We start from the raw sequence: 57,671 nt of genomic DNA, 5'->3' as shown, positions 1-57,671 counted from the left end.
CTATCGCAGTCCAACTGATCTGCTGAACAGGAATGCTGTAGGTCGCCTTGTCAGTTTGAATCGAGAGAGTCGCTTGTTTCTGCTGCAAATCCTGAAGCAGTTGGCCGTTTAGCTCTACGGTCTGAATGTCCGACATACTGTTAAAGTTAATAGAAACCACGGCTCCTGGTGCCTGCGCAGCCAGTATTCCGTTAAGTCTGCTCTGATCGAGCGTCAGGGTGATGCGCTTTTGGTTATTCAACAGGCGGGTAGACGCGCTGCCTGCCTCAGCGGCTCTGCCATTGACAAACATGGCAACCTCCTTTGCAGGCGTCTCCGCTAACGGTGCTGCGGGTATCGCCGGGCCTTCATTTCCACTGCTTGGGGCTTGCGGCGTCACCGGATTGGGCAGCTCGGACACCGGACCACGGCCCGCACCGTTAATGGCTCGTACAGTGAAGGTATAGGCTGTTCCGTTCACTAATCCTGTCACTGTAATCGGGCTTGACATGCCTGTTGTGACGATATTTCCCGGGGAAGCTATAACCTCATAAGAGGTAACGGCACTTCCGCCGTTATCCGCAGGAGCTGTGAAAGCAACCGTCACTTGACCGTCTCCCGGCGTGGCGCTGACAGCAGATGGGGCAGACGGCACGGTTCTTGGCGTGGCGCTGGCTTCATTGGAAGCTGCGCTGTCGCCTCCGGCGTTAATGGCCTTAACGACGAAATAATAGGTGGTTCCGTTGACCAGTCCTGCAGCATCGTAGCTGTAGACTGAGCCGGTGACCGTTCCGGCGGCTTTATCGTACTTGCCAGGTACCGTGCTCTGGTAAATGGTGTATCCCGAGGCACCGGCAACCGGCTTCCAGCCCAAGCGAACCTGTCTATCTCCCGGTACAGCAGACTGTACGAACGGCGCACCTGGCGCAGGCATCTGCGGCGTGGCGCTGACTTCATTGGAGGCTGCACTGATGCCTCCGGCGTTAACGGCCTTGACGACGAAATAATATGTCGTTCCGTTCGTCAAGCCTGTGGCATCGTAGCTGTATACCGTTCCAGTAACACTGCCAGTCGCTGCTTTGTAATCGCCGGATGTCGTGCTCTGGTAAATAGTATAGCCTGTAGCTCCGCCGACTGTGTCCCAGACCAGATGCACCTGACCGTCCCCTGCCGTGACCGATTGGATCATGGGCGCGCTGCCCGGCGCAGGCATCTGCGGCGTGGCGCTGACTTCATTGGATGCTGCACTGACGCCTCCAGCATTAACGGCCTTGACGACGAAATAGTACGTCGTCCCGTTGGTCAGGCCGGCTGCCGAATAGCTGTCGGCACCCGCGCCCAAGGTTGCCAGTGCGGTTCCGTACGTCCCCGGAACCGTACTGGCATACACCGTGTACCCGGTAGCGCCGCTGACCGGTGTCCACGCAAGGGTGGCCGCCGCATCCCCGGTGGCCTTAACCACCAGCACCGTAGGCGTTGTATCCTTCACGGCTACACTGAATACAGGATGGCTTCCCGCGTCCGTCACCAGTTCGAATTCATAATCACCTATCGCAAGGGTGGATAAATATTCCTTTGTGATGGTTAAGGTGCTCCCGGAAACCGTGTAAGCGGTATTGTCCAGAGTTTTGGTGCCCAGCATAAGACCGGTCAGCAGGTTGCCGTTCAGACTCAGCTCTGCTGTGACATCCCGGTAATGGCCTGCTGTGGTATTGGAAGTATACTTGTCAAATGTACTAGAGGCTGGGGAGAGCGTACTATCCTGCACTCTTCTCACAGTAATTGTGTACAGTTTCGAGTAGCTTTTGTCCTCGGCCAGTACTTTAATAGTGATTGTGTTTCTGCCCACCAGGAGTGGTACTTCTACACCCTGTCCGGGAGTCACGGCTGTGTAGCTGCCGTTATTAGCTTTGATCTGTGCCGAAGCGGAGGGGTCCGACAACGCTAAAGTTACTGTTAGAGTATCCGTATCATAGCTTGCATCATTCATCGTATAAGACAGCAGGCTGCCGGCAAACACCTCATTCAGTGCACCCGGAGCGACATCCAGATTCGAGAGGTTGGTATTGTTGCTCTTGCGGTGTACATTGAGTTGATATGTTTTTACAGTAAGCCCATCCTGAGCGGTTACTTTGACATCAATCGTGTTGTCTCCTGCCTGTAGTGCCAGCGGATTGCTCAAGGCACCGCTGCCCGTAGGCGTATAAGTTCCTCCGTTAACACGTACAGCAACCGTTGCTGTAGAGTCAGACAGCAGAGGAGTTACACTAATCGTATCGTCAGCAAAATAAACGTCATTCAAACTATAATCAGTCACACCGGATTGAAAAGCCGGGGTCAGGCTATTCCCGGAAACCGACAAAGCGCTTAGATTCGCATTGGTGGAAGGGGCAGCCCGGTTGACCGTAAGCGAATAGGTTTTGGTGGTGGTGGAGTCCTGCGACCGGGTCTCGACCTCAATTGAATTGCTTCCGACACTCAGCGGGAGAAGAGGGGATGAAACACCGCTTTGGGCAGCTTGTCCCTCAATTTTCATACTAGCGGCAGGATCATCCAGTATGGCGTTTACACTCACGCTGCTGCTCGTAAAGGGAACATTTACTGTGTAGTTTGTAGTGAGGGAATGAAAGGCAGGACTCAAATTGCCCGTGCTTAAGCTTAAGCCGCGCAGATCTGAATCATTCGTGTGTGGATAGTAGATATGAAGCGTGTATATTTTGCTTGTTGTCGCATCCGTTGAAGTGACTTTGATCCGAAACGTGTTATCTCCACGATTAGTTGGGAGATAGCCGGTCGATATCCAATAGCCCATGGGGCTCCATGAGCTTCCATTTATCGAATACTCTATAGCTGCATCAGGGTTTGAAGAAGTGGCAGCAGAGAAATAACCGGGTTCAGAGCTGCGCATCGTTACCTGATACTCCGTAATCTCCGGGCTGAACGCAGGAGAAAGCTCACCTGCCGCTTGGTAAATCGCGCTTAGCGCAGCATCTGAATCGGCAACAAACGCCTTGGCAATCCAGGGTTGGACCATGAAAAGCAGTGAAGCGGCAAGACATGCCGCTACAAGTCTGAATAATCGCATTAAAAACCCTCCGTATGTATAAATGATAAAATATTGCTGTGATTTTTATCATTATATCATAGGGGATATTCGATCGAATTGGTTTTTAACAAAATTTTCTGTGAGCTCCACGCTGTCCTCAGCCCTGCTCAACCTTCCGCTGCAAGGCCGGGCCGCCGATTCCGTGAAGCATGAAGGAGAGCAGCAGCTCGATTTCTTCCTCGTCATTCCAATCCTTCTCCGGCTGGAACAGGAACCGTGCCATTATATAGCCTATCACTGACGAAATGGTAAAGCGTATGATAGCGGGAGTAGGGGCATCAGTAATCTCGCCCTTTTCCTTGAAATGTCCGATAATGCCGACCATACGCTCCATAACCTGCCCCCCCACATTCTCCAGGAATTGCTCGCGCAGTGCTGGCTGAAACGGGATTTCCTGCATGAGAATTCTGAGGATTTTGATGTGCTTGCGGGCAAACTCCAGACGGTTAATCATTAAAGCGCGTAAAAAGGCCTCATAGCTGTCAAACGGAGCATCCAGCACGCCGCTGAAATTGCGCAGCACGAAGGGAGCGATCATCTTGGTCATCATCGGTCCGACAATCGACAGCAGCAGATCTTTTTTCGTCTTGTAGTAACGGAATATCGTTCCCTCAGCAACTCCGGCCTTCTGGGCGATCTCACTGGTGGCCGCAGCCGAATATCCCTTCTCGGAAAAGACTTCAATCGCCGCTTGTACGATAGCGAGCTGCTTGGGCGTTATTTTCTCCTCTTGGCTGATGGCCAGCAGATCTTTGATCCATTGCTCTTCATCCTGAGGGTCCGCTGTACTGTTATTCTCCATCACATAAATCCTCCCAAATCTTTGCATTCACTGTATTTTATCACAGGGAGTCGGAAGTTTACATTTTGCGGTGCTTGCGCAGGGCCAGCACATTGAGCACCATGAACAGCAGGGAGAAGCCGATCAGGGCATAGATATCCAGCGCGATGGAGCTCCAGCCTTTGCCGCGGATCATGATATTCATCAGCGCTTCCGAGCCATAATAGATCGGCGTCGCGAGCCCAATCCGCTGCAGCCACAGGGGAAGAGTATCCAGCGGAAACAGTCCGCTCAGGAAGATCTGCGGTACAATGACCAGCGGAATGAATTGGATCATTTGCAGCTCATTGGCGGCAAAAGCCGAGAGCAGCGTGCCCAGCGTCAGCGCCGACATCGACAGCAGCAGCGTTAAGAGCAGCACATAGCCGAAGCTTCCGGCCATCATAATGCCAAGCACCTGGATGGAGAACCAGGAGATTAATAGCGCCTGGAACACGGTAAATATCCCGAAGCCGCAGACATAGCCGATGACAATTTCCCAGCGCTTAAGCGGAGTGGAGAGCAGGCGCTCCAGTGTTCCGGTCGTCCGCTCCCGCAGAAAGGAGACTCCGGCGATAAGGAAGACAAAGAAAAAGACGAATACACCGATCATAATGGGGCCGAAGCGGTCGATGGTCTTCATGTCTTCAGCGCCGTATAAATAGCTGATTTGCGGCTGAACGGATTCGTGTCCGCCGGCTGCCGGCTGCAGACTCTGCACCGCTTCCTGCAGGGCCAGCATCACTGCGCGGTTAGCAGTAGGGTTGCTGCCTTCCAGCAGCACTTTAGGGGTTTTGGCCTCAACGGAAATGAAGGCATCAAGCTTGCCATCCTTCAGTGCGGCATTGCCTTGCTCCACCGATGCATACTCTGTAACAGTAGCGTTCTGCGCTTCAAGCGCACCTCTGAACGGAGCGGCTTCGGCGGACAGGCCGATCTTCGGCTCATAGGCATTGCCGTTAAAGACCAGGCTCATCAGGCTGAGCACCAGCAGGGGGGCGATGAACATCAGCGCCATCGTTCTTTTATCATGAATGAATTGCTGCAGGATTCGCAGGGTGATCGCACGTACTCTCATCGCCGGATACCTCCATAATATAGAAAAGCTTCCTCAACTGTAGCTGAGCCTGTATTAGCCAGCAGTCCTGCGGGAGTGTCAACTGCCAGAAGTTGCCCATCACGGATCATAGCCAGCCGGTCGCATTTTTCGGCTTCATCCATGACGTGGGTAGTGAGTACGATGGTTGTGCCTTTCCCGTTAAGTGCCCTCAGTTCTTTCCAGATCGACTGGCGCAGCACCGGATCAATGCCGACTGTAGGCTCATCAAGAATCAGCAGCGGCGGCTCATGCAGCAGGGCGATGGCCAGCGACAAACGGCGTTTCATCCCCCCGGAATATTGATCCACCCGTTTATGCAAATGCTCCTGCAGGTTAACGATTTCCATCACATCAGCAATTCGGCGGGTGCGGTTCCCGCCTTTTAAACCGTAGAGGGCAGCGAAAAATTCCAGATTCTCTTTTGCGCTCAGCTCTGTATACAGAGCATCAGATTGCGCCATATAGCCGATTTGTTGCAGCATCGCTAAGCGGGGCATTTTGACACCCAGCACATGCACCTCGCCTGAGGACACCTCGTCGATACCGATCAGCAGCTTCACCAGTGTGGTTTTGCCGGAACCGGAAGGGCCGAGAATGCCGAAAGTTTCCGCTTGCTCAACCTGGAGTGAAATATCCTTCAGCACCTCTTTATTGCCAAAAGCTCTGCCGACATGGTTTACAGTGATAACATCATTTCCCTGATTCATATTAATCTCCTCCATTCCACGAACATGAACATGAGTGAGTACTCACTCATTATTGTAGATGAATCTGTGGTAAATGTAAATTTCTTTTTTTTGAATAAGCTTGTGCAGAAATTGCTTTTCAAATTTTATTTAATCAGGTTTTCTCTGGTGGAAATTATGGGTAACTATGGGTATGAATGTAGCTTGGATGATTTCACCTTAATCTGGAGGAGGTTTCGATGATGGCTGAGAAGAAGCTTGCTCTTCCCCTGCTCATGCTCTTGACTGCGGCGGGGCTAAGCGCATGCAGCGGCTCCGGCAGTGGAGCGGACAAAGGACATTTCCGTACAATAGCCCAGGAGAGCGTGGACAAATCGCAATATCTTCCCGGGGATTTGCCGATTCCGGCGGGTGCTGGCATTACCTTTACAGAAGGCGAGCTTGTGGGCGGAAAGAAATCCTCCATGCTGGTTTACGAGACTGAGGAGAGCATGGCTGAACTTGGAACTACCTATCAGAAGTATGTAGACTACAAGAAGCTGCAGCGCGGAACCCAGATTGTAGACCGGAACAATATCATCATTAACGGTAAAGTCGCGGGCGCCTATTCTTATTCCATTATTGGCAGCAATTCAACCTCGAAACCCGGCGGCGCCGAGATTATCGTTACTTGGATTGTAAATTAACAATTAAACCCAGTTTGTTGAACGACAATTAAATTTGTATCAGTGTGCAGAAGCAGCTCATTGTCCTGGTAATGGATGATAAGCCGCTTCTTTTTGCACAGTTAATATTTCCATAACATTCCTCTCGAACAGATTTGACATTCGTAGATGAAAATAACAGTAGCAGTTACCTATAGGAAAAGGGTGAATCTAATTGAGAAATAGTAAATGGTTCAGCGCGGCTTTGGCTTCAGCACTTCTGGTAACAGGGGGCGCAGGAAGTATTTTGGCAACAAGCACGAGCGCTAGCGCTGCCGCAGTCAAGACCGTAGCGGTCAAGGAGGGCAGCACTACTTGGACTGTGAACGGAGCGTCAGTTACCCTCAGCACAATTAACAGCGGCGGTTACAAGCTGTATTCGTTAAGCCAGGTGGCCGGAGAGCTTGGCGCCAAATTGATTCTGAGCAGTAACGGTTTTGAGCTGAATGACAGCAAAGGACTACATACTGTACAAATTAAAACGGGTGCAAAAAGCTATCAAGTTGATGGTGCAGCACAGCAATTTACTGTTGCTCCTGTAAGTCATAATGGCAAAGTCTATGTAGAGCTGACTAAGCTGGTTCTTGCGCTTGGCGGCGAATTGCAGGCGGATGATCAAACTATTATGAGCTTTGCCCGTCCGGAAGGCCTGTTTGACACCCTGCACTGGAACGCTAACGGAAATGTGATCGCGAACAAAAGTGATTCCGATACTGCCCAGATCATTAAATTCAGCGAATATCCGGGCGACTATGAAGTATTCTCTTCCAACGACAGCGCACTTGATTTCGCCGTTTCCGCTGACCAGAAGTGGGGCGCGTTCTCAGATGAGACAGGCCAGCTGAAGCTGATCAACCTTGCCAGTGGAGCAATTTCCTCTCTGGGTACGGATACCAGCGTGAAGACGGACCTGGTCTGGTCTGAAGACGGCAAAACGATTTATTTCATCCAAGGCGACAAGCAGGAGAAAATCGCTCAAGCTTCCGTAGAGACGGGTGCAGTAAAAACCGTGCTTGAAGACAAGGTGGAAAATAAATCGGAGCTGCGCATTTCTCCCGATGGTAAAAATGCCGTGTACATCGTTAACGTAACCGGCGTAGCCAAGAATGATGCAGACAGCACAGAGGATTCACTTTCCGTAGACTACAGCAAGGCCGGAGAACAATTGTACAAGCTGGACCTCGCCACTAAGGATGCGAAGCCTGTAGCTCTGACTACAGAGCTGGACAACAAGCTGTATCCTGAAATTCTTGCAAATGGCAACGTGGTTTACTTGAGTGCAGATCCTGACGGCAATGCAGCCAACACCCTGAAATCCATTGGAGCTGACGGCAAAATCTCCAACATCGCTCTCGATGTTGAAGCTTTATGGGCTGAAGGAACAACCGCTGGCCTGATCGTATCCGGTGCGGCAGCAGATGGAAGCACAACGATCTATTCGATTAATGCTAATGGGGATAAAACCCAACTGTTCCATACCAGCGAAGATGTATCGGAAGTATCCGCATCGCATGACGGCAGCAAGCTGGCTATTGTCAGTGACGGCAAAGTGCTCTTGATTCAGGGCGGCAAAGCCGTACAGCTCTCTAAATAAGCAAGGCGACAAGGCATCATCCACATAATATAACGGCGCAACCGCCGAGAGGAGAAATTATTCATGAAGCTTTTCAAAAAATTCACAGTTACAGCGCTGACTGCAGTCATTGCGGTTACTGCATCCTTTGCAGGAATTGCAGCAGCAGCAGATTCACTCAAAGGTAAAATCACAGTTAACGGCTCTACAGCGCTACTTCCGCTGACGCTGCAAGCCGCTAAGGAATTCCAGAAACTTCACCCTAAAGTGAAAATCGCCGCTTCCGGTAAAGGCTCCGTAACTGGACCGCAAGCCGTGAAGAAGGGTATTGCCGACATCGGCGCTTGCGACTGGGATGCCAGCATCGACGTTCCGGGCTTCAAAGCCTTTGACGGACAAGTAGCCAACAAAGTCGCTGTTATTCCTTTTGCTACTATTGTTAACAAAAACGTAGGTGTAGACAACCTGACTACCGATCAACTGAAAGGCATTTTCTCCGGTAAAATCACGAACTGGAAAGAAGTTGGCGGTTCGGATGCTGATATTATTGTAATCACCCGTGCTTTCGGTTCCGGTACCCGCGTTAACTATCAGGCTAAGGCTCTGGCTGGCGGAGATATCGTTAAGAAAGAAAAGAACTACAAAGAAGCTGGTTCCAGCGGTGACATGAAGACTGCCGTTGCTACTACACCTAACTCCATCGGCTACATTGACCTTGTCTATGTAACTGGCGGCGACATCAAAGCCGTGAAATTCAACGGCGTTGAAGCTAGCACTGAGAATGTAATCAACGGTTCCTATAAGATTTGGGCTTATGGCTACTACATGACCAAAGGTCAGCCTACTGGCGCAACCAAAGCATTCATTGATTATGTACAAAGCAAAAAGTTCCAACAAGGTTCCCTGAAAAAGCTTAAATTTATCCCAATCGCAGCAATGAAGGGCTAACCCAAATCTTAAGTCAGATTGAATGTATACCTGAACGGCAACAGCGGCCAGCTCCGTATTTCAACGGGGGTGGCCGCTTATTAGGAGGGAAAGTATGGGGGCACCGGTCCACAACCTGGCATCAAGTGCACAAAAGAGCCTCGCGGAGGGCGGCGTAAGCGCCAAACGCCACAGAAGGCATCTGTTCAGTAACGTAATATCCCGTTATTATTTTCTATTTAGTATCCTGGCGCTTTGTGTAGTGCTTGGACTTGTTATTGTTTTCATCGGCAAAACGGCGCTGCTTCTGTTCGCGAATATCTCGCCGCTGGACTTCTTCTTCTCATTCAACTGGTCGCCGGAAGAGGATTCCTTTGGAGCTGCTGCCTTTATTGTAAATACATTATCGCTGACAGCTTTGACGCTGATCATTGCTGTGCCTATTTCGGTAGGAATGGCCGTGCTTTGTGCGGAGATCGCTCCGAAATGGATGAAGAGCTTTATCCGGCCGGTGCTCGATTTGCTGGTTGGTATTCCTTCCATAGTATATGGCTACCTCGGCTTGACCGTACTGCTGCCGTTTCTGCGCAGAGTCAGCGGGGAGGGTCTGGGAGACGGACTGCTTGCTGCAGCCCTCGTGCTGGCGCTGATGGTGCTGCCGACCATTTGCCGGATCAGCGATGATGCCATCGTTGCCGTTCCGCGCAAATACCGCGATGCCGCTTATGCGCTTGGCTCCACCCGGCTGCAGGTCATTATGCGTGTAGTACTGCCTGCAGCCAGCAGAGGGATCATCTCTGCGGTTATTCTTGGTATGACCCGTGCAATCGGCGAGACGATGGCTGTTGTTATGGTTATCGGTAACACGCCGCAGCTCGCAAAAACGCTGTTCACTCCGTCTTCGGTGCTGACCAGTAACATCGTCATGCAAATCTCCAACGTGGAATTTGATTCCACCTGGAACTATGCACTACATATGATGGCCTTCCTGCTGCTGCTCATCTCGTTTGTGCTGATTCTGATCATCCGTGTGCTGGGCCGGAAAAGGAGAGATGCGGCATGAATTTCACACGTACACGCCAAAGTGCTCGCTCGCAGCGCAATAATAAAATAGCCACCTTTGCCTTTTATACACTCGGCGCACTCGTCATGCTGCTGATTTTCTGGCTGCTCTATTCCATTCTGAGCAAAGGCCTGCCTTCACTCAGACCGGACTTCCTGATCAAGCAGCCGGAAGAAATTGATGCCGGAGGCGGAATTGGTCCGGTGCTCTTCAACTCCTTCTATATTCTGTTCATCTCGCTGGTCATTTCCATTCCTATCGGGATTGGGGCGGGCATCTATATGGCAGAATATGCGCCGGATAACCGTTTTACCGCTACACTGCGCATCTGTGTGGAGTCGCTGTCTTCCGTCCCTTCCATTGTGTTCGGGCTGCTGGGTCTTGCGATCTTCGCTGAATATTTCGATATCGGCCTGACGATTCTTGGCGGGGGTGTCAGCCTGGCGCTGCTCAACCTGCCGATGCTGGCCCGGGTCACAGAGGAAGCCATCCGCGCCGTTCCCGGTGATATCCGCGAAGCCGGCTATGCGCTTGGCATGACCAAATTCCATGTTATCCGCAAGGTCGTGCTGCCGGTAGCCATGCCGGCTATTGTAACAGGTGTCTGCCTCGTGGCCGGACGCGCCTTCGGGGAGTCGGCGGTTATCATCCTGACCGCAGGCCTCAGCACCTCCGGAGAGATGTGGGACTTCAACCTGTTCTCGCCGGGCGAGACGCTGGCTGTGCATCTCTGGTACGTGCAATCCGAGGCTATTGTCGAGGATGCACGGCAGATCGCCGACAGATCTGCAGCCGTGCTTGTCTTTGTAGTGCTGCTGATCAACTTCATCTTCCGCTTCCCGCTGTGGCTCGGACGCCGCCGGGGACGCTGAACAACTGGGCAACTATACAATATTAGGCTTAACGCAGGCTGCCAGCCGTGAACCTTCACGGTTGACAGTCTGCTTTTTTTTGGGGATTGAGAGATTTCCTGGTCTGTCTCTGAACTGGATCTGCATTCTCCGTGTGTCCGATCTCTAGCTCAACTGCTTCCAGCAACCTATTGTATTTTCTGCAATTGATTTCGACGAATCCCAGGTTTTTTTCAGTTCTGCTGTACTTTATGCAGTCAAATATCGGTTACAGTACATTTGGCGGCTAGTGATCAAAGAGATTTCCATCCCCCGGATGCAGAAACAGCCCCCAGATAATTACAAGGAAGGCTGTCTCTTGTTGTGCTCACACTACTGCAGCGCTCTACGTACAAATCCATCGGCGTTCACAAGTCTCCGGCGTGCCTCGTCGGCATCTACGTTGCTTAGGATCATTATAATGGCGGTCTTCACATGGCCTTCCGCGCTGATAAAAGCGGCCTCTATCTGCTCCTCAGAAGCATGGGTCGCGAGCTCGATGATCCGCTTCGCTCTGTGGACCAGCTTCTCATTGGAGGGGTTCAGATCGACCATCAGATTATGGTAGACTTTTCCAATCCTAATCATGGCGGTGGTTGTCAGCATGTTCAGGATCATTTTCTGCGCCGTGCCGGATTTCATCCGGGTGGAGCCCATGACAACCTCTGGTCCCACAACGGCCTCTAGGGTCAGTTTGCCAAGCCCTGCCATCGGTGTGCCTGTGTTGTTGCACAGTCCGATGACGACGGCTCCCAGCTCTTCAGCCCGTTTCATTGCCCCCAGAACATAAGGGGTGCGCCCGCTGGCGGCAATCCCGATCACCACATCTTTATCGCTGATGCCGCTCTCTTCGATGTCCTTTGCTCCCAATTCCACGCTGTCCTCCGCGCCTTCGACGGGATCTTTCACCGCCTGGAAACCGCCTGCAATAAGTCCCTGTACCATAGCGGGATCGGTCCCGAAAGTGGGCGGACATTCCGAAGCATCCAGAATGCCGATTCTTCCACTGGTTCCGGCGCCCACATAGAACAGCCTGCCACCATTCTGGAAGGCATGTATAATATAATCCGCCGTTTCGGCAATCTGCGGGATAAGTCCTTGAATACACTCAGCGACCAGCCGGTCTTCATTGTTGATTAGCTGCATGATTTCAGCAGAACTGAGGTTATCAATTTCACTTGTATTTTCGTTGGGCTGCTCTGTAACCAGATTCGCTAAAATATAGTTCATGAGGTTTCGTCCTCCTGCCTGTCTATTCTTATCTGTACCGGGAAATCATTAGAAACGGTTAGTCTGCTCTCATAACAGATTCACGAAGCAACTGGCGGGCCAGCCACGCCGCTCCGGTGGATGGCGGAGCTCCGAGAGAACCGTCAACAAAGTCTACTCTGCCGCAGGATTTCTGCAGACTATCGCAGAAATTCCGGCGAAAGACGGGGGAATACCGGAACACCGAGCCGGAGAGTACTACCGGGAGACCAGCCAGCCCAGGGCTCCGGCGAAGCAGAGCATTTGCCGTATTGCTCAAGGCTTCCGCTTCCCCTGTGAGAATGGTGAGTGCGGCCTCATCTCCAGCCTCTGCGGCCGCAATGCAAATCTTTGAAAATTCAGCGATCTCCGCTTTGGTATGAGAAGGGTTATAAATATACCCCTTCAAATCGCTGATCACCGTAAGCCCGTGCTGCTTCATGATCATATCGGTCATTGCGGTAGGAGGCTGAACACCGTCGTAGCTGCGCATAACTGCCTTAAGTGTAAGGAGTCCTATCTGGTACCCGCTGCCTTCATCTCCAAGAATATGCCCCCATCCCCCTGTTCGGGTGCAGGAACCATCCGGGCTGTAGCCGTAGCAAATCGAGCCTGTACCTGAGATGACCAGCATTCCATGATGGCTCCCCAGCGCAGCCATCAAAGAAATTTGTCCTTCCGATTGGATGAAGACCGGTAACGATAGTCCGCATTTCATCAAATGCTGCTCAACTGCCTTCTTAAGAAGAGCATGTTCATCTATCGTTGAAAAACCTGACACGGCGAGGCATATTGATGCGATATTGATGATTTCTGGCTCCAGACGCTCCAGCAAACTATCAATAGCTGACATAACTTCTGTAAGCGCTGCACCAAAAGTGACGCTATGAGGATTGGAAGGCCCGCCAATATAGCGTGCAAGCAATTCTCCCGCCTCATTCAAAGCGGCCGCATCGGTCTTCGTGCCGCCCCCATCAAGGCCTAAGTACACTTTCATCGATCACTCACCACTTTGATTTTTTTCTAATTATATGAGAATCAGCGTATAAAGTAAAATAAAATTTCACGAATAAAAAAGTTCTTGAAATTATATTTCACAGCTCATATAATAAGTTCATTCCAAGCGATTGGGAGAATATCAAACTGAATGAGTTATAAAAGTTAACATCAACTTGCAGGTATGGATTTAAATTCAGTTATTACATAAGGGAGGTGCTTGGATTCAGTGAATGGCGGCTTAATTCGATTGAGGGAAATGCACGAGGCATTAAATCCCTCTGAACACAAGATTGCTGCATATATCCTGCAGAACCCGGATGAAATGATCCATCTCTCTATTGCGGATTTAGCTGCGAAGAGCGGGTCCAGCCAAGCGGCAATTGTCCGGTTGTGCAAGACCATTGGATTTAAAGGCTATCAGGACTTGAAGATCAGAGTGGCAGGCGATCTGCAGGGAAGAGACCCGGCCATCATTGGTTATCAGGAAATCCGGCCTAATGACACCGTCTCGGCGATCATCCAGAATGTGTCCAATAATAACATTCAATCCATCCGGGACACGCTTACGATCCTGGATGAAGACATGGTGGAAAGGGCTGTTGAGGCAATTGACCGGGCGAAGAAAATCTATTTTTTCGGCGTGGGTGCTTCCAATTTGATTGCGATGGATGCGCAGCAGAAATTTTTGCGGATCAATAAGACAAGCTTCTCCTTCGCCGACCCCCATGTACAACTAACGAGTGCAATCACGGTTACAGAAGAGGATGTGGCCGTTTGTATTTCATACTCCGGGGAGACCAAGGAAGTGATCCGGGCCGCTTCCATTGTCAAAGAAAATGGCGGGACAGTGGTCAGCATCACCAAATATGGCAGTTCAACCTTAAGCCGGAGCGCAGACATTCCATTATGTACCTCCGCCACCGAAAATGAAATCCGCAGCGGAGCGATGGCTTCCCGGATTACGCAGCTTAATTTGATTGACATCTTATATCTTGCCGTCGCAAGCCGGAACTATGAAGAGTCCGTTACTTATCTGGAGAGAAGCAGACAACATATCAAGCGGCTGTAGCCGGAAGAACAAAAGGGGGACAAGGAATAATGAAGAAGAGTTTAGTGCTGTGTATGGTTCTGGTTATGATGCTGATAAGCGCATGTGGCAGCTCCGGAGGCAAAGAGGCGGCGAACAGTCCTGATGCTAAGGATACCATTACAGTCTGGACTTATCCGGTTCATGGAACCTATGAAGATGAGCTTAAGGGACTGGTAGCCGATTTTCAAAAAGAACATCCCAACATCACAGTGAAGACGGAAGTGCTCTCCTGGGCGGAAGGTCCGAAGAAATTTGACGTAGCCTTGAATGCCGGCAGCCCGCCGGATCTGTATTTCCATAGCGTAGACGGAACCTATGTCAATACTGGACTAGCTCTGGATTTGGACCCGTACATGACCGATGAGATCAAGAATGACTACCTTCCGGGAACACTTGAGCTTGCGCAAATTGGCGGTAAACAATATGGTCTGCCGCTCTATCAATTCCAATGGGCCTGGGGCGGCAACAAGCGTATTCTTGAAGAAGCAGGCATTGATTGGGCCGCAATTCAGCAGAATGGCTGGACCTGGTCCGAATTTGAAGCAGCGGCAGCGAAGCTGACCAAGACACTCGAAGATGGCTCCACTCAATACCCCCTGGTAACAGACGGAACTTCGCTTGATTTCATTGAGATGCTGTCCCGCAACAATAATATGCCGGATGTTCTGGACGAATCCGGTACCTTCCAGTGGAACGATGACCGTATTCTGGGAACACTGAACTTCATCAAAGGCTTGCTGGATAAAGGATATATTCCCAAGGAGACCGCAGCCATCGCTCCGGCAAAACGTTCTGATATGTTCTATGCCGGACAAGCTGCTATCATTTCGAAGGCCATTCCCTACTACGATGTAATGATTCAGAACCGCAACAAGGATATTGACGCCGGTACGATCAAAGGCGAGAAGATTGACTTTGTGCTGCTCCCGGTTCCACATAATGATAATGCGCCGGCTAAAACAACTATGGGTGCGGAAGGCTACATTGCTTTTAAACAAAAGAACGACAAAGGCGAGCAGCATGCCAAGAATACCTTCCTTGTAATGGATTACCTGAGCGGCGCCAAAGCGGGCAACTCCTCGAATGAGCTTGTGCTTCCGTTTGTGCGCAAATCTCAAGCAGAGCAGTATGCAGGTAAAGCGCTGGGTACAGAAGAAACGATCAAGGCTTCCGAGAATATGGCCAAGAACATGGCATCTCCTGTAACTCTGAAGCTGGACACGGCTGTTGCCGCGCAGATGAAGCAGTTCAAGGAGCAGATCGTGACTCCGAACATTCAAGCCCTGTACTCCGGGGAGAAATCACCGGAAGATATCGCTGCCGAATTCCTCGCTAAGGGAACACAAATGCTGAACAAATAAATCTTTTAAGGGGGGCACCCTTCGGATTGCTGAAAGGGTGCCCTCTCTTAAGAGAGGGGGAGAAAAGGGATGACAACAATCGCACCAAAGCGGGTGCGCGGTTCCGCCGGCAGGTTGTGGCGTGAATATGGCTGGGCATACCTGTTTATCCTGGCACCGGTCCTGCTGTTTCTGGTGTTTACACTATATCCGGTCATATCTGCTTTAGTCATGAGCTTCCAGCAGTACAACATTATGAATTCCACCTGGGTTGGCTTCGACAACTATGAACGGCTGTTTCAGGATGCAACCTTTTGGAAATCCATGCGCAATACCGTTATTTTTACAGTCTGTACAGTACCGGTCAATATCGTCATCACCTTTGTGCTGTCTTATCTGATCTACCAGATGAAGACCAAATGGCAAACCTTCTTCAAAGCCACTCTGTATCTCCCTGCGGTTGCCTCCGGCGTTACCATTTCTATCGTCTGGCTGGCTATCTTTGATCCAACCGATGTAGGGTTGCTCAACAGATTTCTTGAATGGTTCGGTTTAGATCCGGTGATCTGGCTGGGCCAGTCCAAAACCGCATTGTTCTCGCTGATTCTCATGAACTGGCTTGGCTCGCACGGAGCGGGGATTATTTTGTACCTGGCCTCTATGGGTGGGGTTCCAAAATCACTATATGAAGCAGCTGATATTGATCATGCCAGCGGCTGGACCCAATTTACACGCATCACCTGGCCTTTGCTGAAACCGACCACTCTATATCTGCTCGTTACGGGAGTAATAACTTCCTTCCAGGTATTTATCTCGGTGTATATGATGACCCAGGGCGGGCCGAACTTCGCGACAACAACTATTGCTTATCTGATCTACCAGACAGCGTTCCAGTTTTATGAATTTGGTCTGGCTTCAGCGCAGTCGTTCGTGCTGGCGTTTCTGATTATCCTGGTCTCTGTCATTCAATTTAAATACTTCTCGAGTGACATCGAGTATTAGGACGGGAGGAGCGACACTATTTATGAAAACCAGATCCAAGACTATCTTTCTGTGGGCGGCCGCGGCTTGTCTGGTCGTGTGGAGCATTGTCACAATTATTCCTCTTTACTGGATGATAATCGGCTCCGTGCAGGACTCTGCGGCAACCGCCAGTTTCCGTCCCAGCATGCTTCCGGAGGCGTTCTCGTTAGCGCCCTATGAACGGTTTTTCGCCAAAACAGCGGCCTGGCGCTGGCTGTTCAACTCTTTATTCATTTCATCGGTGCTGACGGTTACCAATGTGTTTTTTGCCTCACTTGCGGGCTATGCTTTTGCTAAATTGAAATTTCCCGGACAGGGCGCGATTTTCTGGGTGCTTCTCAGCACGATGATGATCCCGGCACAGGTCACGCTGATTCCGCTCTATATTCTGATTGTCAATGTCTTTAATCTTGGTGACAGCTATACCGCCATCATTTTGCCTACGGCAATTACGGTCGGCAACATCTTTCTAATGAAACAATACATGTCCTCTCTCCCTACCTCGCTGATTCACGCGGCGCGGATTGATGCCTGCAGCGAGTTCGGCATCTTCTGGAAGGTGATCCTTCCGCTCGCGAAGCCGGGGCTTGCGGTACTCGCAATCTTTACTTTTGTAGCTTCCTGGAACGAATTTTTCTGGCCTTTTCTGATTACGAACTCGACGGAAATGCGGACCATACAAGTGGGGCTTGCCTCCTTTGTTTTCTCGGAATCCACGGATTTCGGGGCAATTATGGCAGGGGCCACAGTGGGCGCTTTGCCGATGCTGATTCTGTTCTTCTCCCTGCAGCGCTACTTCCTGCAAGGCATTACTATCGGAGCCGTCAAGGGCTGACATCAATAATTTTATGGAGGGGAAGAGCAATGGCACGGGTTGAATTCCGCAATGTGCGCAAACAATTTGACGATCAGAACAAGATGACCGTTACTGCGGTGGCTGGTTCCGATTTTGTGATTAATGATAAAGAATTTGTTGTGTTCGTAGGACCTTCAGGGTGCGGCAAAACGACTTCGCTGCGGATGATCGCAGGGCTGGAGCGGCAGACCAGCGGTGATATTGTAATCGGCGACCGCATTGTCAACAATCTTCATCCCAAAGACCGGGATATTGCGATGGTATTTCAGGATTATGCCCTGTACCCGCATATGACGATCCGTGAGAACCTGTCTTTTGGCCTGAAGAATCTGAAGAAGCCGAAGGATTATATTGAGAAAAAGGTGCAGGAGGCCGCGGCGATCCTCGGACTTGAGGATATGCTGGAGCGCAAGCCGCGCGAGCTGTCCGGCGGACAGCGGCAGCGTGTGGCTGTGGGCCGGGCAATTGTGCGTGATCCGCAGGTGTTCCTGTTCGACGAGCCGCTGTCCAATTTGGACGCCAAGCTGCGCATTCAGATGCGTGTTGAGTTGGGTGAGCTTCATAAGCGTCTCGGTGCCACGATTGTGTACGTTACCCATGATCAGGTGGAGGCGATGACGCTCGGCGAACGGATTGTGGTCATGAATAAAGGGGTAATTCAGCAGGTGGCTTCACCAACAGAGCTGTACGCCAATCCCAAAAATATGTTCGTGGCCGGATTTATCGGCTCCCCGGCAATGAATTTTATCGACGCCCGGTTCGAACGGGGGCGTGTCATTTTTGACGGTGCGGAATTTGTTCTGTCAGAGGAAGCAGCCGCTGGTCTGCAGGGCTACGATGGCCGCGAAATTATCCTCGGCATCCGCCCGGAGCATATTTATGGCGAAGACTTCGCACCAGGCGTTTCCACGGAACATCAGATGCGGGCACATATTAAGGTGGTTGAGCACCTGGGCTCCGAGAACCTTGTTTATTTTAAAATTGGGAACCGGACAGTTACCGCTAAGGTTCATCCTGAGACCAAGGCGTACAGCAGTCTCGATAAACAGTTTATCTTCGACTTAAGCAAAGCCCGTTATTTCGATCCCGGAACGGAAGAAAGAATTATCTGGTAATTTAATTTCTGCAGCTTAATCATAGAAAGGGGAGGCAGGTCATGCGGAAACTGAATCAGGTGCTGGTTAGTACGGGAGTGGAGTCATTTCGGGAGATTGTACCTGTTGCACTGCTTAGTCTGGCCAGCTCAGCCATACTGGTCCCTATAGTGATCTTTACGCCAATGGCGCTGGCGTTTATCCTTATTCCGCTTCTTTATATGCCTTTGTTTTATGGTGTGTTTTATGCGTACCACCGGAGAACAGAAGGGAAGAAGCTGTCGATACGTGAAATGCTGTCGGGTGCCCGCAAGGGCTTTGGGCCAGCGGTGGTCTTTGGCCTCTTCTGCGCTTTGCTGATGATCATTCTGGGATCTACCTGGTGGTTCTACGGAAGCCGTGACGGAGCCGTGAACTGGACGATTGTCATTTTTCAGACGTATTTTGTCGCTATGGCTTTTGTCTCCCAATTCTACACACTGCAACTGGTACTTCAGAATAAGCGGGGCATCTTCAAGGCTATGGGTGAGAGCGTCAAGCTGTTCCTCCGCTACCCGGCTTATACTATCGGAGCTTTCTTTCAGGCGCTGGTTGTGGGTGTAATGCTCACTGTTACGATTGTAGGCTTTGCTGCACTGTTCAATGGAATGCTTGCGGTTTATCTGCATAAGGCGACCTATAACGTGCTTCATCCGGACGAGGATACCGAAGCTGAAGGCGTACCGGAGACCAGCAGAGCATTTGCAGAAGGCAGGCTCCTGTGAAGCGGGCTGTAAGCAGCGGAGTGGACCGGATTGCCGCCGGGTTGTCTCACCCTATGCTGGATGGGCGGCGGATCGGACTGGTTACGAATCCGACAGGCATCACGGCAGATTTCCGTTCTACGGTAGAGATATGCAGTAAACTGGCTTCCAGCAGGCTTACTGCTCTTTTTGCCTGTGAACACGGCATTTACGGGCAGCATCAGGCTGGAGTAAGGTTCGGTGATGAACAGGATACTGTACTCGGAATTCCCGTCTATAGTCTGTACGGGGAGCATAAGAAACCAATTCCTGACATGCTGGATGCCTTGGACACCCTTGTATTTGACGTCCAGGATTTGGGGATACGGTTTTATACGTATGTATCGACTCTGCTGTATGTGATGGAGGCTTGCGCAGAGAATGGAAAAAGTCTGCTCGTACTGGATCGTCCGGCCCCGCTCGGCGGTATCGGCTGCGAAGGTGGTTTTTTACAGGAAGGGTATGAATCTATGGTTGGTGCCTGGTCGATGCCTGTCCGTACAGGAATGACCATAGGCGAATTCGCCTTGATGGCTAATGACAGGAAGGGGCTTCACTGCGATCTGGATGTGATTCCGCTCGCGGGCTGGAGCCGTGAAATGGAATATACGGATACCGGTCTGCCCTGGATGCTGCCCTCTCCGAACGTTCCGACTCTCGATACGATAAGAGTATATGGCGGGACGTGTTTCTTTGAAGGCACCAATCTGTCTGAAGGACGCGGGACAACCCTTCCCTTCGAGTGGATTGGAGCACCATGGCTGGATGGGGCCAGGTTTGCTGAAGCTATGCAGGCGCACCTCCTGCCGGGCGTGTATTTCCATCCCATGTATGCTACGCCGACCTTCTCGAAGCACCAAGGGGAATTATGCGGCGGTGTGCGGTTGTTCGTGACCGACCCTCAAAAGTATGAGGCGGTGCGAACGGGACTTACGCTGCTGCATGAGGCATGTGCGCTGTACCCGGAGCATTTTCAGTGGCTTGCTCCCCCGGAAGGCGGTACGAGATATTTTATTGATTTGCTGACTGGCGGAGAGAAGGTCCGCAGGTCCATTGGCACGGTGGAAGGATTGTATGAAATCGTTGAAGAATGGCGCCGTGACAGCGCGAACTGGCTGACTATGCGTCAGCCTTATCTTTTATATCCAATTAAATCTGATGGAATCAACTGAATTCAGGGAGGTACGGTGATGGCAATCGTTCGGCGTGAAGTGGCACGGCAGGAAGCAGGTCTTGATGCGGCGGTCGCCGCTATGAGTCTGAACGACAAGATTGGACAGATGCTGATGTGCGGTTTTGAAGGAACTGCAGCATCGGGTGAAGTCCTTAAGCTTGTGGCGGACAGCGGGATTGGCGGGGTGATTTATTTTGCCCGAAATGTGGAGTCGCCGGAGCAGGTTGCCAGGCTGACTGCTGATCTTCAGCAGGCGGCAGCAGAAGCCGGCAAGGCTCCGCTCTGGATTTCGATTGACCAGGAGGGCGGCATGGTTGCCCGGATTACCGAAGGCATAGCACTTATGCCCGGAGGAATGGCGATCACGGCAGCAGGATCGGAGGACGGTGCTTATCAGGCAGCGTGGATCAGTGGACGGGAGTTGACGGCCCTGGGTATTAATTTGAACTATGCTCCTGTGCTGGACGTCAACAATAATGCGCGGAATCCGGTAATCGGGGTCCGTTCGTTCGGAGAGTCGCCGGAGCAGGCGGCCGAATATGGTGCGGCCATGATTCGCGGATTCCAGGCTGCGGGTATTGCGGCCACAGCCAAGCATTTCCCAGGTCACGGCGATACCGACGTGGATTCCCATCTTGATTTGCCGACCATCCGGCATGACCGGGAACGAATGGACCGGGTAGAACTGCTCCCTTTCCGCAGGGCTATTGCTGAGGGGGTGGACGCCATGATGTCGGCGCATATTTACTTCCCGGCACTGGAGCAGGAGAAGCTGCCGGTTACGTTGTCGAAGTCCGTATTGACTGGGTTGCTGCGGGAAGAGCTGGGTTTTCAAGGGGTTATCATGACCGATTGTATGGAGATGAACGCGATTGCTGAGCATTACGGAACGGCCCCTGCCTCTGTGATGGCTATTGAAGCGGGAGCGGATATCGTTCTGATCAGCCATCGTGCCGACCGTCAGCGTGATGCGATCGAGGCTATTCGTGCAGCAGTGGCCGAGGGCCGTATTGATGAAGCGCGCATTGACGAATCCGTCCGGCGACTGCTGGCCCTGAAGGTGAAACGGGGAGTAATTGCCTCAGGAGCCGGAGCTTCGGGCGGGACGGGAGTTGATGTTGGTGCTGGAAGATTGAGTGCAGGTTCAGGTGATGTTGGTGGTTCGGGTGGAGCTGATGTTGGAACAGTTGTTAACGTTGCTGGTGACACAGATGCAGGTACAAATGGTGGAGCTAGCGCAGATTCTTCGGCTGTGGCAAGGTCCGCTTCGTTTGAGGAGAAGCTTGCAGTGCTCGGAACCCCGGCGCACCTGGAGGTGGCGCGGCACATCAGCGAAGCCAGTATAACACTGGTTCGCAATAACACTTCTATGCTGCCGCTGCAGTCTGGGAAGACATTGGTGATTACGGCAGCGCCCGTAGTGGCAACTCTGGTAGATGAATCGTTTGCAGCCGCACCCGGTCTGGGCGCAATGCTTGAAAAGTACGGACTGGATAGTATTGACCGTGTGGTTCCGGCGGGAGAAATCGCTGTTTACGCGGCAAAACTGCTGGAGGAGGCTCAGGTCAAAGAGATCGAACAGATCGTTGTTGGTACGTATAATGCCCAATTTCATGTTGAACAGATTAAGCTGGTTGAGTCTTTGCTTGCCCTTGGGAAGCCGCTCGCGGTTGTTGCTTTGCGCAATCCATATGATCTCCTGGCTATGCCAGATGTTCAGGTCTATGCCGCTGCTTATGAGAGCCGTCCGCTTGCGCTGGAGAGCACAGCCAAAGCACTGCTTGGAGTCATCCCCTTCCGTGGCCGGTTGCCCGTTTCACTTGGGGAGGAATATCCGGCTGGCTGGGGCATCAGCTTATGATTGGCCCACTCTGGAATAAGCAGAAATCCGTTGTAGTCGGACTGATGTCGGGCACCTCACTTGACGGTATCGATGCAGCAGTTGTTTCTATTGAAGGCAGCGGCCTTTCAGCGCGGGTCAAGCTGCTGCATTATTACAGCATTCCCTATGATGCAGAATTGCGGGAACGCCTGAAAAGGCTGTGCACCGTAGAGCATTCTTCCGTAGATCTGATCTGCGGCATGAGCTTCTATCTCGCTGAGAAGTTTGCCGAAACGGCTTTTGAAGCTGTGCGCAGCGCCGGAATGGACATGAAGGAGATTGACCTGATCAGCTCCCACGGACAGACAGTGTGGCATATCCCTAAACAGGATATCCAAGATCCCTATCTGGTCCGTTCGACACTGCAGATCGGCGATTTGTCGGTGCTGGCTAAACGGACCGGGCGGAGGGTTGTCGGCGATTTCCGTCCGGCAGACATGGCTGTTGGAGGGCAGGGTGCGCCGCTGGTTCCTTACGGTGACCTGATTTTGTTCCGGCATCCCGGCAAGGGCAGACTGCTGCAAAACATCGGGGGAATAGGCAACTGTACGGCGCTGCCTCCGGCAGCAGAACCGGAAGATGTATTTGCTTTTGATACCGGCCCGGGCAACATGGTTATTGATCAAGTGGTATATCAGTTGAGCCACGGGCGGCTTTCTTACGATAATGGCGGTGCCTGGGCGATGCAGGGAGCGGCTGACGAGACATTGGTAGAGGAAATGATGAAGCATCCGTATTTCGAATTGAAGCCTCCGAAGTCTACAGGCCGTGAAGTATTTGGCAAAGCCTACGCCGAGCTATTCGCCGCCAAAGCGCGAGAGCAAGGGTTGAGCGATGCAGACATTGTAGCGACAGCTACTGCCTTTACTGCACGGACGATAGCAGAAGGATATCAAAAATATGTCTTCCCACTCTGTAAAATAGACGAGGTCATTGTCAGCGGCGGCGGCGCACATAACACAGCGCTGCTGGGTATGCTGCAAGAACTGCTCCCTGATCAGAAGGTCCTTACTTCCAGCGATCTGGGTTATAACGATGATGCGAAGGAAGCGATTATCTTTGCCCTGCTTGGCAATGACTTCATGCACGGAGTTGCGAATAATCTCCATTCAGCTACAGGGGCAAAACGGCCTACTGTTATGGGTAAGCTGGCTTTCCCTTAGGCGCTTGCGTTTTTATACCGCTATGTATACAGATATGCAGCCCTGCTTTCAAGCAGGGCTGTTTCGGGTTCTCATCCCCCGGACGCACAAACAGCCTTCCCGAAGGAAGGCTGTTGTATGACGTCCCGGAAGGGATACAGCCCATCCAGGCTGATTGCGAAGCGAGTGCTCCCGAAGCAAATGCTCCAACGAACCATGGGCATTCTCATTCCCCGAACGCACAAACAGCCTTCCCGAAGGAAGGCTGTTGTATGACGTCCCGGAAGGGATTCGAACCCCCGACCGTGCGCTTAGAAGGCGCATGCTCTATCCAGCTGAGCTACCGGGACATAAGATAAGACTGAAAAGCAAGCAAAAATTATGTTATCATATATGAATGTTTTTTTCAACTTGTTTTTTTGAAACTGCGCGGGGATATGCTATAATCTACAATTGATTAAGGTTCGGTGAAAAGGAGGTGCCCTCATTAATCATTCGAATTCCCCCGCCAAAGAGAATATCGTGCTGTTTCCGAAAACGCTGGATTACTACCAGATCCAGTTAACGGTAATGTTGGAGAGTGAACGCTACGGGGAAGCGATGGAGCTGCTGCGTTTTTTGCTGCAATGCCAGGGACAGGAGGAGCGGCACTGTCAGGAATGGCAGTCGCTTTTGGAGTGGCTGGAGTCGGCATTCCCCTATGCTGCCCATAACGGCGATGCCGAAGCTGAAGGTCAAGGCGATGAACACGATCTCCAGGAAGAAGACATGGCCCGGATTCTGGCCAAATCCAAGCTCGAAGAGGATTCGGAATATCAGGGCAAGCTGCTGCAGCGGGTTATGAACGAACCTTTGTCCGAGTCAACCATTCTGGCGCTGGAGCAGCTTTCATATCTGGAGGGCAGCCATATCGACGAAGCGCTCACAGGCTGGTTACGACAGGCTGCAGTTCATCCGCTGGTTCAGTTCCGTACGCTGCAGACTCTCCGCCGCCGTGGGGCGCAGGGGATTATCGGACTTGCGCGCGGTACCGAAACGGCATACGTTGAGATTGAAACGGTGCCGCTGACCAATGAGGAATTTCCGCCGCAGGTAAGCCAGGTGCTGGAACGGGTGGCTGAGCAGGCGGAGGTGCATGAGCCGACGCTGTACTATTTTGCCCAGGAGCTCTGGGGACAGTTCATCATGTCGATCTACGGCTCCGCCGAATACCGCAAGCTGCTGGACGGAGAAGACGCTCAGCTCGACATTTGGGCGGGTGCGCTGCATCAGATGGTGTCCGAGAGCCTGAACGGGAACCGGCAGGAGGAGGAGACCCGTGCAATGTACGGGATAACAGGCAGCATGCGCTTTCAATTCGAGGGGGCATACCGCTCTCTCAAAGGATTTGTAAAGAGTTCTCTACTTGATAAATAGAGTAATGTTGTATATAATATAATGGTTATTCTGTGCGTGGATTGCGTGATTATAAGTAAGTAAACATGTAACCTATTTTTGGAGGGAAAAGTATAATATGAAAGCAACCTGGGAAAAAATAGAGAAGAACCTTGGAGTTCTTGAAGTCGAAGTAGAAGCAGAACGCGTAGCTGCGGCACTCGACAAAGCTTTTAATAAAGTAGTTAAGAAAGCAAACGTGCCTGGCTTCCGTAAAGGCAAAGTGCCACGGCCAATTTTTGAATCCCGTTTTGGTGTAGAAAGCCTGTACCAGGACGCAATTGATATTCTTCTTCCGGAAGTGTACAGTGAAGCGGTTGATCAAACCGATATCTTCCCTGTAGACCGTCCTGAAGTGGACATCGAGCAATTCGCCAAAGGCAAGGCGTTCATCTTCAAAGCGAAGATCACCGTTAAGCCTGAAGTGACTCTGGGCCAGTACAAAGGTCTCGAAGTACCAGTACAAAAGGCTGAAGTTACCGAAGAAGAACTGAATGCTGAACTGAAACGTCTGCAGGAGCGTCATGCCGAGCTTGTTGTCGTTGAAGATGAAGCAGCAGTGAACGGTGATATCGCAGTAATCGACTTTGACGGATATGTAGATGGCGTTGCATTCGAAGGCGGAAAGGCTGAGCGTCATTCCCTGGAGCTTGGAAGCAACTCCTTTATTCCTGGATTCGAAGATCAGGTAGTGGGCATGTCCACTGGAGACTTCAAGGATGTTGAAGTTACTTTCCCGGAAACTTACCACGCTGAGAACCTTGCCGGTAAGCCTGCTGTATTCAAAGTGAAGCTGCATGAAATCAAACGCAAAGAGCTTCCTGCGCTGGATGATGAATTCGCTAAGGATGTAAGTGAATTCGACACGCTGGAAGAATACAAGGCTGACCTGAAGGCACAACTGGAATCCCGTAAGCAGGATGAGCTCAAAGGTGCCCGCGAAACTGCAGTAGTTGACGCAGCGGCTGCCAATGCAGAAGTTGAAATTCCTGAAGCAATGATCAACAGTGAAGTTCAGAACATGGTTCGCGACTTCGACAACCGTCTTCGTCAGCAAGGCATGAACATGGACATGTTCCTCAGCTTCTCCGGCCAAACCCGTGAAGACCTTGAGAGCCAGATGAAAGGCGATGCCGAGAAGCGCGTCCGCAACAACCTGGTGCTTGAAGTAATTGCGAAGGAAGAGAAGATTGAAGTTTCCGAAGAAGAAGTGAATCAGGAACTTGCTTCTATGGCTGAATCCTTCAAGCGTTCCGCTGAAGAGATCCGCAGCATTCTGGCGGCTAACGGTTCCCTGAGCAGTCTGAACGATGAGATTTCTTTGCGCAAGACCATTGATTTCCTCGTAGAGAACAGTGTTGAAGTTGAAGCTCCGGCTGCAACTGAAGAAGCTGCAAAAGAAGAAGCAAACGCTGAGTAACACTCTTCCGGGGTGATATTTTACCTAGAACGGCCAAGCAGGACGGCCTCCATAAATGTAGATAAGGCACGTAATCTCTGTTACGTGCCTTATTTTTATCGGCGGGTAGAATATTTTGGTACATAACTGCAAAATTGGCTTTATGGCAGGAATTGCGCTATAATGGCATGCACATGAACAATGCGATTTTATACACCAGTGAAAAAATGACATAGCGCCTTGAACGTGTTAAAATATTTCTGAAACGGATAGACTAATCTGTACAGAGAAAAGAGGTTGGTGGCATGAGTCTGGTACCAATGGTTGTGGAATCAACAAGTCGGGGAGAACGGTCATACGATATATATTCCAGATTGCTCAAGGACCGCATCATTTTCCTGAGCAATGCGATTGACGATGATGTCGCCAATCTGGTTATTGCCCAATTGCTGTTCCTGGCAGCAGATGACCCCGAAAAAGACATTCACCTGTACATCAACTCGCCCGGTGGTTCTGTGACAGCCGGCATGGGTATATATGATACAATGCAATACATCAAACCGGATGTGTCAACAATTTGCGTAGGCATGGCGGCAAGCATGGGATCGCTGCTGCTTACGGCTGGGGCTCCAGGCAAGAGATATGCACTGACTAATAGTGAAGTAATGATACACCAGCCGCTCGGCGGCGTTCAGGGGCAAGCATCCGATATCTGGATTCATACCGACTGGATTCTCAAAACGAGACAGAAGCTGAATCAAATATATGTGGATCGCACAGGTCAGCCCCTTGACAAAATCGAACGCGATACGGACCGTGACAACTTTATGAGCGCGGAAGAAGCGAAGGAATACGGGCTTATTGACCAGGTACTCTCTTCACCGATCAAATCCTAAGGGGTGGTAAGATGTTTAAATTTAATGATGAAAAAGGGCAGCTGAAATGTTCTTTTTGCGGCAAATCCCAAGAGCAGGTTCGTAAGCTTGTAGCTGGACCAGGCGTTTATATATGTGATGAATGCATCGAGCTGTGCACAGAAATCGTGGAAGAGGAGCTTGGCCACGAGGAAGAGCTGGATCTGAAGGATATTCCGAAACCGAAGGAAATCCGTGATATTCTCGATCAATACGTCATTGGCCAGGAGCAAGCGAAGAAGTCGCTCTCCGTTGCCGTATATAATCACTACAAACGTGTTAACAGCCAGAGCAAGATTGAAGATGTTGAACTGACGAAGAGCAACATTCTGCTGCTTGGTCCAACAGGTTCAGGTAAGACATTGCTGGCGCAGACTATGGCTAAAATCATCAACGTTCCTTTTGCCATCGCGGACGCAACTTCTCTTACAGAAGCGGGTTATGTCGGCGAGGATGTGGAGAACATCCTGCTGAAGCTGATCCAGGCTGCCGATTATGATGTGGAAAAGGCCGAACGCGGCATCATCTATATTGATGAAATTGATAAAGTGGCACGCAAATCCGAGAACCCGTCCATTACCCGTGACGTTTCCGGTGAAGGTGTGCAGCAAGCGCTGCTGAAGATCCTGGAAGGCACTGTAGCTTCTGTACCACCACAGGGCGGACGCAAGCATCCTCATCAGGAATTTATTCAGATTGATACTACGAACATTTTGTTTATCGTGGGCGGCGCTTTTGACGGCCTGGAGCAAATGATCAAACGCCGTATCGGCAAAAAAGTCATTGGCTTCAACGCGGCTGTTGAAGGTCAAAAGGAGCTCAAAACTGGCGAATACCTCTCGATGGTATTGCCGGAAGATTTGCTCAAGTTCGGTCTGATTCCTGAATTTGTAGGCCGTTTGCCGGTGATTTCAACTTTGGAGCCGCTTGATGAGAGCACGCTGGTGCGCATTCTGTCCGAGCCAAAGAACGCGCTCACGAAGCAGTATATCAAGCTGCTGGAAATGGATAATGTAGCGCTGAAGTTTGAACCTAAAGCTCTTGAAGCCATCGCCAAGGAAGCGATCAAACGCAACACGGGTGCCCGTGGACTTCGTGCCATTATTGAGAGCATTATGCTGGATGTCATGTATGAGGTTCCTTCGCGCGATGACATTAAGGATTGCGTGATTACAGAGCAGGTTGTCCAAGAGAAGTCCCTGCCTGAGCTAAGCCTCAAGAAAGATAAGAAAAAAGAGGAAAGCGCCTAAGCCTTTTCTACTTGTACAATACAATTCACTGTCTCCACCTTTCTTCCGCTTGCCCCGTTTTACTGCGGGAGCGGGGAGGGTGGAGCTTTGATCGTTATGGGGGAGAAAACCATGTTTTTGAGACACCAGACCCGTCCCGTCAATGTTGGCGGAGTGATTATTGGGGGAAACAACGAGGTTGCGATTCAAAGCATGTGTACGACCAAAACCGCTGATGTCGAAGCTACCGTTGCCGAGATTCTGCGTCTGGAAGAAGCGGGCTGCCAGCTTGTCCGTGTGACCGTCAACAACGAAGAAGCGGCTGCCGCAATCAAGGAGATCAAGAAGCAAATTCATATTCCGCTTGTGGCGGATATTCATTTCAACTATAAGCTGGCCTTGCTTGCCATCGAGAACGGCATCGACAAAGTACGCATCAATCCGGGCAACATCGGACGCCGGGACAAAGTGGAAGCTGTGGTGAAGGCCTGTAAGGAAAAAGGGATTCCGATTCGTATCGGTGTAAATGCCGGTTCTTTGGAGAGCCATCTTTTGGAGAAATACGGTTACCCAACACCGGAAGCGATGGTAGAGAGTGCTCTATTCCATATTGGGATTCTCGAAGAACTCGATTTCCATGATATTATCGTATCGCTTAAGGCCTCTGATGTGCCAATGGCTATCGAAGCTTACCGCAAAGCTGCAGAAGTTATTCCATATCCGCTGCATCTGGGCATTACCGAGTCAGGTACCTTGTTCGCCGGAACCGTGAAGAGCTCGGCAGGCATCGGTGCACTGCTCTCAATGGGCATCGGCAGTACCGTGCGCATCTCGCTCAGTGCTGATCCGGTCGAAGAGGTGAAGGTAGCGCGTGAGCTGCTTAAGACCTTCGGTCTGATTTCTAATGCCCCTACGCTGATCTCCTGCCCTACCTGCGGACGGCTGGACATTGACCTGTTCTCCATCGCAAATGAAGTGGAAGAGTATATCTCCAAGCTTAAGGTGCCGATTAAGGTATCCGTACTGGGCTGCGCTGTCAACGGCCCCGGCGAAGCACGCGAAGCTGACATCGGTATCGCGGGCGCCCGTGGAGAAGGCTTACTATTCCGCTACGGCAAGATGATCCGCAAGGTTCCCGAAGCTGATCTGGTGTCCGAGCTAAAGAAGGAGATCGACGCGATCGTAGTCCATTTTGAAGAAACCGGTGAAATCCCGGGCCGCAAGCATGCAGGACTGGCTCCGGCAGTGCAAGCAGGAAACTCTGAAAGTTAATGTAAATTGAACTCATTAGCGAGTTTATTTTAATTTGCGAACTTATATTAAGGCGACGAAGAACGTCCCATCATGCCCCGTGTTCATGCGGTGGTGTGATGGGCGTTTTTTATTTTGAGGAGGAAAAGTATGGACTATCAGCGATTGTATGAGGAGTATATCCAACATCACCTTTCCTGTCGTTCCGGGGAACGGAGGGGGAGGCTGGAGAGGGGGCATCGTCACGCAGAAGCATTATTTTTGCGCAAGGTTTGGTGGCCGCTTCGTGGTAACTTTTGTGATCTGCATCCGGAATACGAGGTTTTGGACTGGCGCGGGCGATCTTATTTCGCCGACTTTGCCTTTGTACCGGGAACGGTGAAATTACTATTGGAGATAAAGGGTTATACGTCCCATGTCAAAGAGATGGATAGACAAAAGTACAGTAATGAATTGAATCGCGAGACTTTTCTATGTGCGATGGGCTACCAGGTGCTGTCTTTTGCCTACGATGATGTTGAGCAGCATCCCGAATTGTGCATTACCCTATTGCGCATGGTGCTAAGCAGATATATGAGCGCGGCTGTACCTGTAGATAGAGCTTTGCTTGCCGAGAGAGAAATTATTCGGTTTGTGATTCGTCAATCTGGTTCGGTGCGGCCGCGTGATGTTGCTGATTATTTTTCACTGGACCCCAAGACGGTACGGAATATGCTAAACAGGCTGTGCGAAAAAGGTTGGCTTAATCCGGTCAAACACGGTGCAGAAATCCGAAAGGTACGGTATGAGCTGGCACGTGGTGTTCTGGACTATTGGGATTGAGCAAGTCCAAGTCCTCAGGTTTGATTACTCCAAAGTCTATTTATGGTCAGGCATTAGATAAAAGGATTTCTTCCCTCTAAATTGGTTGAAATAATTATTTTTTGACGAATAGAGGGAAATAAGCCCGGTAATCTCCTGAGAATGTTATGTTTTTGAGTTACGGTCAGAATTTATAGGGTATTAATCCTTCTATTCACACCAGCTTGGGGGAAACCGTTAAGTAAAGGGGAAGAATTCCCTTTAAATCATGACGTAAGCGGAGATCGATCAATTAATATAGAACAATTCACATAAATCAACTCCTTGAAAAGCAGATACCACCATTCGACTGCAGCGAGCCATATTCTCACACTCATCTCTTCTGGAACAGCTCATCCTGCATGTCGTTCCAATGATGTTTTGTTATTCTTCCATAAATCCGCTCCACGGGCGTTTACGAATGACCGAAAAGGCTATACTACCTAGTAGTAGCCAAATACAGGACAGGTAGACTGAACGAAACAGGAGGGATGACCTATGGAATTAAGTATATTGCTGATGATCGTGCAGCTCTTTTTCGCGCTGGTCATCGGCGTTTATTTTTGGAATCTGCTGCGGGGACAGAAGACCAACAAGACGGCGGTGGACCGGGAGTCGCGCAAGGAGCTGGACAAGCTGCGTAAAATGCGAATGATCTCCCTGACCAAGCCGCTTTCAGAGAAGACACGTCCGGCCAGCATTTCAGATATTGTTGGGCAAAAGGACGGGCTGCGCGCCCTGAAAGCGGCGCTGTGCAGCGCTAACCCGCAGCACGTTATTATTTACGGTCCGCCGGGTGTCGGCAAAACTGCGGCTGCGCGTGTGGTGATGGAGGAAGCGAAGAAGAACCCGCTGTCTCCCTTCAAAAGCGATGCCAAATTTACAGAGATCGACGCCACCACTGCACGTTTTGACGAGCGCGGCATTGCCGATCCGCTGATCGGTTCGGTTCATGACCCTATCTACCAGGGAGCCGGGGCTATGGGGGTAGCTGGCGTTCCACAGCCGAAGCCCGGGGCCGTAACCAAAGCGCACGGCGGTATTCTCTTCCTGGATGAGATCGGGGAGCTTCACCCGATTCAGATGAATAAGCTGCTCAAGGTGCTGGAGGACCGGAAGGTGCTGCTGGAGAGCGCCTATTACAATTCAGAGGACAGCAATACGCCGGCGTATATTCATGATATTTTTCAAAATGGCCTACCGGCCGATTTCCGACTGGTGGGAGCTACAACCCGCTCACCGGATGAAATATCACCCGCACTTCGCTCACGGTGCATGGAAATTTACTTCCGGCCGCTGCTGCCGGATGAGATTGCAGTGATCGGGCGGGATGCGATCCAGAAGATCGGGCTGAAGCCAAGCCCTGAGGCGGTAACTGTAGTCCAGCAATATGCCACGAATGGCCGGGAAGCAGTTAACATGATCCAGCTTGCGGCTGGACTGGCGCTAACGGAAGGGCGGGACACCTTGAGTGCGGCCGATGTCGAGTGGGTGGCCAGCAGCAGCCAGCTGCCGCTGCGGACGGAACGCAAGATTCCGACCTCGCCGCAAATCGGCGTAGTCAACGGACTTGCCGTGTACGGACCCGGCATGGGCACACTGCTGGAGATTGAAGTGACAGCGTCTCCGGCTGTGAGCGGCCAGGGCAGACTTAACATTACCGGTGTAGTTGATGAAGAAGAGACCCGCGGCGGTTCGCGGACGATCCGGCGCAAGAGCATGGCCAAAGGCTCAGTGGAGAACGTGCTGACCGTTCTGCGGTCTATGAATCTGGAGCCTGACCGCTATGATGTGCATGTGAATTTCCCAGGCGGCACACCAATTGACGGGCCTTCCGCCGGGGTAGCGATGGCTGTGGCTATTGTTTCTGCCATCCGGCATCTGCCGGTCGATAATACGGTGGCCATCACCGGTGAGATCGGCATTCATGGCCGGGTGAAGCCGGTGGGTGGTGTCATTGCCAAGGTCGAAGCCGCTTTTCAGGCTGGAGCAACAACCGTGCTCATTCCCAAAGAAAACTGGCAGTCACTGTTTGCTGATCTGGCGCCCCTGCGTGTCATTCCAATGGATACAGTGGAGGAAGTCTTCCTGCACCTGTTCGGCACCGATACGGCGGATGTGCGGCTGCCTGCGGTATCCGGAGAGACCTTCTCGTCCTCCTCTTCGCTGCTTAAGGCAGATGCTGCAGGAGAGAATGCCAAGGCTTAGGTTAAACCTGACACTTAACGGCTACGCCGTCCTTTTTTGGACAGCGTAGCCGTTTCTTCTTATTGGCTGATGAACATATTCCCGGTGTATGAAGCCCATAATAAGGTTTGGAGAGTTTGGGCGCTCACTTTCAGGTCAATGCCGGTTTGCCGCAGCATGGGGCCAGTTGGTGTTTTGATGGCGCTTTTGTTAGAATGAATGCATGTGACACTACTTGAGAACCATGGGAGGTGCGAAAGCGATGATACAAAGTAAATCCAAAGGTCGTCGTTTTCCTTTATTGCCGCTTAGAGGTCTTCTTGTGTATCCCAGTATGGTTCTTCACCTTGATGTGGGACGCGAGAAATCAGTCCGGGCGCTGGAAAAAGCTATGGTTGAAGATAACCTGATTCTTCTCTGCTCGCAGTCGGAAGTGAATATTGAGGAGCCGGGACAAGAGGATATTTTTCGGGTCGGGACCGTCGCGAATGTGCGGCAAATGCTGAAGCTTCCAAACGGCACAATTCGAGTGTTGGTGGAAGGCGTGGAACGGGCCGAAATTATTAATTATACGGATAATGAGGAGTATTACGAGGTCATGGCACGTGTGCTGCCGGAGGAAGAAGATTCAGACCAGCAGAGCGACGCATTGATGCGTACGGTGCTTAACCAGTTTGAACATTACATCACCTTGTCCAAAAAGGTTACTCCCGAGACGCTGGCTGCCGTATCCGATATTGAGGAGCCAGGCCGGCTTGCCGACGTCATCACGAGCCATCTGGCGCTGAAGATTAAGGATAAGCAGGAAATTCTGGAGACCATAGATGTCAGTAAACGTCTGGAAAAGCTGCTCGATATCCTTAATAATGAGCGTGAAGTACTGGAACTGGAGCGCAAGATCAACCAGCGCGTGAAGAAGCAGATGGAAAAGACTCAGAAGGAGTATTATCTGCGCGAGCAGATGAAAGCGATCCAGAAGGAGCTTGGCGAGAAGGAAGGCCGGGCCGGCGAAGCCGATGAGCTCCGCTCGCTTATGGAAGAGAAGCAGCTTCCTGAGCGTGTGAAGGAGAAAATTGAAAAGGAAATTGACCGCCTGGAGAAAATGCCGGCAAGTTCAGCCGAAGGCGGCGTTATCCGCAACTATGTAGATTGGCTGCTAGGCCTGCCTTGGAGCGAGTCGACCGAAGACGATCTGGATATCCTCAAAGCCGAGCAGGTGCTCGATGCGGATCATTACGGACTAGAGAAGCCGAAGGAGCGCGTGCTGGAGTACCTCGCGGTACAGAAGCTAGTCAAGAAGCTCAAGGGACCGATTCTCTGTCTGGTTGGGCCTCCTGGGGTGGGAAAAACCTCACTGGCACGCTCCATCGCCCGCTCGCTGAACCGCAAGTTTGTCCGCATATCGCTGGGCGGCGTGCGTGATGAAGCTGAGATCCGCGGCCATCGCCGCACTTATGTTGGCGCAATGCCGGGCCGGATCATACAGGGAATGAAGACCGCAGGAAGCATCAACCCGGTATTCCTGCTGGATGAGATTGATAAGATGGCGGCGGATTTCCGCGGCGATCCATCGGCAGCACTTCTTGAAGTGCTGGACCCTGAGCAGAACAACACATTCAGCGATCATTTTGTCGAGCTGCCATTTGATCTGTCCAATGTTATGTTTGTGACGACTGCCAATGCCGTGCACAACATCCCGCGTCCGCTCCTTGACCGGATGGAGATGCTCTTTATCCCCGGCTATACCGAGCTGGAGAAGCTGCAAATTGCCAGCCGTTATCTGCTGCCGAAGCAGCGTAAGAACCACGGTCTGGAGGAGGCTCAGCTATCCATTGAAGACGATACTCTGCTGAAGATTGTCCGGGAATATACCCGGGAATCCGGGGTGCGGAATCTGGAGCAGCAGATTGCTGCGCTGTGCCGCAAGGCCGCGAAGCAGATTGTATCGGGCGAGAAGGAGAAGGTAAGCATTCTTCCTGCGGAGATCAAGGATTATTTGGGTGCCTCCAAATACCGCTATGGTATGGCAGAGCTTGAGGATCAGATCGGCACCGTAACCGGGCTGGCCTGGACCGAGGTTGGCGGCGATACGCTGCTGATTGAAGTCACGGTGGTTCAGGGGACCGGCAAGCTGACGCTGACCGGGCAATTGGGTGATGTGATGAAGGAATCGGCACAGGCTGCCTTCAGCTACACCCGTTCGAAGGCGGAGGAGCTGGGGCTGGCGCCGGATTTTCATGAGAAAAATGACATTCACATCCACATTCCTGAAGGCGCAATACCGAAGGACGGTCCGTCAGCAGGGATTACGATTGCTACGGCTCTAATCTCTGCTCTCACGAAACGTTATGTCTCGAAGGATGTGGCGATGACGGGCGAAATTACGCTGCGCGGCCGTGTCCTGCCGATTGGCGGGCTTAAGGAGAAGTCGCTGGCTGCCCATCGTGCCGGGTACAAAAAAATCCTTCTGCCGAAGGACAACGAGCGCGACCTTAAGGACATACCAGAGAGCGTCCGCAGCGATGTGGAGTTCGTGCCGGTATCCCACATGGATCAGGTGCTGCAGCATGCGCTTGTGGAGCACCATAACCAGATCAACAATGAAGCGCCGAGTACTGAAGCGCAGAGTAGCGTACATTAGAAAGGAAGTCTTATGAAAGTTAATAGTGCCGAATTTATCATCAGTGCCGTAGGCCCTGATCAATACCCTGTTGACGCCTTGCCGGAGATTGCTCTGGCAGGGCGCTCCAACGTCGGAAAGTCCTCCCTGATCAACCGGATGATTAACCGCAAGAATCTGGCCCGCACCAGTTCTACCCCGGGCAAGACGCAGCATATGAACTATTACCGCGTTAATGAGAGTATGTATTTTGTCGATTTCCCCGGCTACGGCTATGCCAAGGTATCCAAGACTCAGCGGGCTTCATGGGGGAAAATGGTCGAAAAATACCTGTCCGAACGTGACACACTGAAGCTTGTTCTCCTTATCGTGGACCTGCGCCATCCGCCTACCAGCAATGATAAGATGATGTTTGACTGGCTCAAGCACTACGATCTTCCGCTCTGTGTGGTGGCGACAAAAGCAGATAAGATTCCCAAGACCCGCTGGCCGAAGCATATCAAGCTTATGAAGCAGGAGCTTGGTGTGCTGCCGGGGGATCATTTCATTTCATTTTCCTCAGAGCTCGGACTTGGCCGGGATGAATTATGGGAGCTCATCGAGCGGCATAACCTTCCGTCCGAAGAAGAACAGCCGTCGGAGACGGAGGATCAAGGCGAATTCCCTGCAGAATAGTGAGGAATACATATGTATTCTAATGCTCATATCCTTTTCTTCCGGTATAAGATGAATTTTCGGCGTATATCCTGTTCCTGCTCATGAGAAATGCCACAGCTCTTCATTGTATAATCATGCTAAAGGCTGTTACAAAGAATTGAGGGATGGTCATGGCTCAGCGATTGGCTACAGAATATGTGAATGCGACTTTGCAAATGACGGAATTTCAGATGAATCAGTTTCTGCTTACGGCCGATACCTGCTACATCAGCCACCGGGTGAAAATTCTGGGCGGCGGAGAACAGGAAGTTGTTCTGGAGGAAACCGGGGGCGAGGAGGTTCTTTTGTCTTTTCAGCGCAAAGGCAATATTTACGTGTGTGCGTTGACCTGCACAATAGTGAACCCTCATCTTAACAACGCAATCCGCAAGCTGTTTGTTACTTATAGAGGGACCGGAACGGTAAACAGAATTTATAATTCATTCACTATGGTGTATTATTATGAGGGCGGCTCGGTCCGCCGAATCTCGGAAGTGACGCCTGTGGGCAGCAAGCTAGTCTATCAGCATAAGCACTCGCTCGCGGAGATGATGCGCCTTTATAAGTCTGATGCTATTGAGCGGGAGATTGAGAGTTTACGCCATCATATTAATAGCTTACTGGATTGCCGTAACACCGTTTTAAGCGATGAAGAGATTCTAGAAGTGGACGTTCAGCTTGCGTTGGCCACACGGAAGCTATTCGAACTGGAAGCGTAAGCGATAATATGGTTATAGCCTGGCAATCATTTCCTAGTGAAATGGTTGCATTTTTTTTGTGAAATCTATAAATGTTAGCCAGAAAGGGGCCGATAAAAATCATATGATAGATATCCATAGCCACATTCTACCCTTTATTGATGACGGGGCTGCCGATTGGGAGTCGGCTCTCGCCATGGCGCAGGACGCCCATATGGACGGCATATCCACTGTAGTTGCCACGCCTCATCATGCCAACGGAGTATATATGAACCCTGCTCCTGGTATAAAGCAAGCTGTTGAGGAACTGAATGACAGACTCCGGCAGGCCGGTAATCCGCTGCTTGTGCTTCCTGGTCAAGAAATTCGCATTTATGGGGATTTGTTGAACGATCTGGAGCAAGGCCATTTGTTGACGCTCGCGGGAACAAGGTACATTTTGCTGGAAATGCCTTCTTCACGCGTGCCGCGCAGCATGGAATCGACCTGTCACGAGCTCCTCATTCAGGGTTTCGTTCCCGTGATTGCCCATCCGGAGCGCAATGCTGAGGTTGCTGCCGATCCTTCCCAATTAACAAGATTAATAGAGCTGGGAGCGCTAGGGCAACTGACCGCCCAGAGTGTTGCCGGAGCCCTCGGAAGCAAGCTGCAGAAGCTGTCGCTGGAGCTGTGCCGCAGAAATGCTGTTCATATAATCGCCTCCGACGCACACGATAATCAGCGCCGTCCATTTGGATTGAGTGAAGCTTACGCGGTTATGACGAAAGAGCTGGGACAACCAATTTCCGACCTTTTTCGTCAAAATTCGCAGAAAATCATCAACGATGAGGAGATTATTCGAGCAGATTCTACTCAATCTCAGACAAAACTTCATAGATTGTTCGGATTTTTTTCTCGTAAGGGGTGACCTATCATTGGATTAATGGTAGAATGGGTATTACTGGTTTATTGTTATTTTTTATCAGAATAGTGTAGACTTAGAGTCATCTACTCTATCTATGCTAGAAAGTAGTAGAAATTATATTACATACAAAGAGGTGGATGAAAAAGTGACTTTGAAGAAGAAAATGGCAGTATCGACACTAGCAGTAAGCATGGCAGCAGCATCCCTTGCAGGATTTCCTTTTAGCAGTGAAGGCTTGGCTAAACAACTCGGTTTTGTAGGAACCGCAGCAGCGGCTACTAGTCATACCGATGTGAAGGCAGAGATTCAGAAAATCTACTCACAATTGACCGCAACAGAAGTAACTTATTTGAAAGATTATAAGACTGAAGTTGCGCAACTGGATCAAGCAAAATTTGAAAAGATTTTTGCTCCAGTCCTGGGTAAGCTTCAACTTAAGGCTCAACTGAGCCCTGAAGAAAAAGTGACCTCCTTGAAATTGTTCCAAAGCGTTTCCAGCGTAGTTTACGATGTGTATAATAATCCTACAACCGATGTACTCAAAAATATCCGTACCAATGCTGACAACGTTGCCTTGTTCAACAAAATTGCTACTGCAGCTGAAGTAACAGAACTGAGCTTCGACGACATCCTAGATTTCTTCTTTGCTTCTAACGGTTTGGAAGCAGAGCTTCGAGCATCGCTGAGCGGCAAGAATATTACAGATCTGACTCAGAAGTCTCTAGTTACGGATGTAGTATACAAGGTTCTTGAACACAGAACCGGTGTTAGCGCTAGCCCATTGACAGTTAGTGATGCAGTATACAAGCTGGGCATCACTACGGATGAAATCGTGCAGACTTTTGAAAATGTGAATACAGAGATCGGATCTGCCAAGAAGGCGACACTAGCACTTGCTTCCGCTTATCTGCGTGCTTATCCAATCCCTACTAACGGTGGAAACACTGGTGGAGGCAGTACTGGCGGTGGCGTAATCACTAATCCAACAACTACTCCAGGCGTGTATGACGTTTCCGGTTTGGTAAGTGTTGTGGGCGACAAAGCAACATTGAAATTGGTTGACGCCGATGTGCTCAAAGCCTTCGATGCTCTGCTTGCTGCGAACCCTGGAAAGACTGGCCTTACACTCACTTTGAACCTTGGTACTGTGAACGCTAAGACTGTAGAAGCTCCACTGTCCAAGGCCATTATCGAAGCGGCTAAGGCAAAAGGTATTGCCAACATCGCAATCACCTTCAATGGCTTGACAGTAACTATTCCGGTAGCTCAATTCAGCGATGCAGTTACTCTGACTGTAACTACTGAAGCTGACACTACCGTAACTTCACTCACAAGCCTGAAACTGGCTTCGAAAGTCTATTCCTTCGACTTGACGGTTGGCGGTGTGAAAACTTCTACCTTCAAACAGCCGCTGACAATTAAGCTTCCGCTTAAGGATGCTGCTGCTCTGGATAAAGAACTGCTCTCCGTAACGAAGATTGTATACGGAGCCCTGCAATTCCAAGGCGGTGTGCTTGACGGTGATTTCATCGTTGAACCTCGCGACACGTTCTCTTCTTACGCAGTACTTGAGAATAAAGTGAACTTCAGCGACATTGCAAGTGTACAAGCTTGGGCAGGAAGACAAATTCAAGTTGTTGCAGCTAAGGGTGCAATTGAAGGTGTAGGCGCCGGCAAGTTCGCTCCGAAGAGCAATGTTACCCGTGCTGAATTCGCGAAGATGCTGATTCGTGCACTGAACCTTGAGAACAACTCAGCAACTGAAAACTTCAGCGATGTAAGCTCTACTGCATGGTACGCTCCTTATGTAGCAGTTGCTGCTGAGAAGGGTATCATCACTGGCCGCAGCGCTTCCCAATTCGATCCTAACGCGACGATTACTCGTGCTGAAATGGCAACTATGATCTCCCGTGCACTGAAATCTATCAACCCTGCTGCAACTGCAGCGGATGCTTCGGCACTGAGCAAATTCTCGGATGCAGCGAAAATTGCAGCTTCCTTGAAAGACGGCGTAGCCTTCGCGGCCAGCCACAACCTGGTAATCGGAAATGCTGGTAAGTTCAATCCTAACAACACTGCTACCCGTGCAGAAGCGGCTGTAATCATTTATCGTACAATCAACTTTAAGTAAGAAGTTTTTATAAGCAAGTGGAGAGCCTCCTCTCGTCTAGGTGAGAGGAGGCACTTTTTTAGCTTATACATACTAATTTGCGAAAAATATTACAGAATCAGCTTGGAGGGAAATTCACTTGTCAGCACAAGAATTGGATCTTCGCGATTATTTCCAAATTGTTAGAAAGAGATTATGGATGATTGTAAGTATTGTTATCGTGGCGTGTATTCTTGCTGGAGTATACAGCTTGTATGTTAAAGAACCAGTGTATGAAGCTTCAACAAAGATTATTGTCAATCAGACTCCTACACAGTCAACAGTAGGGCAGCTTGATCTTAATCAGATCAATACGAATATTCAGTTGATTAATACGTACAAGGAAATTATTAAGACGCCGGCAATTCTTGAAGTCGTTGCCAAGAACTATCCGCAATTCAATATCACTGCGGAAGATCTCCTCAAGAAAGTCAATGTGAGTTCCGTAAATAATACGCAGGTGATGACACTTGTCGTTCGAGATAATTCATACCAAAGAGCCGCAGAAATCGTGAATGCCATTTCACTTGTGTTCAAGCAAGAGATTCCTTCACTGTTCAATGTACAGAATGTATCCATTCTGAACGAAGCCAAGCTTAACCCGCCTGTCGCACCAGGACCCGTAGAACCCAACGTTATGCTGAACTTTGCAATTGCTTTCATCGTTTCGTTGATGGTTGGTTTGGGGATTGCCTTCCTGCTGGAGTACCTGGATGATACGTTGAAGACAGAAGAAGACATCGAGAAATATCTCGGTCTGCCGACGATCGCCATGATTACCAGACTCGGACAAGAAGAAATGAAGGGTAATGAACAAGCAGTACGAACGCAGACCAGAAAGGCGGGAGACCTCGAGCATGTCACAGCAGCCAAGTAAACAACGACATCTAATTACCGTGACTAACCCACGTTCGCCTGTATCGGAAGCCTTCCGGGCTTTGCGGACGAATATTGATTTCTCCTCTGTCGACGAACAGATTCAGATCATTATGGTAACCTCTTCTGGACCTGAAGAAGGGAAATCTACAGTTACTGCTAACCTTGCGGCGGCTTATGCCCAAGCAGATAAGAAGGTGCTTCTGATAGACGGTGATTTACGTAAGCCGACAGCTCATAAGACTTTCTCGCTAAGCAACCGTTTGGGATTATCTTCACTCTTATCACAGCAGGCTGCTCTGGAGGATGTTATTCAAGAGTCCGGGGTAAACAATCTCACAATTATGACCTCTGGTCCTATTCCTCCTAACCCGGCGGAAATGATGGCTTCTAACCGTATGAGTTCAGTTCTGCAGGAACTGCGCCAAAGGTACGATGTTATTCTATTTGATACCCCTCCACTGTTAGCCGTTACAGATGCGCAGCTTATCGCTTCCAAGAGTGATGGAGTAATCATGGTGGTCAGTTATGGCAAGGTGAAACGGGATATCGCTGCTAAGGCCAAGGCTAATCTTGACCGCGTAGGTGCGAAGATGCTGGGTGTTGTACTGAATAATGTAAAACGTAAAGCTAGTGAAGGATATTATTACTACTATTATGGAAACTGACATTGTTCTGTAATAAAAAATGTTATTTTTGGAGGCACTGAAAATGACAGCGAAAACCAGAGTGTACTTATTGTTCCTCATTGACCTTGCGATTATCTGGTTCAGCATTGTGACTTCATATATGTTCCGGTTCTATAATCATATTCCTCAAGAATATGTTGTTCAGATGCTGTTATTTGGTCTTATCGCGACCATTGCCTTTGGTGGCAGTTTAATCTATTTCGGTCTATACCGCCGAATGTGGCAGTATGCCAGTATCGGTGAGATCATATCGGTAATCAAAGCTATTGTGGTAGGAGCCGTACTCTCATTCACTGTAGCTTTTATCGTTTTACCAGAGCGTGTTCCCTTCAGCATAGAAGTACGGGCAATGGAAACTATCTTGTTACTGGTAGGAGGGGTACGCTTTTTCTGGAGAGTAGTCAGCAGTGACCGGATCAACAATAAGGATACGGAAACACACACACTTATTGTAGGCGCTGGTGATTGTGGCATACTCATTGCCAAAGAGATGATGGGTCCTTCGTTCGCTCATACCCGCTTGGTTGGATTCATTGACGACAGCGCAGATAAATATCATCTCTCTATTCTGGGTGTACCTGTCCTAGGCAACCGCTATGATATTCCTCGGATTGCGAAGGAACGCGAGATACACGAGATTATTATTGCTATGCCTTCCGTATCGAAAACAGAAATTTCAGAAATCATTAACCTGGCTAAAGCAACAGGAGCTAAGCTGAAGATTATTCCAGCACTGAATGATTTAATTGCCGGTAAAATATCTGTCAAGAAGCTGCGTGATGTCAGTGTAGAAGACCTGCTGGGCCGTGAGCCAATTATAGCTGATTTGAACAGTATTTTAGGATATGTGCATAACAAGACAGTTTTGGTTACTGGAGCAGGCGGTTCGATTGGTTCGGAGCTATGCCGGCAAATTGCTCCTTTCACACCAGGCAAACTGCTGATTCTCGGACATGGAGAAAATAGCATTTATACGATAGAAATGGAGCTGCGAAAGAGCTTCCCAGATCTGAATATTGTAACTGTTATTGCTGATGTGCAGGATCGCACACGGATGATGGAAGTATTCCAGGATCACAACCCGCAGGTAGTCTTTCATGCGGCAGCGCATAAGCACGTTCCCTTAATGGAACGTAATCCTGGTGAGGCAATCAAAAACAATGTATTTGGTACCCGTAATGTAGCTGACTGTGCTGATAAATTCGGCACCGAACGTTTTGTTCTTATTTCCTCTGATAAGGCAGTTAATCCTACCAGTGTGATGGGAGCAACGAAGCGGATTGCAGAAATGTATGTACAAAGCCTAAATACAACTAGTCCTACTAAGTTCTCAGCAGTGCGCTTTGGTAATGTATTAGGCAGTCGAGGCAGTGTTATTCCGGCCTTCAAGCAGCAGATTGCTGCTGGCGGACCTGTTACCGTTACCCATCCTGAGATGGTACGTTATTTCATGACTATTCCTGAGGCGGTTCAACTGGTGATCCAGTCCGGTTCCTTCGCCAATGGTGGAGAAGTATTTGTGCTCGATATGGGCCAGCCTGTGAAGATCCTGACCTTGGCGGAGGATCTTATTACTTTATCCGGATATGAGCCTTACAAGGACATCGAGATCACTTTCACAGGAATACGGGAAGGCGAGAAACTCTATGAAGAACTGCTGACAGCCGAGGAGAACCTGGGATCGACTCAGCATGATCGGATTTTCATTGGCAGACCTGATGTCATAAGCCAGAATCAGCTTGAATTGGAGCTCAAGAGACTGGAACGTGTATTAGCCGAAGATGGAGATGCCATTCGTGCAGTGATCAATCAGATTGTGCCGATGCAGCCGGTGGTTCAAGCTGCGATTAGCTAAAACATTCATAATGGAGGTACCTGAAGTGTTCAAGAAAAGATGGAAAAAAATATTGATCTGGACGCTGTCGGTAGTCGTTGTGCTGGGAATTGCCGGATTGTTCGCTGTTAACTATGCAGTAGATAAGTTAATGAATTCAATGGCCGGTGGCTTCAATGTGGAGGCAGACGATACCGCCGGTAATGTAGCTCAGGGTGAGGTTGTTGAGCCTGCGGTAGCAGCGGGAGACCCAACTGCAGCGCCGGCAGCAACTGCCAAGCCTGGAGCGAGTACAGAACCTACGGCAACTGCCAAATCTACAAAAACTTCCAAAAATACAATAACTTCCAAATCCACAGATGCTCCTGGAACCACAGCTGGACAAGCAACTGCCAGCACAAGTAAGCCTACCAGTTCTCCAGCTACAGAAGGTGTAGATGGACTAGCCTACATTTCTCCTGATAAGGCTAAAGATGTTCAAGGCAGTGTTTCACTAAAAGATAAAGCTAATGTAGCATCAATTGTAGCGAGTCAGTTAAGTGTCTCAGATATCAAAAGACTTCAAGAATTGGCCCAAGGTGGACTAACAAACGAAGAAAAGCGGGAAGCGCGCAGCATTATTCTTGGCAAAGTTTCTGAGGAGCAATATAACGAACTATCACAGATCGCTAAGAAATACGGTGTGAGCCAAGGGAAGTCGCGTGATCAAATACTAGCTGAAGAAGAACAACTTAAAGCCCAAGAAAAAGGAAGTGAATAGTGATGGCAAAGGTTAAATTTCCAGCCGCGGCATTGTTGCTATTGCTGCTAATAGGGGCCGCCCCATTAACAGCATCCGCACCATTATCTGCATCTGCAGCAGCAACCACAGATTCGATTAAAGTACAGAGTATGAATGTTAAGATGGTATTTGACGGTGTGAGTATGCAGCCTCCAGCCGGGCAACATGTGTTTATGTATAACAATATTACCTATGTGCCGCTTCGCTTCGTTTCCTACGCTTTACAGAAGAGTGTAAGCTGGGATGCTAAGAATGTAAAGGTTACAGTTACGGAGCCAAGCAGCTCAGAGCTAGTTGCCATTAAAGAGTATCTGATGAATGCCGGGAGCGCTAGTAATGCGACATCATCAGCAACCAAGGACATTGTTCTCAGCAAAGTGAAAGCAAGCTACGTGTTTAATGGTTCTGTAAAAGCAGTTCCTTCTGATCAAGGCAGCTATATCCTGGGTGGATCAGTGTATGTGCCTCTTCGGTTTCTTTCTGAATCTGTAGGCAATGTGATTACCTGGGACCAGAAGACCAAGACAATTACCGCAGCATCGAAAGCATATCAAGCTCAAGCAACTACAGTTCCTACTTCATCCAGTACTGCTGGTGGTACTAGTCCTTCCGCAACTTCAACCCCAGCCCCATCAAGTGGAGCGACAGCGGGTGGTGGGGCTGCTGGCGGCGGTGCACTTACTTACGAACAAATTACAAGTGATGCCGAAGCTAAGCTGAATGCTTTAAGAGATCAGAGCACTTCAACACTCATGGGGCTTGCGATGGAATACATTAGCGCCAAAGATGATGCCACTAAGGCTAGTCTCATAGCGAAGGGTAAACAGCAGTTAGCTTCATTTACAGCTAGCTTCAATAGTATAATCGCTGACACTGAACAAAAACTAAACAAAAATGGATATAGCACTGACATTATTGCTCAGTATAGAGCGACATTTGAAGCTGAGCTGAAAAAGGGTATGGCGTTGGCTGAGGGAATGGGGAAATAACAAATAATTAGACTCTATTGTGTATTTTATAGGCAATATACAATAGAGTCATTAATAGTACTTAAAGGATTAGGTGAGCTTATGAGGCCATATATAATTCTAAAACCAATCATTGATTTTTTATTGGCTCTAATCGGAATTCTCCTGTTATGGCCTTTTTTCTTGATTATTGCTCTTTCAATTAAGCTAACCTCAAAAGGACCAGTTTTGTTTCGTCAAAAGCGATTAGGTAAGAACAAACGGGAATTCTATATACTCAAATTTAGAACAATGCGCACGGATACACCAAGTGATGTGCCTACACATTTGTTGCAAGACCCTGATTTCTTTATCACAAAGGTAGGGAAATTTCTTAGGAAGACGAGTCTGGATGAACTTCCTCAGATTATAAATATTCTTAAGTGCGAAATGAGTATTATTGGTCCACGCCCCGCTCTATGGAACCAATATGATCTGATAGCTGAACGTGATAAGTACGGAGCGAATGATATTAAGCCTGGACTAACGGGGTGGGCGCAAATAAATGGAAGAGATGAAATTTCAATAGAGCTTAAGGCTAGTTTTGATGGACAATATGTTCAAAAGATGAGTTTTAGAGTTGACAGTTTATGCTTTTTTAGAACTATTATAAGTGCAACAAAAAGAGAGGGAGTTCTTGAAGGTGGAACTGGGGAATTAAAAAATAAAGACGTGGCCAATATGGAGACTTTTTCAGGATGAAAAAAATACTTGTTACAGGTTCAAATAGCTATATAGGTATATGTTTTGGGGAATGGTTGGAAAATTATGGCGATAATTACTTAATAGACACTTTAAGTGTAAAAGATCAATCATGGATAAATGAAGATTTTTCTAATTATGATGTAATACTCCATGTGGCCGGGATAGCACATATAAAAGAAAAGAAGAAAAATCATTCTTTATATTATAACGTTAATAGCGATTTAGTATATAAGATCGCTAAAAAAGCAAAATTTGAAGGTGTTAGGCAGTTTGTATTTTTAAGTTCAATGAGCGTCTATGGAAAGAATGCGGGAATAATAAATAAAGATACTATTCCTGCACCTAATAGTATTTATGGGAAATCTAAGTTTCAGGCGGAAAGACTAATAGTGCCATTAGCAGATAAGTTTTTTAAAGTAGCTATCCTTAGACCACCAATGGTATATGGAAACGGATGCAAAGGGAATTACCCTAAATTAGTTAGTTTAGCGAATAAACTCCCACTATTCCCATTTATAAACAATAAAAGAAGTATGATATATGTAGATCATTTATCAGAATTTATAAGGTTGATAATTAATAATTGTGACGGTGGATTCTTTTATCCGCAAAATAAAGAGTATGTTTGTACATCTGAAATGATTAAATTCCTTCTTGAAGCACACGAAAAGAAAATCAGGATGACTAAGATATTTAATCGCATTATTAGGTTGTTGAAGATGGATACTTTTGTTAAGTTATTTGGTGATTTGACCTATGATAAAGAAATGTCAGAGTATAGGGGAGAGTATTGTATCTATAATTTTAAAGAAACAGTATATCTTACTGAAGGGAGGCGTTCAAAATAAAAAAAGTTTTATTTGTTGCAACAGTAGTAAAAATGCATATTATGGTCTTTCACATTCCCTACTTGGAATGGTTTAAGAAAAATGGATATGAAGTACATGTTTGCGCAAGAAATGATTATGATAATGAATTGGAGTGTGCCATTCCTTATTGTGATAAATATTTTGATGTTTCATTTGAACGTACCCCATTTAAGTTGAATAATTTGCGAATATTTAAACAGATAAAACAAATAGTTAATGAAAATGAATATGAAATAATTCATTGTCATACTCCAATGGGAGGATTCTTAACAAGGTTAGCCTCTCGAAATATTCGGAAAAAGGGTACAAAAGTAATTTATACTGCACATGGGTTTCACTTTTTTAAAGGTGCCCCACTTATGAATTGGATAATTTATTATCCAATTGAGAGATGGATGGCAAGATATACTGACATACTAATTACCATTAATGAAGAAGATTATAATGCAGCTCAAAAATTTAAATCTAGTAAAGTAATATACATTCCAGGTGTCGGAGTGGATGTTACTGAATTTACTGATTTAAACGCTGCTAGAGGAAAAAAGAGAGAAGAATTAGGTATTAAGGATGATATTGTAACAATATTATCGGTTGGAGAGCTAAGTAAAAGAAAAAATCATGAGGTAATAATTAAGGCTTTGGCTATGCTGAATAATCCTAGAGTACTCTATCTTATATGTGGGCAAGGTTACTTAGATAGTTATTTGAAAAAACAAGTCGAAGAACTAAAATTAAATGTTAGATTTCTGGGATTCAGAAGAGACATTTCAGAAATATGCATTGCGTCAGATATATTTGCCTTTCCTTCATATCAAGAAGGATTACCTGTAGCTTTAATGGAAGCTATGGCTTCTGGTTTACCTGCTATTTGTTCAGATGTAAGAGGAAACAATGACTTAATAAAAGTTGATAGAGGTGGGATTTTGGTTAAGCCAAATGATGCTGTGGGCTTTACTGAGGGGATAAGGACATTAATTGATCAAACAGAACTTCGAAAGATGATGGGGGCTCGAAATATTCTTGAGGTTCAGAAATATGGTAAAGAAAGTGTTTTGGAAAAAATGGGAATTATTTATAAAAGCGTTTTGAAAAATAAAGACAGTGAGAGGCCGAACACATGAAAAAAATTCTAATTACACCTGGAATTACAGATCTCAATCGTGGAGATCAAGCATTGATATGGCTAATAAAAAATCTAGTAGAAGAAGCCGGCATAGACTCTCATTACAAATTACTACAAAGTGGAAATAACGATGCGGATATATATAATCAATCTAAGCAAAGTGTGGAAATGGGATTTGATGTTATGAAACCAATTCTTTTACATCCTGCAAGAGGAAAAGAAAAAAAAACAATAAGTTATACGAAATTTACTAAATTATCTTGGGGTACAACTGCAGTTATAGATATATTTAAAAGTGCATTATTATTATCCAATTTATCTTTTCTTGTGAAGTTGGGAACGAATTTATTGGATAAAAGTCAGAGGGGCACATACGAGGAATTCAAGAAAATGGACTTGATGATAGTCAAGGGAGGTGGGTTTTTACATACATACAAAAGGATTACAGATTTGTACTATTTATATTACAGTCTTTATAATCTAATGTTAGCAAAAAGACTTGGAAAAAAAATTATTATTATGCCAAATTCTTATGGGCCTTTTATGGGAAAGATAGAGAAGAAAATCGTGCGAAGAGTTCTTCGTAATTGTAAATTAATATATGCTAGAGAATCAATTTCTGAAAAATACCTCACTGATATTATTGATAATGAAGTAGCCACGTCGGTTGATTTAGGCTTCTATATTAAAGACTATAAAGATTACCAGATTCGTAAAGTAATTGAGTTTGATTTTCCCGAAAAAAAAATAGCTATAACAATGAGGCCTTATAGATTTCCAGAAAGTGAGAACGGTAAAGAAAAGTATAAAAATTATATAGAAGAAATGACTAAGGTCGTAAAAGAATTGATTTACAAAAATTACCATCCTATTTTTGTTGCTCATACCTTAGGGCCAAGCACTCATGAAGATGATAGGATTGCTATTGAAGAAGTAATAAAGTTACTTGAAAGTAATGGGATTGAAAATAATACCTACTCATATATAAATGAAAGTGAAATGAATTGTTTTGATATAACAGAACTATATTCACAAATGGATTATATTATAGGAACTAGATTTCATTCTGTTATATTTGCTATGACCTCTTTAATACCAGCTATAGCAGTTTCATATTCTGGTCATAAAACATTTGGTATTATGTCTGATATGGGCTTAAGTGATTACACAGTTGATATTGGGAATATTAAAGCTGAGGATGTTTTGAGGAAGTTAAATCAACTTTTTAAAAATGAATCTGAAGTCAAAGATAAAATTAAAAAATATCTTGAAATTAGTCAAAAAGACAAGAGGAATCTAATTGAAAAACTAAGAACTAATTTGAAATAAGTTTTTACAATTATTTAGGTATATAATATATATCATCTGCTAAAGTGAAGTTCCTTAAATAATAAATATATCAAAAGCCAAATTGAGAAATGCAAGGTTGAATAATATTGTCTATTAATAACAGGAAGTGAAAAAATGACTTCGAAGATTTTAGTTATAACAAGGAATGCATGGAATAATGGAAACAGTACTGGAAATACTGCTACTAATTTATTTTCTAATTGGGATAGAGAAAATCTGGCCAATCTATTTTGTAGAGCAGAACTGCCTGATAATGAAGTGTGCGATAAGTATTTCAGAATAACAGAAAGTGAATTAATTGGAAGTACTTTAAAAAATAGAGAGATTGGAATTGTAGCTAATTATGAAAGTTTAACTAAAACTACAAGTGAAAAAAATGTTGAAATAGCTGAAAGAGAAAAAAGAATTTATAATTTTTTTAGAAATAATAGATTTCACATTTTGTTATGGGCTAGAGAGATTTTGTGGGCTATGGGGAAATGGGAAAACAAGAAATTAAAAGAGTTTTTATTAGAATTTAACCCCCAGATTATATATATGCCTATACATGATTGTTTTTACATGCACAATATATTACGTTATGTAAAAAAAGTAACTAATGCCAAAGTAGTACTTTTTACTGGGGACGATATGTACTCACTAAAACAATTTTCAGTTTCTATCTTATATTGGATAAACAGATTTATTCTCAGAAGAAAAATAAGAAGTAGTATTAAAATGGCTGATATTTGTTATTGTATGAGTGATATCCAAATTTCTGAGTTTAAGAATGAGTTTGGTGGAGAATTCAAAATATTAAGAAAAGGTATTACTCAAGCCGAAGGAAGACCAAGATATTCTCAACATGATGACGTCATCAACTTTGTTTACACTGGAAATATAACCAATGGAAGATGGAAGACTCTTGCTGCAATAGGAAGAGGAATTCATGCGTTAAATAATGAGAAAGTAAAAGCTAGATTATATATATATACTACAAATAGTTTAACAAATAAAATGAAGAGAAAACTAAACTTCAATGATGAAGTGATTTTTATGGGTTCAGTTTTACCTAGTAAGATAAGAGGTATTCAGCAAAAAGCAGATGTTGTGGTTCATGTTGAATCATTTGAACTTAAATATAAATTACAGACGAGGCTTTCTTTTTCGACTAAATTAGTTGATTATTTCCAAAATGGGAAGTGCATATTGGCGGTGGGATGGGAAAGAGCAAATTCAATTGACTATCTAGTCAAAAACGATGCGGCAATAGTTGCAACTAATAAGGAAGAAATTATAAATAAGCTAAAAGAAATAATCAATAATCCTGCTATTATAACTGAGTACTCTGAAAAATCATGGGAATGCGGAGTGGGAAATCATCAAATTGATGAAATTCAACATAGCTTATATAATGACTTGAATTATTTAGTAGATTGTCGCGATTAAATAATGAGTAGTTGCTTAAAAAAGTAACCTTTGTTTTACTAACTTCGTCCCGTTATCACCTACATTATCGTTCAAAATTTTTGTTTGTATCTCTGAATCTTTTTTTATTCACTTCGGGACACTTGTTGAATTGATTGAGTTATACAGCATTAATTAATTATAGTCTTAATATGAAACTCAGTCTTTTCTAAGTAAGAGTTAAGGAGGTTATTATGAAAGTACTACAAATTAATGCAGTAAGTGTGATTAAGAGTACAGGACGCATCTGCTCAGAAATTTCAGATTACTTAAATGATACTAATGAAGAGGGTTATATTGGTTATTCGTATGGTTTGCCTTATAAGAATAGTTTTAAAGTTGGTACATCTTTAGAAATTAAAATGCATGCACTTTATTCGAGGTTTTTTGGATTGCAGGCGTATTATTCGAAAAAAGGAACAAAAAAGCTCTTGGATTTTATTAGCGATCTTAAGCCAGATGTAGTACATCTACATAATCTTCATGCTAATTATATTAACTTAAGAATGTTACTTCACTTTCTTGCAAAAGAGGATATCCCGACAGTTTTAACTTTACATGATTGTTGGTTTTATACAGGAAAATGCACACATTATACTGTTTCAAATTGCAATAGATGGGAAACTGGCTGTGGAAACTGTCCTAGACTAAAAAAAGATAATCCAAGTTGGTTTTTTGATCGAACAAAAAAAATGCATAAAGATAAAAGAGAATGGTTTAGTATGATTCCTCGATTAGGGGTTGTAGGTGTATCTGATTGGATAACGTTCGAAGCTAGTAAATCTTTTTTATCATCAGCACAATTCGTTAAAAGAATTTATAACTGGATAAATACTGATGAATTCAAACCGGTTAATACAGATAGGATAAAGCATGAACTAGGTTTAGATAATAAATTTATTATTTTAGGTGTTGCTAGTGGTTGGAGTAATAATAAAGGGATTGAAAAATTTGTGGAATTAGCAAGCATGATAGAAGAAGATACGGCTATTGTATTGGTAGGAAAGTTAAATGAAAAGACTTCTCTACCCAAAAATATTATTCATAAAGATGAAACGCATAATATAAATGAGCTTGTTGAATATTATTCTATAGCAGATGTATTTGTGAATCTTTCATTAGAAGAGTCTTTTGGAAAAGTAACAGCTGAAGCTCTCGCTTGTGGTACCCCTATCGTTGTAATGAACTCTACAGCAAATCCAGAACTGGTTGGAAACGGTTGTGGTTATGTTATTGAAAATAATGACATGGAATGTATATTAGATACGATTCATAAAGTGAAAAAGAATGGGAAAATCAAATATGCGAGTAATTGTATAGAATATGCGAAAATGAATTTTGATAAGAATGCTAGGATTGCAGATTATTTATCAGTATATAAAGAATTAATAAAGTAAAAAACAGGAGAAGTATATGATCATTTATTTAATGAATATATTTGCAATGACCTTATGTGGAGCTATTTTGCTATGGTACAAGCCGACAGAATTGAACAAAAAATTTTTTTGTATTGTTGTTTCACTACAGTGGATTTTATTATCAGGCCTTAGGCATATTAGCATTGGGACGGACACATTTGCTTACAAAATATATAGTTTTGATATTACAAAAAATCAATCATGGGATTACCTTAAAAATAATTTTGTGGATATTATTTTTAATGGAGCAAGCGGGAAAGACCCAGGTTATCACTTATTAGAAAAATTAATACAGATATTTAGTGTCGATTATCAGGTTTTCCTCTTTTTTATAGCTCTCGTATTTACAATTCCTATGGGGATTTGGATATACAAGAATTCTGTTGAACCATACATGAGTTTTTTGATTTATTCTTGTATGTTTTCTTCCTTCTTTGCAATTACAGGACTTAGACAAACTGTTGCAACTGCTATCGTTGTTTTTATAGGATATAAATTTATTAGGGAAAGAAAACTTTGGATATTTCTTATACTTGTTTTAATAGCATTCACGGTACATAAATCTGCACTCTCTTTTCTCCCTTTTTATTTCATTGCAAACAAAAAAATCACCAAAAAATATCTATTAACTATATCAATTTCAATTATTTTTATAAGTACTTTTAGAAATCAAGTTATGATTACGATAGGTAACTTAATGGGGTATCAACAATATGTTAATCAATTTGAAGGTGCTGGCACATGGACTTTTTCGATTTTATTATTACTTTTAGCATTAATCACAATTTGGAAATACAAGATACTAATATCTAATAATTCCAAAACAACAAATTATATCAATGCTTTATTAATGGCCTTTGTTTTTGTACCATTAACTTTTGTCGATCCCTCCGCAATGCGTGTTGTACAGTATTATTCGATCTTTATAATATTATTATTACCTGAAATATTAAAGATATTTCCAGTTCGCGAGAGAGTTGTTTTTTATCATATAATAACAATATTGTTAGTTTTTTTGTTTGTAAAAAACAATCCCCAGTATATATTCTTCTGGCAAGGATGGTGAAAAATGAGTAACAATAAACTTAAATATATTGGGTTTTATGATATACCAAACGGTAAAAGTAGGCGCTTATCAAATTTAGCTGCAGTAGATAAAATGAATTATATAGCATCCGCCTTAGTAAAGGCAGGATATGAAATTGAAATAGTATCACCTTCTTGGTTAGGAGACGAAACAGAGAAAATCTTTGAAAAACAAAAAACTGAAAAGATAGATAGTAATATTAAAGTTACATTTTGCCCTTCATGGAAAACAACTAATAAGTTAACTAGAAATATAAAGGTGATTTTTTCTTTAGTTTGGTTGTTTTTTTATTTAATTTTTAATGTTGAGCGTAACGGGAAAATACTGGTGTATCATGCTCAATGGATATCGCTACCTGTGAGATTAGCTAAAAATGTAAAAAAACTTAAAATAATTCTTGAAGTTGAAGAAATATACCAAGATGTAATGATAGTTCATCCTCTTTTTACTAAGTGGGAAAATAAACTAATTAAGAGTGCTAATGCCTACATTTTCTCTAATGAATTATTGGGAAATAGAATAACGAATAAAAGGCCTTATGTAACTATATATGGAAAATACAATATTTACGAACAACTGACAAATCCCAGTAACGATGGGAAAATACATTTATTATATGCTGGAATAATTGATAGTCACAAGAAAGGGGCCTTTAATGCAATAGAAGCTACAAGATTTTTGCCAGCTAACTATCAACTTCATATACTTGGTTTTGGAGAGATTGAGAAGATGTGTAATCTTATCGAGCTATATAATGAAACAAATGAATGTAAAATATCATATGATGGAATTTTAAGTGGTAGGGAGTACGTTGAATATTGTCAAGCTTGCCACATTGGTTTGAGTACACAGTCTATGACGGGGAAATATCTGGAGACATCTTTCCCAAGTAAGATCTTATCCTATTTATCAATGGGATTAAGAGTAGTTTCATGTCATATTGAATGCGTCTCAAAAAGCAAGGTTGGAAACCTAGTTGCTTATTATTATCATGACACACCAGAAGCAATTGCAGATTCTATAAAGTCTATAGATCTAATTGAACCTTATGATAGTAAGAAACAGATCACCTCACTTGACGAGGAATTTATAATTAACATTAGGAACTTATTGGAGGATCAAGATGTGGTTAATAATAGATAAAATAAAAGAAAAATTCCTCAGAAATTATAGAAAGAAAGTTTTTTTAGCAAGGATTTCGTGTAGAAATGCGTTGGATTGTAGAGTGTTAGGTAAAGTTACTGTTTTATCAAATAATATAAAAATTGGAAATAATGTAACCATTTATCCCGATGTGTTGTTTTGGGGGGATGGTGAAATTGTTATAGGAAATAATGTCGATATTGGAAAGGATACCGTTATCTTTTCACATAATAAAGTGAGTATAGGAGATAATACTTCAATAGCGGCTCAATGTTTTATAATTGATAGTAATCATGGTTTTGAGAGGAATAAATTAATACGAGAACAGCCATTAAATAGCAAAGAAATTATTATTGGAGAAGATGTCTGGATAGCGTCAGGATGCAAAATTATTAAAGGAGCGGAAATTAAAGACGGCTCTGTTATAGGAGCGATGAGTCTTGTTAACAGTTTAATTGATGAAAATACGATTGCTGTAGGCGTCCCAGCTAAAGTTATAAAGAGGAGAATTTAAATGGAGCAATATAAAATTGATATTCCGGTTTTATTAATATTTTTCACAAGACATGTGCAATTTTCAAAGGTATTTGAAGAAATTAGAATTGCGAAACCAAGTAAATTATATTTATATCAAGATGGTCCACGTGATAACCGACCTGACGATATTGAGGGAATAAGAATCTGTAGGGACATTGCTGAGAATATCGACTGGAATTGTGAAGTTCATAAATATTATCAAGAAAAAAATATGGGATGTGATCCGTCAGAATTTATTGCACAAAAGTGGATGTTTGAAACAGAGGAAGTTGGAATAATTTTGGAGGATGATGATGTTCCGTCACAAAGTTTTTTTCATTTTTGCAAGGAACTTCTCGAAAAATATAAATATGATGAAAGAATACATATGATTTGCGGTATGAATAATACAGTAGTTTCTAAACACATCGAGTCAAGTTACTTATTTACAAAAAAAGGTTCTATTTGGGGGTGGGCTTCTTGGAAACGTGTAATTGATTTGTGGGATGAAAATTATACTTGGTTAGATGATCCTAATAAAATTAATAAACTAAAAAATGCATTTGATAATAAAAATGAGTATAAAAAATTTATTAGTACTGCGAAAAAACATAAAGTAAGTTCAAGGGCACATTATGAATCTATAAATGCTGCTTCATTATTTTTTCACAATCAATTAAATATTGTCCCTCAATATAATATGATCACAAATATTGGTATTGCAGAAGAAACAACGCATTCAGTGAGCGATATAAGATTACTCCCCAGAAGAATTAGAAGACTACTTTTTATGAAAAGATATGAAATTGAGTTTCCTTTAAAACACCCAGAATATATTATACAGGACAAAAAGTTTGAAAAAGAAATGACTATAACACAGATACAGTCATACATTAACAAAGTGGAAGGGACTCTCTTAAAAATACGTTATAGAGATTTAAATGGAATTAAAAAAGCATTTAAAAGGATTTTTTGGAACCAGATGAGAAATAAGGGGAAGGTCATAAAATGAACGATAATACTCATCAATTAAAACTTGGTGCAGTAATATCATATATTACTATAGCATTTAATATATTAACTGGTTTGATATATACTCCATGGCTAATCAGTTTAATAGGACAGGATCATTATGGTATATATACTCTAGTAACTTCATTAATCAGTTTATTTATAATTGATTTTGGAATTGGAGTAGCTGTAGCGAAATTTATTTCGAATTATAACACTGAGAAAGACCAACAAAGTATAAATAATTTGATGGGGATTGTTTATAAATTATACTTAATTATTGATGTAATTATTTTAACAACATTGATAGTCATATATTTTTTTATTGATAATATTTATACAGGTTTAACTCCAGGGGAACTAAGTGTATTTAAAGTAGTTTATATTATTGCTGCAACATTTAGTGTGATATCGTTTCCCTTTACTACATTAAATGGAATTCTCACTGCTTATGAAAAGTTTATCTATCTGAAATCTTGTGATTTAATTAATAAAGTTATTACTGTGACATTTACAATTATTGCATTATTACTGGGCTATGGATTATATGCCTTAGTTCTAGTTAATGCTATTTCTGGGCTTGCTACCATAGCAATTAAATATATTATTATAAGAAAGAAAACACCAATTAATAGTAACATTAAATTCAAAAGCAAGACTATATTAAAGGATATTTTTAGCTTTTCAATATGGTCAACTATTATAACAATAGCAGAAAAATTGATTTTTAATATCACGCCTTCTATATTAGGGGCAGTTTCAAATTCTATTAACATAGCTATATTTGGTATAGCAAATACTTTAGAAGGCTTTGTTTTTACATTCGCTAATGCTATAAATGGTATGTTTTTGCCAACTGTATCAAGAATGATTAATAAAGAGAATTCCGAAGAGAATATTTTACGATTAATGATAAAGTTAGGGAGAATACAACTTATTATAATTGGAATTCTTATTATTGGTTTTATTTCAGTAGGTAGAGAATTTATAGTTTTGTGGATGGGGGAAGGTTATATAACATCATATTACTGTACTTTATTTCTAATAATACCAAGCTTTATATCTTTGACCCAAGAAATCGCCAACACAACAGTAATTGCTTTAAATAAGGTAAAAGAAAAATCATATGTATATATTAGCTCCTCGGTATTAAACATTTTGCTTTCATTGATATTGTCTAAATACTTGGGGGTTTTGGGAGCATCAATAGCAATATGCATTTCATATCTTGTTCGTTATGCTGTAATGAATATAATATACTACAAGTCATTGGAAATTGATGTAATTAGATTTTTTAAAGAGTGTCATCTAAAAATGTCATTACCTCTTTTATTATCATTATTTATAAGTTTGGGAGTGCATTATTCGATCAACTCAGTGACTTGGTTTACTTTTTTAGTGAAAATAAATTTAGTACTTATTTCTTATGCACTTATAATGTGGTTTATGGCTTTTAATAGATTTGAAAAGGATTTAATATTAGGAACTATTAAAACTCTATCTAGGAAAACTAATATATTTAAAAGGTAGTTCGAAATGTTTGTTGGATAACTTATCAATTTGCTTCTCATAACACTCCACTCATTTAATATAATCTATTTCTATATTGTTCTGCGGTTCTATAATTTTAAAAGGATGGCGAGGCGATTGCCTTAGTTGACTCCTAGCAACAACAAATACTTGGATTATTATGAGAAATACTTGATCACCATGGGGGAATTGACCTGTCTATTTTATGTTTTTCATATGTTATTTGATTATTTTTCAGATCAAAACTTAATGAAATCTTATCAACTTCAAAACCGAGAAAATAGTATATATGATCTTTGATGATAAATATGCCATTAGGGGGATAATATGTTTAAAAATAAAACATTATTAATAACTGGAGGAACAGGATCTTTTGGCAATGCGGTTATGAGAAGGTTCTTAGAGACTGATATAAAAGAAATACGTATCTTCTCAAGAGATGAAAAGAAACAAGATGATATGAGAAAGGCCTACAAGAATGACAAGCT

At 45.8% G+C, this 57,671-nt stretch carries 49 protein-coding genes and 1 tRNA gene (2 of these 50 cut by a window edge); 43 read left to right on the top strand and 7 right to left on the bottom strand.

The window, feature by feature from the left end; genetic code table 11:
* From ACX1DY_RS25245 to ACX1DY_RS25230, 4 genes are all read right to left on the bottom strand, one after another.
* On the bottom strand, nt 1–3,064 hold the 5' portion of the coding sequence (locus ACX1DY_RS25245) for a cadherin-like beta sandwich domain-containing protein (RefSeq protein WP_458966951.1). 950 nt of this gene lie to the left of the window's left edge; 3,064 of the gene's 4,014 nt are visible here — the first part of the coding sequence; the start codon lies at nt 3,062–3,064; its stop codon lies beyond the left edge, outside the window.
* A gap of 118 nt (nt 3,065–3,182) precedes the next feature.
* Nucleotides 3,183–3,887 carry a TetR/AcrR family transcriptional regulator gene (locus ACX1DY_RS25240; protein WP_458966950.1) on the bottom strand — a complete coding sequence of 235 codons (705 nt, stop codon included), beginning with the start codon at nt 3,885–3,887 and terminating at the stop codon, nt 3,183–3,185.
* Between the two features lie 58 nt (nt 3,888–3,945).
* Complete coding sequence (locus ACX1DY_RS25235; protein ID WP_458966949.1) at nt 3,946–4,983, bottom strand: ABC transporter permease; 1,038 nt, start codon at nt 4,981–4,983, stop codon at nt 3,946–3,948.
* Nucleotides 4,980–5,711 (bottom strand): ABC transporter ATP-binding protein, encoded by a 732-nt coding sequence (locus ACX1DY_RS25230; protein ID WP_458966948.1) that lies wholly within the window; start codon nt 5,709–5,711, stop codon nt 4,980–4,982. The genes ACX1DY_RS25235 and ACX1DY_RS25230 overlap by 4 nt, the downstream gene beginning before the upstream one ends.
* Before the next feature lie 221 nt (nt 5,712–5,932).
* Between ACX1DY_RS25230 and ACX1DY_RS25225 the strand changes: the two genes are divergently transcribed.
* From ACX1DY_RS25225 to pstA, 5 genes are all read left to right on the top strand, one after another.
* The gene (locus ACX1DY_RS25225; protein WP_458966947.1) at nt 5,933–6,376 is read left to right on the top strand and encodes a hypothetical protein; all 444 of its coding nucleotides are present in this window, start codon (nt 5,933–5,935) and stop codon (nt 6,374–6,376) included.
* A 193-nt stretch (nt 6,377–6,569) separates the two neighbouring features.
* Entirely contained in the window at nt 6,570–7,988 is a 1,419-nt protein-coding gene (locus tag ACX1DY_RS25220; protein ID WP_458966946.1) for a stalk domain-containing protein, read from the top strand.
* Nucleotides 7,989–8,051: 63 nt separating this feature from the next.
* The gene (locus tag ACX1DY_RS25215) at nt 8,052–8,915 is read left to right on the top strand and encodes a phosphate ABC transporter substrate-binding protein (RefSeq protein ID WP_458966945.1); all 864 of its coding nucleotides are present in this window, start codon (nt 8,052–8,054) and stop codon (nt 8,913–8,915) included.
* Nucleotides 8,916–9,009: 94 nt separating this feature from the next.
* Nucleotides 9,010–9,957 (top strand): phosphate ABC transporter permease subunit PstC, encoded by a 948-nt coding sequence (gene pstC, locus ACX1DY_RS25210; RefSeq protein ID WP_458966944.1) that lies wholly within the window; start codon nt 9,010–9,012, stop codon nt 9,955–9,957.
* A complete protein-coding gene (gene pstA / locus ACX1DY_RS25205; protein ID WP_458966943.1) occupies nt 9,954–10,829 on the top strand; it encodes a phosphate ABC transporter permease PstA in 876 nt (291 codons plus the stop codon). The genes pstC and pstA overlap by 4 nt, the downstream gene beginning before the upstream one ends.
* Before the next feature lie 351 nt (nt 10,830–11,180).
* Here the strand turns inward: pstA and murQ are convergent, their stop codons facing one another.
* Together murQ and ACX1DY_RS25195 are read right to left on the bottom strand one after the other, a co-directional pair.
* Nucleotides 11,181–12,077 (bottom strand): N-acetylmuramic acid 6-phosphate etherase, encoded by an 897-nt coding sequence (murQ, locus tag ACX1DY_RS25200; protein WP_458966942.1) that lies wholly within the window; start codon nt 12,075–12,077, stop codon nt 11,181–11,183.
* 58 nt (nt 12,078–12,135) lie between these two features.
* Nucleotides 12,136–13,092 (bottom strand): N-acetylglucosamine kinase, encoded by a 957-nt coding sequence (locus ACX1DY_RS25195; protein ID WP_458966941.1) that lies wholly within the window; start codon nt 13,090–13,092, stop codon nt 12,136–12,138.
* A gap of 228 nt (nt 13,093–13,320) precedes the next feature.
* On the opposite strand from ACX1DY_RS25195, the gene ACX1DY_RS25190 reads away from it, so the two are divergent.
* The 9 genes from ACX1DY_RS25190 to ACX1DY_RS25150 all read left to right on the top strand — a co-directional run bounded on the left by ACX1DY_RS25190 (nt 13,321) and on the right by ACX1DY_RS25150 (nt 23,498).
* The gene (locus tag ACX1DY_RS25190; protein WP_458966940.1) at nt 13,321–14,163 is read left to right on the top strand and encodes a MurR/RpiR family transcriptional regulator; all 843 of its coding nucleotides are present in this window, start codon (nt 13,321–13,323) and stop codon (nt 14,161–14,163) included.
* 29 nt (nt 14,164–14,192) lie between these two features.
* Nucleotides 14,193–15,545, top strand: coding sequence for an ABC transporter substrate-binding protein (locus tag ACX1DY_RS25185; RefSeq protein ID WP_458966939.1), 1,353 nt, complete (start codon nt 14,193–14,195; stop codon nt 15,543–15,545).
* A gap of 69 nt (nt 15,546–15,614) precedes the next feature.
* Nucleotides 15,615–16,526 (top strand): carbohydrate ABC transporter permease, encoded by a 912-nt coding sequence (locus ACX1DY_RS25180; RefSeq protein ID WP_458966938.1) that lies wholly within the window; start codon nt 15,615–15,617, stop codon nt 16,524–16,526.
* A 22-nt stretch (nt 16,527–16,548) separates the two neighbouring features.
* Nucleotides 16,549–17,382 carry a carbohydrate ABC transporter permease gene (locus ACX1DY_RS25175; protein WP_458966937.1) on the top strand — a complete coding sequence of 278 codons (834 nt, stop codon included), beginning with the start codon at nt 16,549–16,551 and terminating at the stop codon, nt 17,380–17,382.
* Between the two features lie 29 nt (nt 17,383–17,411).
* Nucleotides 17,412–18,518, top strand: coding sequence for an ABC transporter ATP-binding protein (locus ACX1DY_RS25170; protein WP_458966936.1), 1,107 nt, complete (start codon nt 17,412–17,414; stop codon nt 18,516–18,518).
* A 41-nt stretch (nt 18,519–18,559) separates the two neighbouring features.
* Nucleotides 18,560–19,261, top strand: a complete 702-nt coding sequence (locus tag ACX1DY_RS25165) for a DUF2189 domain-containing protein (RefSeq protein WP_458966935.1) — start codon at nt 18,560–18,562, stop codon at nt 19,259–19,261.
* Nucleotides 19,258–20,451: an exo-beta-N-acetylmuramidase NamZ family protein gene (locus ACX1DY_RS25160; protein ID WP_458966934.1), complete on the top strand. Its 1,194-nt coding sequence runs from the start codon at nt 19,258–19,260 to the stop codon at nt 20,449–20,451. Before ACX1DY_RS25165 ends, ACX1DY_RS25160 begins: the two co-directional genes overlap by 4 nt.
* An 18-nt stretch (nt 20,452–20,469) precedes the next feature.
* A complete protein-coding gene (gene nagZ / locus ACX1DY_RS25155; RefSeq protein WP_458966933.1) occupies nt 20,470–22,314 on the top strand; it encodes a beta-N-acetylhexosaminidase in 1,845 nt (614 codons plus the stop codon).
* A complete protein-coding gene (locus tag ACX1DY_RS25150; RefSeq protein ID WP_458966932.1) occupies nt 22,311–23,498 on the top strand; it encodes an anhydro-N-acetylmuramic acid kinase in 1,188 nt (395 codons plus the stop codon). The genes nagZ and ACX1DY_RS25150 overlap by 4 nt, the downstream gene beginning before the upstream one ends.
* A 255-nt stretch (nt 23,499–23,753) precedes the next feature.
* On the opposite strand, the gene ACX1DY_RS25145 is transcribed toward ACX1DY_RS25150, so the two are convergent.
* Nucleotides 23,754–23,827 (bottom strand) — tRNA-Arg (locus ACX1DY_RS25145).
* 172 nt (nt 23,828–23,999) lie between these two features.
* On the opposite strand from ACX1DY_RS25145, the gene ACX1DY_RS25140 reads away from it, so the two are divergent.
* The 29 genes from ACX1DY_RS25140 to ACX1DY_RS25000 all read left to right on the top strand — a co-directional run.
* Nucleotides 24,000–24,893, top strand: coding sequence for a hypothetical protein (locus tag ACX1DY_RS25140; RefSeq protein ID WP_458966931.1), 894 nt, complete (start codon nt 24,000–24,002; stop codon nt 24,891–24,893).
* 97 nt (nt 24,894–24,990) lie between these two features.
* Complete coding sequence (tig, locus tag ACX1DY_RS25135; RefSeq protein WP_458966930.1) at nt 24,991–26,331, top strand: trigger factor; 1,341 nt, start codon at nt 24,991–24,993, stop codon at nt 26,329–26,331.
* A 284-nt stretch (nt 26,332–26,615) separates the two neighbouring features.
* Nucleotides 26,616–27,206: an ATP-dependent Clp endopeptidase proteolytic subunit ClpP gene (gene clpP, locus ACX1DY_RS25130; protein ID WP_019908899.1), complete on the top strand. Its 591-nt coding sequence runs from the start codon at nt 26,616–26,618 to the stop codon at nt 27,204–27,206.
* Between the two features lie 11 nt (nt 27,207–27,217).
* Entirely contained in the window at nt 27,218–28,474 is a 1,257-nt protein-coding gene (gene clpX / locus ACX1DY_RS25125) for an ATP-dependent protease ATP-binding subunit ClpX (protein WP_019908900.1), read from the top strand.
* Nucleotides 28,475–28,585: 111 nt separating this feature from the next.
* Nucleotides 28,586–29,725 (top strand): flavodoxin-dependent (E)-4-hydroxy-3-methylbut-2-enyl-diphosphate synthase, encoded by a 1,140-nt coding sequence (ispG, locus tag ACX1DY_RS25120; RefSeq protein WP_458966971.1) that lies wholly within the window; start codon nt 28,586–28,588, stop codon nt 29,723–29,725.
* A 129-nt stretch (nt 29,726–29,854) separates the two neighbouring features.
* Complete coding sequence (locus tag ACX1DY_RS25115) at nt 29,855–30,526, top strand: BlaI/MecI/CopY family transcriptional regulator (RefSeq protein WP_458966929.1); 672 nt, start codon at nt 29,855–29,857, stop codon at nt 30,524–30,526.
* Nucleotides 30,527–31,042: 516 nt separating this feature from the next.
* Nucleotides 31,043–32,752: an ATP-dependent protease LonB gene (lonB, locus tag ACX1DY_RS25110; RefSeq protein ID WP_458966928.1), complete on the top strand. Its 1,710-nt coding sequence runs from the start codon at nt 31,043–31,045 to the stop codon at nt 32,750–32,752.
* Between the two features lie 241 nt (nt 32,753–32,993).
* Nucleotides 32,994–35,372, top strand: coding sequence for an endopeptidase La (gene lon, locus ACX1DY_RS25105; protein WP_458966927.1), 2,379 nt, complete (start codon nt 32,994–32,996; stop codon nt 35,370–35,372).
* Between the two features lie 12 nt (nt 35,373–35,384).
* Nucleotides 35,385–36,026, top strand: coding sequence for a ribosome biogenesis GTP-binding protein YihA/YsxC (yihA, locus tag ACX1DY_RS25100; protein WP_458966926.1), 642 nt, complete (start codon nt 35,385–35,387; stop codon nt 36,024–36,026).
* Nucleotides 36,027–36,178: 152 nt separating this feature from the next.
* A complete protein-coding gene (locus ACX1DY_RS25095; protein ID WP_458966925.1) occupies nt 36,179–36,766 on the top strand; it encodes a non-ribosomal peptide synthetase module in 588 nt (195 codons plus the stop codon).
* Between the two features lie 103 nt (nt 36,767–36,869).
* Complete coding sequence (locus tag ACX1DY_RS25090) at nt 36,870–37,652, top strand: tyrosine-protein phosphatase (protein WP_458966924.1); 783 nt, start codon at nt 36,870–36,872, stop codon at nt 37,650–37,652.
* A 142-nt stretch (nt 37,653–37,794) separates the two neighbouring features.
* Nucleotides 37,795–39,780 (top strand): S-layer homology domain-containing protein, encoded by a 1,986-nt coding sequence (locus ACX1DY_RS25085; protein ID WP_458966923.1) that lies wholly within the window; start codon nt 37,795–37,797, stop codon nt 39,778–39,780.
* Nucleotides 39,781–39,898: 118 nt separating this feature from the next.
* Complete coding sequence (locus ACX1DY_RS25080) at nt 39,899–40,675, top strand: YveK family protein (RefSeq protein ID WP_458966922.1); 777 nt, start codon at nt 39,899–39,901, stop codon at nt 40,673–40,675.
* Nucleotides 40,656–41,342: a CpsD/CapB family tyrosine-protein kinase gene (locus ACX1DY_RS25075; RefSeq protein WP_458966921.1), complete on the top strand. Its 687-nt coding sequence runs from the start codon at nt 40,656–40,658 to the stop codon at nt 41,340–41,342. Before ACX1DY_RS25080 ends, ACX1DY_RS25075 begins: the two co-directional genes overlap by 20 nt.
* 43 nt (nt 41,343–41,385) lie before the next feature.
* Nucleotides 41,386–43,218 (top strand): polysaccharide biosynthesis protein, encoded by a 1,833-nt coding sequence (locus tag ACX1DY_RS25070; protein ID WP_458966920.1) that lies wholly within the window; start codon nt 41,386–41,388, stop codon nt 43,216–43,218.
* Nucleotides 43,219–43,243: 25 nt separating this feature from the next.
* Complete coding sequence (locus tag ACX1DY_RS25065) at nt 43,244–43,957, top strand: hypothetical protein (RefSeq protein WP_458966919.1); 714 nt, start codon at nt 43,244–43,246, stop codon at nt 43,955–43,957.
* Between the two features lie 2 nt (nt 43,958–43,959).
* Entirely contained in the window at nt 43,960–44,967 is a 1,008-nt protein-coding gene (locus ACX1DY_RS25060) for a copper amine oxidase N-terminal domain-containing protein (protein ID WP_458966918.1), read from the top strand.
* Nucleotides 44,968–45,048: 81 nt separating this feature from the next.
* Nucleotides 45,049–45,687 carry a sugar transferase gene (locus ACX1DY_RS25055; protein WP_458966917.1) on the top strand — a complete coding sequence of 213 codons (639 nt, stop codon included), beginning with the start codon at nt 45,049–45,051 and terminating at the stop codon, nt 45,685–45,687.
* Nucleotides 45,684–46,538, top strand: a complete 855-nt coding sequence (locus ACX1DY_RS25050; RefSeq protein ID WP_458966916.1) for an NAD-dependent epimerase/dehydratase family protein — start codon at nt 45,684–45,686, stop codon at nt 46,536–46,538. Before ACX1DY_RS25055 ends, ACX1DY_RS25050 begins: the two co-directional genes overlap by 4 nt.
* Nucleotides 46,535–47,680, top strand: a complete 1,146-nt coding sequence (locus ACX1DY_RS25045; RefSeq protein WP_458966970.1) for a glycosyltransferase family 4 protein — start codon at nt 46,535–46,537, stop codon at nt 47,678–47,680. The genes ACX1DY_RS25050 and ACX1DY_RS25045 overlap by 4 nt, the downstream gene beginning before the upstream one ends.
* Nucleotides 47,677–49,011 (top strand): polysaccharide pyruvyl transferase family protein, encoded by a 1,335-nt coding sequence (locus tag ACX1DY_RS25040; protein WP_458966915.1) that lies wholly within the window; start codon nt 47,677–47,679, stop codon nt 49,009–49,011. Before ACX1DY_RS25045 ends, ACX1DY_RS25040 begins: the two co-directional genes overlap by 4 nt.
* A 135-nt stretch (nt 49,012–49,146) precedes the next feature.
* Nucleotides 49,147–50,460, top strand: a complete 1,314-nt coding sequence (locus ACX1DY_RS25035) for a glycosyltransferase (RefSeq protein ID WP_458966914.1) — start codon at nt 49,147–49,149, stop codon at nt 50,458–50,460.
* A 212-nt stretch (nt 50,461–50,672) separates the two neighbouring features.
* Entirely contained in the window at nt 50,673–51,875 is a 1,203-nt protein-coding gene (locus ACX1DY_RS25030) for a glycosyltransferase (RefSeq protein WP_458966913.1), read from the top strand.
* Between the two features lie 16 nt (nt 51,876–51,891).
* A complete protein-coding gene (locus tag ACX1DY_RS25025) occupies nt 51,892–52,962 on the top strand; it encodes an EpsG family protein (RefSeq protein ID WP_458966912.1) in 1,071 nt (356 codons plus the stop codon).
* Nucleotides 52,963–52,965: 3 nt separating this feature from the next.
* Nucleotides 52,966–54,126: a glycosyltransferase family protein gene (locus tag ACX1DY_RS25020; RefSeq protein WP_458966911.1), complete on the top strand. Its 1,161-nt coding sequence runs from the start codon at nt 52,966–52,968 to the stop codon at nt 54,124–54,126.
* Nucleotides 54,107–54,640: an acyltransferase gene (locus ACX1DY_RS25015; RefSeq protein WP_458966910.1), complete on the top strand. Its 534-nt coding sequence runs from the start codon at nt 54,107–54,109 to the stop codon at nt 54,638–54,640. Before ACX1DY_RS25020 ends, ACX1DY_RS25015 begins: the two co-directional genes overlap by 20 nt.
* The gene (locus tag ACX1DY_RS25010) at nt 54,641–55,654 is read left to right on the top strand and encodes a hypothetical protein (protein WP_458966909.1); all 1,014 of its coding nucleotides are present in this window, start codon (nt 54,641–54,643) and stop codon (nt 55,652–55,654) included.
* Entirely contained in the window at nt 55,651–57,183 is a 1,533-nt protein-coding gene (locus ACX1DY_RS25005) for an oligosaccharide flippase family protein (RefSeq protein ID WP_458966908.1), read from the top strand. The genes ACX1DY_RS25010 and ACX1DY_RS25005 overlap by 4 nt, the downstream gene beginning before the upstream one ends.
* Nucleotides 57,184–57,510: 327 nt before the next feature.
* Nucleotides 57,511–57,671 carry the start of a polysaccharide biosynthesis protein gene (locus ACX1DY_RS25000; RefSeq protein WP_458966907.1) on the top strand. Its footprint extends 859 nt past the window's final position, so only the first 161 of its 1,020 coding nucleotides appear in the window; the start codon lies at nt 57,511–57,513; the stop codon falls past the right edge of the window.

The organism is Paenibacillus sp. BAC0078 (assembly GCF_054483875.1).
This window is presented reverse-complemented; position numbering and strand designations above follow the sequence as displayed.

Bases quoted from the DNA above. Each gene is read 5' to 3' on its own strand.
- nagZ (WP_458966933.1), top strand. From the start codon at position 20,470: ATGGCAATCGTTCGGCGTGAAGTGGCACGGCAGGAAGCAGGTCTTGAT.
- murQ (WP_458966942.1), bottom strand. From the start codon at position 12,077: ATGAACTATATTTTAGCGAATCTGGTTACAGAGCAGCCCAACGAAAAT.
- ACX1DY_RS25025 (WP_458966912.1), top strand. From the start codon at position 51,892: ATGATCATTTATTTAATGAATATATTTGCAATGACCTTATGTGGAGCT.
- ACX1DY_RS25225 (WP_458966947.1), top strand. From the start codon at position 5,933: ATGGCTGAGAAGAAGCTTGCTCTTCCCCTGCTCATGCTCTTGACTGCG.
- ACX1DY_RS25215 (WP_458966945.1), top strand. From the start codon at position 8,052: ATGAAGCTTTTCAAAAAATTCACAGTTACAGCGCTGACTGCAGTCATT.
- clpX (WP_019908900.1), top strand. From the start codon at position 27,218: ATGTTTAAATTTAATGATGAAAAAGGGCAGCTGAAATGTTCTTTTTGC.
- ACX1DY_RS25165 (WP_458966935.1), top strand. From the start codon at position 18,560: ATGCGGAAACTGAATCAGGTGCTGGTTAGTACGGGAGTGGAGTCATTT.
- ACX1DY_RS25060 (WP_458966918.1), top strand. From the start codon at position 43,960: ATGGCAAAGGTTAAATTTCCAGCCGCGGCATTGTTGCTATTGCTGCTA.
- ACX1DY_RS25095 (WP_458966925.1), top strand. From the start codon at position 36,179: ATGGCTCAGCGATTGGCTACAGAATATGTGAATGCGACTTTGCAAATG.
- ACX1DY_RS25040 (WP_458966915.1), top strand. From the start codon at position 47,677: ATGAAAAAAATTCTAATTACACCTGGAATTACAGATCTCAATCGTGGA.
- ACX1DY_RS25170 (WP_458966936.1), top strand. From the start codon at position 17,412: ATGGCACGGGTTGAATTCCGCAATGTGCGCAAACAATTTGACGATCAG.
- ACX1DY_RS25230 (WP_458966948.1), bottom strand. From the start codon at position 5,711: ATGAATCAGGGAAATGATGTTATCACTGTAAACCATGTCGGCAGAGCT.
- ACX1DY_RS25180 (WP_458966938.1), top strand. From the start codon at position 15,615: ATGACAACAATCGCACCAAAGCGGGTGCGCGGTTCCGCCGGCAGGTTG.
- ACX1DY_RS25150 (WP_458966932.1), top strand. From the start codon at position 22,311: ATGATTGGCCCACTCTGGAATAAGCAGAAATCCGTTGTAGTCGGACTG.
- ACX1DY_RS25195 (WP_458966941.1), bottom strand. From the start codon at position 13,092: ATGAAAGTGTACTTAGGCCTTGATGGGGGCGGCACGAAGACCGATGCG.
- ispG (WP_458966971.1), top strand. From the start codon at position 28,586: ATGTTTTTGAGACACCAGACCCGTCCCGTCAATGTTGGCGGAGTGATT.
- ACX1DY_RS25030 (WP_458966913.1), top strand. From the start codon at position 50,673: ATGAAAGTACTACAAATTAATGCAGTAAGTGTGATTAAGAGTACAGGA.
- ACX1DY_RS25240 (WP_458966950.1), bottom strand. From the start codon at position 3,887: ATGGAGAATAACAGTACAGCGGACCCTCAGGATGAAGAGCAATGGATC.
- ACX1DY_RS25020 (WP_458966911.1), top strand. From the start codon at position 52,966: ATGAGTAACAATAAACTTAAATATATTGGGTTTTATGATATACCAAAC.
- ACX1DY_RS25015 (WP_458966910.1), top strand. From the start codon at position 54,107: ATGTGGTTAATAATAGATAAAATAAAAGAAAAATTCCTCAGAAATTAT.
- pstA (WP_458966943.1), top strand. From the start codon at position 9,954: ATGAATTTCACACGTACACGCCAAAGTGCTCGCTCGCAGCGCAATAAT.
- ACX1DY_RS25175 (WP_458966937.1), top strand. From the start codon at position 16,549: ATGAAAACCAGATCCAAGACTATCTTTCTGTGGGCGGCCGCGGCTTGT.
- ACX1DY_RS25075 (WP_458966921.1), top strand. From the start codon at position 40,656: ATGTCACAGCAGCCAAGTAAACAACGACATCTAATTACCGTGACTAAC.
- clpP (WP_019908899.1), top strand. From the start codon at position 26,616: ATGAGTCTGGTACCAATGGTTGTGGAATCAACAAGTCGGGGAGAACGG.
- ACX1DY_RS25115 (WP_458966929.1), top strand. From the start codon at position 29,855: ATGGACTATCAGCGATTGTATGAGGAGTATATCCAACATCACCTTTCC.
- ACX1DY_RS25235 (WP_458966949.1), bottom strand. From the start codon at position 4,983: ATGAGAGTACGTGCGATCACCCTGCGAATCCTGCAGCAATTCATTCAT.
- lonB (WP_458966928.1), top strand. From the start codon at position 31,043: ATGGAATTAAGTATATTGCTGATGATCGTGCAGCTCTTTTTCGCGCTG.
- ACX1DY_RS25055 (WP_458966917.1), top strand. From the start codon at position 45,049: ATGAGGCCATATATAATTCTAAAACCAATCATTGATTTTTTATTGGCT.
- lon (WP_458966927.1), top strand. From the start codon at position 32,994: ATGATACAAAGTAAATCCAAAGGTCGTCGTTTTCCTTTATTGCCGCTT.
- ACX1DY_RS25005 (WP_458966908.1), top strand. From the start codon at position 55,651: ATGAACGATAATACTCATCAATTAAAACTTGGTGCAGTAATATCATAT.
- yihA (WP_458966926.1), top strand. From the start codon at position 35,385: ATGAAAGTTAATAGTGCCGAATTTATCATCAGTGCCGTAGGCCCTGAT.
- ACX1DY_RS25035 (WP_458966914.1), top strand. From the start codon at position 49,147: ATGACTTCGAAGATTTTAGTTATAACAAGGAATGCATGGAATAATGGA.
- pstC (WP_458966944.1), top strand. From the start codon at position 9,010: ATGGGGGCACCGGTCCACAACCTGGCATCAAGTGCACAAAAGAGCCTC.
- tig (WP_458966930.1), top strand. From the start codon at position 24,991: ATGAAAGCAACCTGGGAAAAAATAGAGAAGAACCTTGGAGTTCTTGAA.
- ACX1DY_RS25090 (WP_458966924.1), top strand. From the start codon at position 36,870: ATGATAGATATCCATAGCCACATTCTACCCTTTATTGATGACGGGGCT.
- ACX1DY_RS25070 (WP_458966920.1), top strand. From the start codon at position 41,386: ATGACAGCGAAAACCAGAGTGTACTTATTGTTCCTCATTGACCTTGCG.
- ACX1DY_RS25050 (WP_458966916.1), top strand. From the start codon at position 45,684: ATGAAAAAAATACTTGTTACAGGTTCAAATAGCTATATAGGTATATGT.
- ACX1DY_RS25185 (WP_458966939.1), top strand. From the start codon at position 14,193: ATGAAGAAGAGTTTAGTGCTGTGTATGGTTCTGGTTATGATGCTGATA.
- ACX1DY_RS25010 (WP_458966909.1), top strand. From the start codon at position 54,641: ATGGAGCAATATAAAATTGATATTCCGGTTTTATTAATATTTTTCACA.